We start from the raw sequence: 53,143 nt of genomic DNA, 5'->3' as shown, positions 1-53,143 counted from the left end.
CTGGAACGGCAGACGGTTGACGAGGTGGATGCGACAGGCTTCCGCGTTGGACAGCACGGGAAAGCGACGCGAACCGGAGTGGAACGTGGGCGACGCCATGCGGAACACGGAGTCGTTGAGGACACGCGCGGTGTACGCGCCGCTGTGCGATGCCAGGAAGGTCTCCCGGCGACCGGTGCCCTTGGCCTCCACTTCGACCTCGAAGTAGGCGGCGTCCTTGTAGGCGACCTCGATGTCGCGCACCTGGAGGCGGCCGACCAGCACAGCCTGCCGATCCTCGGTCCGCATGATGGGACGGGTCAGCGTGAGGCGATGCTCGTAGTCCATCCCGACGACGACGCGGCCGTCAGCCACGTTGCCGGGGATCACCAGACGGGTGCCTCCGTTCGCCCAGGTGGTGCCCGAGGGCAGCTCCAGGTACGCGCCGGGGTCGGCCCAATCGTCCGTCTTGAGGACGGTGATGGTCAGGCCCTCGGGCACGATGAACGGAAGGTCGATCCAGGTCTGGTTGCCGAACGCCTGATACGTGGGCTGCACGACGGCGAGGCGGTCCAGGAGGAAGCTGTAGTCGGCGGTGACATCGGAGTCGGCCTGATTCAACGCGAGGTTGAACCGCAGCAGCTCACAGCCACCACCGGGCGACTCAGCGACCGCGTACAGGACATCGGCGATGCAATGCAGGTGAACCACGCGACCGACGCCTGAGAGCGTCCAGCGCGTCCACGAGGACTGCTGTTTCTCGTCGCCGACCCAGCGCACGAAGTAGGCGTAGACCTGGGACTCATGCGGCTCGTCCACTGCGACGAACACAGCGTCCGCCTGATCGCCGGTAGCGAGCGCGCGGATGCGGCCGGGGATGTACCGGGGCACATGCGCGGTAACGTCGGCGGCGTCGCCGGTAACCGTGGCGTCGTCCATGAAGTATTCACGGACCGTGGCGTATTTGCCCTCGTCGTCCACCGAATACAGGGACTCGCCCATCAGCTTTGGCTTCACCCACGGCGAGGAGCTGTAGGAGTTGACCGGGTCGGACTTGACGTACTTGGCCGCCATGTACGGCTCGGCCGTCAGCATGTGCTGGCCGCCTGCCGCCGCCAGGAACAGCGCCGATTGGAACGGGACCGCGTGGTAGAGCGTGGTCACGCCGTTGGTCACCACGGCGGTGTCGATAGGGTCACTATCGAGGACCTGGGTGACCGAGGTGCGCCACAGGTTGTACGGGTCGGTGACCTCGGACATCAGGACGTTCTCGGTGGACAGGAAGCCCAGGCGCTCGCGGTGCAGGAACACGTCGCGGATGCGCTGGCCGTCGAGGGACGGCGGAGGGTTGGACTCGGCATCACCGGAGAGACGCGCGGTCCACTGCGGGGCACCGAGGGAGAACCAGAAGCCGTCCGCATGGATCGGGTCGGGAATGCGCTTGAGGATCAGCGGCATCGTCTTCGAGTCGAAGCGGTGCTTGATGCCCGGCTTGGCGACCTCCAGGTAGACCTTGGAGGACTGCTTCTGCACGTAGTAGTCGTCAAACTCGGACAGGTCGGAGCCGATCACGTTGTAGATTGCACCGACAGGCACAGCGGCCTCGCCCTTGTCGCCCGGCTTCGGGAGATCGGACATGGTCTGCACGGAGCCGTACAGCGTGCCGGGTGACAGCTCGTCGGACAGCTTCACGGTCACCAGCCGGTTCACGATGAAGGTGGTGTCGGCGTAGGTGCAGGTGGCGAATACGGACCACCCGCGTTGACCTTGTGTGTCCAGGTAGTCCAGCGCGTCGCCCGTGGCGTTCACGGTGTACTCGCGGCCGGTCTCGTGGTCGAACACGCGCACGCTGCGGTGGCCGACGACGACGATGTAGCGCTCGCTGTCGTCGCGGACGATGGAGTGGAAGTGCGAATCAGGGTTGAGGTCGGCGCGCAGCACCGAGACGAACTCGGCGGGCGGGCGCTTGCCTGCGCCCATCGCTGCGTGCATCCATGCGTTGACGGCCTCACTGAGCTGGGAGGGCGAGCGGACGGTGTCGTCCTGCTGCGAGGTGCCTCCCAGGAAAGTCGGGTAGTTGCCCGTAACCAGGGGCATCAGCGGTTCCAGATGTCGGATACGTCCGTCGAGTCGTTGAGGAAGTTGTGACCTCGTGCGTAGACGAAGTCGGCGTGTTCTTCGCCGAAGATGGCGAACGCCTCGCGTTCGTGGTCCTCGTTGAAGACGTAGAGCTGATCGCTACCGAGCTGCTTGGTCTGGAAGATGCGTGCAGCGCGGATGGCGATGTAGCGGCGGGCTGACTCGGGAAGTTCCTCGAAGGCCAGGTGCCACACGACGTAGGACGCCGTAGGTGCCGCAGTGAATGTGTCCTCGCCCGTGCGAGGGTTGACCAGCCGCGTGCCACGGACCACCAGAGGTGTGCCGCCGCGTGCCGGGGTGAGCTTGAGGATCGACTGCGGGGGCAGTACGCGACCATCGGCGCTCAAAGTGAAGGTGAAGCTCTCCTGCTCGTTGAACCACCAGCCCTTCGTCTGCACCTCACGGCTGACAGCGCGGAGGGTGTCGAAGGCGATGGAAGCGTCTACGTTGCCGAGTGCTTCCAGGTCGCTGATCGGGGTTTCGCCGATTGCGCCGAGCATTTCGTTGACGGCCTCTAGGGTGGTCGTCGGGGTAAGTTCCATTGCCATGTGGGTAGGTTCCGGGCAAAAAAACGGGGGACACCCGTGAATGGATGTCCCCCGTAGGTGGAGAGAGAAGGCCCGCCGATTTGCGCTTGCGTGCAGAGGCGTGGCGGGCGTGTTGCGGATTAGGCCTTCGACAGCTCGATGGCACCGCGCGGGTCGAGTTCACCGTGACCCAGCGCGTACTTCGCCAGCATCAGGGTGCCCTGCTTCTCGCCCTGGTAAACGTCTTCCAGGGCCAGGTCCAGCAGCTTGAGCGTGCCCACCGCCGAGCGATGGAAGATCACGCCCACGGTGTTGCTGTAGTCACCGCGGTACTTCGCCAGCACCTTCGGCGCAGCGGCTTCGTTGGCCTTCGGCATCGAGTTGATCTTCACCAGCGGGATGCGGGCGATGGAGGCGATGGTCGCCTGGCCGTAGGAGCCGTTCGATTCCGGGTTGATGTCGCGGTCGATCAGGTCCTTGTTCTCGGTCAGCAGATACCACTGAGCCGGGGACAGAGCGCCGGTGAACTCGTTGGTGTTGTCCGGCAGCAGCTTCTCGTCGAAGATCATGCGTGCCTGACGGAAGGCGTCGGCCAGCACGCTCGGGTCGGAGGCCAGAGTCGCGGCCGAGATCACGGCACCGCCCGGCTGGCCTTCGACCTTGCCTTCGGTGATGCGTGCGGCACGGATGGCGCAGCGCAGCTCGTTCAGCATTCGCTTCTGCGCCAGTTCCAGGCCCTGCTGGCGGGTGTACTCGGAACGCACGTCGTAGTGGTTCATCGCTTCGTCGATGTTGGCGATGAAGGCGTGCGAGATCAGCATCGGGTCGAGCGTCAGGATCGTCTCGTTGTGTTCGACGATCATGCCGTTGATCTCGGTGCCCGGAACGTGGTACTCGGAGCCGATGGTGCCCATGTTCGGGAACGACGCCGACTTGCCGCTGTCGATGTTGCGGTTGGTCACGCGGCCTTCGAGCTTGTAGTTCTCGACGTAGCTGGTGATGACTTCGGCGGTGTAGTTCTGCTTGAACAGTGCCCAATCATCGCCCGTTGCCTGGACCTGACCGATGCGGGACGGATTCGCGTTGCTCATGTAATTCCTTGGTTTGAATGGAGAGGGTTATTAGCGGAACAGGGCGCTGACACGCAGGCGGTCAGAGACCTCCTTGCGGTACGCCGGGTCGCGGCGGTAGCGCGGATCGCGCATCGCGTCGGTGACCTGGGCTTGCGACAGGAACGGCTTGACGCCGCTGTCGGCGTTCGGTGCGGTCTTGCCCGCGATCAGGCGGCCATTACCGCCACGGAGAGCAACGATGCCTTGGACGGCCAGTGCAGCGCGGCCGGAGTCGCCGGAGGTAACCGCCTCGTTGAAGGCGCGCTTCTGCTCGGCGTTGAGGTTGGTCCTGGCCCACTGGACCAGACCCTTGTATTGATCGGCACCACCAGCGGCGGAGAACACGGAGTTCTCATAGTTCGCGCGGCGAGCGCCCAGGCCCTCGACGTAGACGTCCACCAGCTCCTTCGGGTAACCGGCCTGCGCCAGCTTCTCGTAGGACTCGGCGGACAGTGCGCCAGCGGAGTTGAACTCCTCAGCGAACGAGTCGAGGTTGAGACCTGCTTTGGACAACGCATCACGAGCGTCGTCTTCGGTGGTGTCCTCGACAGTCAGAGTCGAGGTGTCACCGTTGCCGCCCTTGTCGTCGGCCGGCTGTTGGGTGGCCGCGAAGGCGGCTTCCAGTTCTTCCACGGTGGCGAACTTGCCGCCGAAGAGGCGACCGTCGCCGTCAGCGGTGCCGCCCTGTGCGGGCGGCTGCTGGTTGGCTGCGGGCTGGCCTTCGATCTGCACGATGGTTTCGGACTTGCCCGGCTGGCTCATTACTCGGCCTCGGCGGCGACGGCGTTGCGGATCACCAGGCCGTTGGCCTTACGGGTGATCTCGATGTTGCCCTTCTTCTCGAAGGCCGGTTCAGCCTTGGGCTGCTTGGCGGGCTTCTGGTCCTTGGTGTCGGTCTGTTCGCTCATGTGCTTCTCACTGCGTGGGTGGTTGGGTCATCGCGGACGCGATGTTGGGTGCGGCGCGCACCATTGCTTCCTGCATTGCACCGTCCTGCTGCTCGGCGGCGAGTTCGTCGTCGGAGCGGATCAGGCCCTTCGTGGAAATGTCGGAGGCGGATGCGAGGCGGGCGATGGCTTCGCCAGAGTTGAGGCGGCGGGCGACCTCTTGGTCACCGACGAGAGCCTTGGCGGCTTCGCCGAACTCCATCAGCTTGTTCAGGTCATGACCGCGGCCAAGGGCCGCGATGCCGACCGTCACGCGGGGCTTGAGGAGTTCCGTGGGGAGCTGCGGCAGACGACCGGCGCGCTGGAGCTTGTCCAGACGGCGGCGAATGAGCGGCAGCAGTAGTTGTTCAGCAGACATCGAATAGAAGCCACCGAGGGAGTCATCGAGTTCCTGCGACATCACACGGATCTCGTATGCGGTCACGCGCTCGCCTGGGCGCTGCACTGCGGAACGCACGCCAAAGATCAGCTCCAGCGATTGCTTGAGCTGATCGGCTTCGGTGCGCACAAAGTTCAGGTCGTAGGCTTTCTCAAGCTGGAGCGTCGAGACGTCAGCCGCGTCGCCGCGGAGGACGGCACCGGACTCGGCTTCGACAAGCTGCTTCTCTCGGATGGCCGAGGTCGGCTTGAGGAACATGATGATCTTCGCCATCGCAGCGGCACCCTTTCGGATGGCCCTGCGCAGCGCTTCCAGGGACTCGAATGCCCCGACGTAGTCATACACCAGGCCCTCGCCGTAGTCGTCCGTAAGGGACGGAGGCGCAGCCACGGGAATCCAGGGGCAGGCGTCGATGGGGTAGGTGCCGAAGGTCTCAGGGACCTCCACGCCTTCCACTTCCTGCACCACCTCCCACTGCTGGCCGTCTTCGGATCGGCGAATCCAGGTGTAGAGATTGACGTCGTCGTTCTTCGTCTTCTCGTCGCGCTCGGTTGCGAGCTTCTGCACGACCGCAGCCCGGATCGCCTCGGGCAGCATCGCGGGTGCGATCTTGTCCAGGGTAATCATTTCGAGGGTATTGCCCAGGCCGTCCTTCTCGATGACGAAGGACGTCAGCGGGTAGAGCTTGGGCTTCCCCTCGTCGGGGTCATACAGCAGGAAGTTGCCGGTGACGATGGCGTGCTTGGCGGCCTCGGAGAGAACCGAGCGGATGCCGCTGGTCTCCAGGTCGTTGATGACCAGGCGCTCCACGTCCACCAGCGCGGCCTCCAGTTCGGAGGTCTCCACGCCAGCCTGCTCGGCGATGTTCTCGGTGTCGGCTTGGTCAGGGGACAGCTTGAAGATGCCCGCGTTCGGCGGGAGCCACGAGAGCATGATCTTCGAGCCGAGCGCGTTGACGCACTTCGGGCCAGTGTCGATGTAGGCGGAGCCGGGCGAGCGGTTCTTGGCACCCTCGTCCACCCACAGGCGGGGGAGGGTGACCTTGGCGCACCGCTTGGCGCGGGTCTCGGCTTCCTTTCGGTTGGTCTTGAGGTCGGCGTAGCGCTTCGCGGCCGTTACTTCATCGGCCGAGGACTGCTCATTCGCCATTCGGAATGGTCAGTCCGGAGTAGGTTGAGTCGTTCAGGTCAAGGCGCACCTTGGTCCGACGACGGGCGGCTGCTGCCTGCCCTGTCGGCTGGGTGTCCTGGCGGGTGAGGAGGACGGGGTCTTTCTCCTCCGCATCCGGCATCTTGGGCTTACTGCACATTTAGCGGCGGTTGCGTTCCTTGATTTCGACGAGCCGCAATTCCTTGAGTTTCAGGATCAGGCGGCGCTCGCCTTGGCGGAGAAGGAACTCCTCGCGGCAGTCCTTCGGGTTGTAGATCGCCTCGGGGTACAGCTCGTCGAGGCGGTCGATCAGTTCGTAGGAGTGGAGCGGGATGTCCATAGGTGTCCTAAGTAGAACTAAGGTTGGGAAACTTGCGTTTCCCCCGATGATGACGACTAAAACCCCGGCTTATTCAGCCAGGGCAGCAGCCCAGGAACGGAGGTTGTGGAGGGGGCCGTTGTTGTCCACGACCACGTCCACCAAGGCGGCGGATACGCCGTTCTCGGAGGCATGGGCACCTACCTTCACTGCGCCCCGGCGCTCGACCTTGACCACTGCTCCACCGTGCCAGTCGTGGATGAAGTCGGCCTCGTTGTCGAAGCGGACGTCTGAAACGACCACGCCGGTCGCGCCTTCGCGGCGGGCCTGGCGAATCTTTTGTTCCACGACTTTGATCCACAGGTCGCGGTCGATCATGTTGCGGCCCCATTCGGTGCCCACGGTCTGCATCAGGTGACGCGGGGTTTGGCCGTCCAGCCAGTCGAGGGGCTGTTCCTTCTCGGGGCCGTCTTCCATCGCCGCCAGCGGGAAGCCAGTGATGTCTGCCACGAAGGCCCGGATGGGGGCAGCAAAGGACAGCTTGATGAAACCGTGGTCGTTGACCAAGTAGTCGGCCAGGGTGTCCTTGCCGCTCCGGGCCAGGCCAGTGATTCCGATGATCTTCATGGGGACTCCAGAAAAAGAAAGGCCCGCACGAGGCGGGCCTTTGGGGGCTATGATTTGAAGACTTAATGCGAATGGAGCTGCTGCATGGCCGACGAAGGTCAGATGCCGTCTAAGCCAGATTGGGTCGATGCTGAGTTCGACAGGCGCACAGAGGGCTATAACGAGTTGAACTTCCTTGAGAAGTTCGGGATGTTCATGGCAAACGCGCAGCTCCTCGAAATGGGAGCCAAGCGAGTTCTCGTGGACAAGTTCGGCGAGGACTTCGACGAGGTCGAAGCGTTGCCACTAGGCATTCTGCGGAAGCGGTTAAAAAGTAAGGGCGTGCGGCCTGACATCTTGTACGGGCTTGAACACATGACCGAGTCGCGCAACCGAATCGCGCACGCCATCCTGGCCGAGCATCACCTATGGGTAACCGTCACAGGCAACCGGTCTCACAATCGGCAGGAAAGGGAGATAGACAAGGCGTACTTGGAGCTTGTCCACTTCAACATCTTCTTCGAGTTCGTTGAAGACAATGACCTATTTATGCCTGTCGGCTAGATTTACGGCGTCCAGAGGTTGACCACCCCTTTCTTCGGGTTGTAGTCGCCGTAGCGCAGGATTCGCGCGAGGCGGGCTTGAATGACGGCATCCTTGACGGTCAGCGGCTTGTCTCCTCCGCGCGGGATGCGGGTGGTGTAGGCGGTCTTGACGGCGTCCCACAGGGCGGCCAGGTGGACCTCGGGGGTCTCTTCCAGGTGGGCCTCGTGGATGGGCATCAGCAGCTCGTCGGCGAGCTTGTGGCCGATGCCGGGGAATCCCGTGTAGTGATCGACGGTGTCGCCCGTGAGCGTCTGCTTCATCCAGAAGAGGTTGGCGTCATGCACGCTGATCGTTCGCGTACCGAGGTCAGGCTTGTTCGGGTTGTAGAGGCGACCGGGGATCGTCTGCATGTCCTTGTCGATGGACACCATGATCCGGCTGCCAGGGCAGCGCTTCGGACGCGGGTGCGTCATCAGCAGGCCCAGGATGTCGTCGCCTTCCAGATTCTCGATCTCGACGATCTTGTCTGCGTACTCCCGGTAGACGAACTCGTCCAGGATGTGCCACAGGGCGGGTTTCGGTTTCTCGCTGCGGTTGGCCTTGTAGTCTGACTTCACGTCCTTGCGGAAGTTGTGCTTCTTGCAGGACAGGGCCAAGACGTACTTGGTCGTGCCGAACTTCTCCAGTAGGTCCTCAATGAACTCGTCGAGCTTCACTTTGGCGCGCTCGGGCTGGATCGCCTCGACGGTGTTGCCGTCGCCATTCCAGTCGATGTTCGCGGTGTTGGAGAACGCGAGCTGGTAGCGCAAGACGTCCGCGTCGATGATGAGGGTGGGGGACTTGTCGCTCTCTCGCTTCACTTCTCGATCTCCTTGAGGACTCCGCGGGCGCTGGCCTTGTCGGCGTTGCAGCGCATCAGGCCGTCCTCTGCGTTCCCGCCGAAGCGGTAGAGGTCGTAGGTGGTGGTGATGGGGTCAGCCATGACCGCGTCGAGGGACTTGTGCATCCCTTCGATCACGGTGGGCTGGAGGAACTGCTCAGGGTTTGCGCGCACCGAGGTGTGCGTCGCGCAACCCGTCAGGAATGCGCTCATCGAGATAAGCGCGAACAGCAGGTTCTTCATTGCGTGCGGTCTCCACGGAACGATCCACGCGATTGCGTGCGTCCCGGATTGCTTGGTCGAGGGTGGCGCGTCGGATGGCCTCCCGATTCAAGGTGGCGACCGACTGCTTGAGTTCGTCGAACTGCTCGGCGGTTTCTTCGAGCTTGCTGACGCGCTCCATTGCGGAGCGGTAGGTGTGGACTGCGTAGGCACCAGCGCCCAGCGCAGCGATCAGCAGGAGTACGCCGATGCTGCGGAGGATGGTTGCAGGGGTCACGTCATTGGTGTTCCTGGTAGTAGCACGCGACGCGCAGCAGCTCGGCCGGGGTGGCATCGCTCTTGATCTGGTTGGCGCGCGCGGAAATGACGCGCACGTTGCCCCGGACATAGCCGAGATCAGGGACGATGCGGTCGAGGGTTGGGGAGTTCGGGCCTTGTGCTTTGCGGCCCGCAGCGCGGAACAGCGGGATGCCCAAAGCCGGACAGTAGTCAGGGACCAACAGGTCCTCGGCCACGAGGTCGAAGGGGAGGTCCTTTCGTACTGCCCGGCGTCTGGCTTGTCGAACGAGTGCGAGCGCGACTTCCCGTTTCCCGCGGGTCAGTGCGTTTCGGCCCAATTCGCTCCCACCTTGTATTCGCCATCGAGCGGACAGCGGAACCCGAAGTAGTCGCCAGCCTTGCGGATGGCGGCCTGGGCGGACTTGCCGACGAACTCGGCTTTGTCCTCGTCCACTTCGATCTGCCACTCATCGTGGATGTTCGCCAGGAACTCGTAGTGGACGCCCGGTACCAACCCTGCGGATTGCAGGTCGGCGTCGAGGATCACCAGCGCCTTCTTCATTACGAGCGCACCGGCCGACTGCAGGAGGGTGTTCAGCGCGGCATGGTCGCTGCGGATGTGTAGCTTCCGTCCGTCGAGGCCAATCAGGTAGCCGACCTCGGATGCACGCTTCTTCACCCCTTTGACCAGCTTCTCCAGCGCCGGGAGTCCCTTGAGGAACTTGGTCCGGAGTTGGCCGCCGACCGCACGGCCCTTACTCACGATGCTGCCAAGCTTCGCGTCGCCTGCCCCATAGAGGAAGGCGTAGATGAAGGTCTTGGCATTGTCGCGGGTAGGCAGGCCTGCGGCGGTCTGGTTCACCGAGTGGATGTCGCCTTCGAGGATCACCTTGGCGTACTCGCCGCCATCGTGACGCGCCATGAAGTGCGCGAGGCACCGTAGTTCGAGGCCACTGGCGTCCGCGCCTACCTGACGCTTGCCCTTCGGCACGGTGAACAGCTCACGACATTCCGACCCATAGGGCACGCCGCACTTGGGCACCTGGGCGATGTTCGGCTTCGAGTGCGTCATGCGGCCGGTGACCGCTGCGTTCTGGTTCACGTTGCCGTGGATTCGGCCGTTCTTCTTCACGGCCTTGAGCCACGCCTCGTCGCCCTCTGCGAGCTGGCCGAGACGCTTGTTGACGATGAAGTATTCCAGCAGGAGCGGGATGATCGGGTACTTGAGCGGTGCCAGTACGTCTTCGTCGATCTTGACCTGGCCCTTTTCGGTGTACTCGACCGGCCGCCAGCCATAGAGCGCGGTCAGGCGGTCGGCGATGTGGGCACGGGAGGCCGGATTGAACACCACCTCCTTGTAGACCACCGCCTCTACGCCCTTCACGTACCCCCGGCGCTTGTCGTCACGCTTCGGGATAAAGCGCTTCTTCACCACCTTCCAGGGCGGGATCACTTCGCGGAGCTGGTCGCCCAGCAGTGCGCGGCGCACAACAAGGACCTTCTCCAGCTCGCGGGCTTTCTCCTGGTTGAACAGGTAGCCCCAACGCTGCTGGCGGGAGAGGATCGGCGCAACCGCCTGCTCAAGCTCGATGGCTTCCTTGGGCAGTCCCTTGGACAGCAGCAACGCCAGCAGCTTCGTGGTAACCACGACGTCCTGGTCGCAGTAGTCGTCCATTTCCTGAGACCACTGTGCCCACGGGTCAAGCCCGCGGTCCTTCATCATCTGCGAGTAGTCGCCCTTCCACTCGCCTAGGCGGTATCCCCAGGCTTCGAGGGAGTGGCGACCGATCATCTTGCCCGGCAGCACAGGGTTTGCACCCTGCTTCTTGCGGGCCTTGAAGTCGCGGTCCTTGAGGTCCGGGTAGATCAGCGTGGAGATCAGCAGAGTGTCGTAGTACGCCCTGACCTTGAAGCCGGGGTAGACCTTGGCGATTGCCGGGATGTCGAACCCGGCGATGTTGTGACCGACAACGCGGTCAGCGTTTTGCAGCCTCTCGATTGCTTCACGGATCGTCAGTTCGCCCGTGCCGTGGTCGTTGGCCGAAAGAACGGGGCCGAGCGGTTGCCCGGCCTCGTCTACTTCCTGGAGGGAGATACAGTGAATCGTGGTGAGCTGGTCGAGGAGGCCGTCAGTTTCACAGTCGAACGTGAGCAACGACCTGCCTCCTTACGGGTAGCCGTGGTTGGTGACGGGGATCGCGCGGACGCGGCGACGGGCGCGGACGATGTATTCCGGCTCGGGAGCTTTCGGCGGGATGTGGACGCCCTGTGGCGCGTGGCCGGGGTAGTCGTCCTCGACGTCGTCCTGTTCCGGTTGGTCCGGATGGAGGGTGTAGCCGTAGTCCTCGACGTAGTGCGTGATGCGGCGGATCGTCCGCTCAGTGCCGTTGTTGTTGAGGATGAAAACCAGCTTCGCGGATGCGTCCGCAATGGCTTCCGGATCGGACACAACGATGACCTGTTCGCCGAGGCAGACAGCCACATGGGCGCAGCAGCGGAGGTCGAAGCGCGCGCAGTGTTCGTCGGGAGTGCCGAACTCGAAGCCGATCAGGCTGACGAGCTTGCCGCAGGGCGAGCGGAAGTTCTTGATTCCGTTCGGTGCGTCCTCGCTTACCCAGCCCGGCTCGGCACTCAGCTCGAACGACGCCCGGTAGAAGTCGGCGCAGCTCTTGAAGAAACAGTCGATGTCCTTGATGGCGGTCCCGTCATAGAACGCGCGCAGGCTTCCGCCACCCAGGACAACCAGGTGGCGGACTTGTACCGGCAACACGTCGAACAGGGACCGAGCGTGCTGCTCGGCAGTCATAGAGGTCCCCTTAGCGGATCAGGCTGGTGATGCGGCTGGCGACGCGCTCGGCGCGGCGGGCCTCTTCTTCGTGGGCCTGTGCCTTGGTGACGGCTGCGTTGGCGCGTTCACGCTGGGCCTCGGCATCGCGCAGCTCGCGCTGGGCCACGGTCAGCAGGCGGTCAACCTGGCCTTCCATGTTCGAGACCAGGGCCTCGACGGTGTCCTTGCGGCGGAACGGGGCGGTGACGACGGTGGTGAAAAGGGCGATCAGTTCCTTCATTGCGGTAGCTCCTCAGCTTTGATTTGGATAGCGATGCGGCGACCCGGCTTGCCGTACATGACGCGGCAGGCTTGGTCGGAACGGGGAAGTTGGTAGGGCAATACCAGGCCCTCGGCGAACGAGAGCGGGGCGTCTTCGGGGATGAAGCCGACGACCGTTCGGCCGTCAGTAGTCGGAGTTCCGTACACCGGTTTCGTCTCGGAATGGGAGGTCGTCGTCGAACGACGGTTCCTCGCTGTTGATGAGGCGGCCGGTCGTGTGGTCATACGTGTAGTGCAGGACCTTGCCGTTCGACTGGCCGGTGAACCGGTCCTTGAGGACGCGGAAGGTGGTGCAGTTGCGTTCGGCCTCGTTCTCGGCCTGGGTGTTCCGCTCTAGGCCGAAGGCGAAGTGCGTCCAGAAGCCGATTGCCCGACTGCCCTTGAAGTGGCGCAGCATCACGCGCCCGCCTTCTTCGTGCGGCTTTCCTTCCGGGGTGGCGAGGTGGGATACCAGGTAGATGCACACGAGGTGGCGCTGCGCGAACTGAGCGATCTTCGCCATCGTGTCTTCGAGCATCTTGCGTTCGTCCTCCGCACCCGCGGCGAACGAAGTCAGGTTGTCCAGCACGATGTGCTTGACGCCCTCGGCGACGGCCATATGGCCCATCTTCTGCTCGATCACGTCCCAATCGGTCGAGCCGAAGTGGTCGTAGACGAACACCTGGCCTTGGTCCAGGATCTCGAACGCGGCAACGAGTTCGTCCTGCGTCCAGGTGCCATCGGGGACGTGGAACCGCTTGCCGCCGACCTTACCGGCCATGCGCTTTGCGGTCTCCACCGGCTGCTGCTCCAGGAAGAACAGGCCGACGCGGTCGCCGGTCTCCTGCGCGATAAACGCAGCTTCTTCCATCAGCCAATCGGTTTTGCCGATGCCGGTGCCTGCGCCGAAGGTGTAGACCTCGCCATACCGCTTTCCGTAGGTCAGCTCGGTCAGGCGCGGGTCGTGCCAAGGCATACCCATCGTGACCGCAGTGAGGGCCTTCTCCTTGAGGGAGCCGAACGTCACGACGCCATCGGGGCGCTTGGTCTGTGCCTGATAGATCGCATGGACGATGGCCTCAGCCTCGCCCTTTTGCAGCAGCTCGGACGGATCTTTGGCGGGGAGCTGGGCGATCTTGGCCTTGCCCGGCGTGAGCATCAGTGCCACCTCTTGCGCGGCCTTCTGCCCCGGCTCGTCCATATCGAACATGAGGACGACTTCGTCGAAGCCCTCGACCCACTCCAGCTCGCGTGCGATGCACTTGGCTGCGCCTTGTGCGCCGTTCGGTAGGGAGACCACGGGCCACTTGAGGGAAAGCGCCTGGGCCACGGAGATCGCGTCGATCTCGCCCTCGGTGATGACCAGGCGACGGCCTGGCTGATAGAGGTGCTGGCCGTACAGGCCGCAGCCCTTGCTGTCGCCGATGAAGGAGAACTTCTTGTCGGGATAGCGGAGTTTCTGTGCGACGATCTCGCCGTCGCGGCGGTAGGTCGCAATCTGCACGGTCTTGCCGTGCTTATCGGTGCCGAGCCAATAGCTGTACTTGCGGCACGCTTCTTCGGTCAGGCCACGCTTCTTGAGCGCGGCCGGTTCGCCACGCGCAAAGTCGGTCATGGTGGTCCTGCGGGGTTGCTGGGGTCTCGACCCCTCCTCGTCAGAGGGGACGTATGCGTCACAGGCGAAGCAGAATTGATGCCCGTCCGTGTAGAGCGAATTGGCGTCGGAGCTGCCACAGTTCTCGCAGGGGATGTGCTGCAAGAACTCGCTGTCGTTGTCCCGGTTATTTCCCCGCACGCTCCACCGACCACATGCGCTTGCGGTAGGAGACGCCCAGGCGGCGGTTCAGGCCGCTCTTGACGCGCTGGTAGTTGCCCGACTTGCGGGCAGCGGTGACGTCGCCCTTGACGGAAGCCTCGAAGGCCAGGCGCATGACGGACGGGATGACGGTGGTGGTCTGGTTCATGCTGCGTGGTTCTCCAGGAAGGTGCGGAAGGCCGTGACCTCGGTGTCGAGGTCACCGTCGTACAGGTCGAGTTCGGTGCGGCAGTAGTCGCGGTAGGCGTTCAGCACCTTGTCGATGCGGAACTGCGCGGGAGCCTGGCGCGGGGCCAGCAGGGGCCGCTTTGCGCGGCGCTGTTCCTTGGTCAGCGAGTACCGGGTGTAGCGCTGTCCGCTCGCGTCTTCCTGCGTGGACTTCTGGATCGCGTAACCGGCAGCGCGCAGCTCGTCGATGCGGGAGGCCAGACGGCGGATACGGAAGACGCCTTCGGCCTGCCACGGGGTGATGTGGGTGTGCGTGCGCAGGTATTCGAGGACGGTGCGGCATTGCGGGGACAGCGTTTTCATCGGAACTCCTAGTTAGGGAAGTCGGGTGCCCACACGACGGGGTGGCCGAACTGAGCGATCAGTCGGCCGAGCGTTTCGCGCTGGGCAGGAGTGAAGTTGTCTGCGGGGTTCATGGCGTCATCGACGCCGCCCAACATGCAGACCTGGTATGCGGATTGGTTGAGCTTTCCGGCGAGTGCGCCGGGGAGGGTCAAAGGGCGGCCCAGGTACAGCTCGCCGTCCCGTTCGATGACGAAATGGCAGGCGACCTTGGAGTAGCCCTGATTGCGGTGGACTCGTGCCAGCTCGTCGCCCGTGGTGATCTGCTCGGGGCGACTCATGCTTGCAGCGACGTACAGCGTGTCCACCGAGGTGAGCGGTTTCAGTCGCATCAGGTGGTGTAGATGTGAACCTCGGTTCGCGGTTCCTCGCCGGGTTCGGCGAAGCGCTTGCCGGACATCAGCCAGTTGACTTGTTTGTCGTCACCCCAATAGCCCGTGGCTTTGGTGATAACGTCCATCGGTCCCTTGGCGAAGTTGTCCACGTCGCCGTTCACGAAGGTGGCCTTCGATGTCTTGGCGCGCTTGGCTACCGCGATGATGACGACTAAAACCCCATCGGCCGGGCCAATGCCGGTGTCGCCTGGGGCCAGATGCTCCTCGGCCAGTTGCTTCCAGGTCTTGTAGGTCTTGGCGTAGAAGACGCCCCAGCGCGATACGCGGGGACGTGAGGCGGGCACAGGGTTGAAGGGGAAAACGACGGAGGCCCGCAATCGGGCCTCCTTCGCAATGCCTACTACCGACGCGAGCGGATCAGTAGTCGCCGTCATCGCCTTCCGCGTCGTCGCCAGCTTCGGTGCTGTCGTCGCTGTCGGAGAAGTCCGACTTCGGTGCCTGGGCTTCGTCGTCGGCTTCGTAGCCTTCTTCTTCGCCGAAGCCGTAGTCGCCAGCCTTGCGCGAGCCGAACTCGACCAGGTCAATCACCTGCACCGCGACCATGCGCAGGGTCAGGTAGAACTTCTTGGCCGACTCCACGAAGAAGCCGCCGACCTCGAAGGAGACCTTGAGTTCGCTGCCGCCGCCGATCTTCGGCGGATTCGGCATCTTGTGGCCCTTGGCATCGAAGATGTCCGGCTTCATGGTGAAGTGCTTGCCGGTCTTCTTGGAGACGCCCGAGGCGCGCATCTTGAACTTGAGAATCTTGCGGCCAGTCTCATCGCCTTCCTCGTCCACCTCATCGGTGAACACCGGGGCGACTTCGGCGGTCTTCTTCTTCTTCGGGTTCTCCGACAGCCACTTGGCGAACTCTTCGTCGCGCAGCTTTTCCAGGTCGGCGATCAGCTTGTTGCACGCTTTGTCGTCACCGTCGTAGGCCAGGCTGACGGTGTACTCGCCTTCCTGCTTGAACTTGGTGTCCGGCTCGTTCAGGCGCGGCCATACCGCGATGCCGGCCGGGGAGACGATACGGGTGCGCTTCTGGTTGCTCATGGGGTTCCTTAGTCGTTGAGGGGGTTGATGAACACGCCTTCGCGCAGCAGGTCCGTCTCGACATCGAAAGGAGTGCTGCCGTAGACGGCTTCGTGGATGTCGCCTTCGAGCAAGAGCGCGTCGATGTAGGCGTCGATGACGGGGTCGCGGCTCACGGGATGAGCTTTCGCAGTTCGCCCTCGGCGTACCGCTTGACCGCCGAAAGGGTGTTGACCTGCCTGTACTGGCAGTCCTGTTCCATGCGGGAGACCACACGGAAGATTTCGTTCGGGTCGAAGCCCAACGTGTCGCAGATGACACGCATGGCGCAGCCCAGGCCGATGAGTTGTCGCGCCGGGGAACCCAGGTGCTGCACGGCGTCCAAAACGACGAAAGCGCCTGTTGCGGCGCTCTCGGCGGTCTGGCTGTGCAGCGCGTCGGTCACGCGCTCACGCATCAGGCGGTGAACTCTGCCGTCATGGCGTGCTTGAACTCTTCGACGGTCCCGTGCTTTGCCGGGTCGTAGATGCCGAGGACAACGCCGTAGGCGTCCTGGGCGACGTAGGTGTTCAGGGCAGACTGATAGTTGATGCTCATGTATGTCTCTCTTGTGGGATTACTTGCCAAAAGGGGATGAACTAGGCAAAGAAGTACGCGGAATCCAGGACCAGGCTCAGGTCCAGGTCACCGCTCGGGGGAAGCACGGGTAGTTGCTCGGCCGCTTCGGGCGGGAGCTGGTCGATGAGTTGTTGTCGGAAGTCGGCCAGCACGTCGCCGTTGTATTGATCGACGAAAGCCTGTCGGAGCGCCGCAGCCATGAGCGCGGAGCGACCGGCATGGGTTCCGTAGGAGTCGTGGATCATTGCGAAGGAGGTGATGCCGTTCTCTGCCGCGAGGCAGGTGGTGAGCATCAGGTGGCTCGCATCGCAGGAGTGGACGAAGTTCGGACTGATTCCGAGGGTCTGGCGGCGACGGTCGAGCTTAGTACCGCCGATGTTGACGACTAAATTAACCTTGCGCCCCCCGACGTGCGGATTGATGCGGACGCCTTCCTCCTCTCGGTACTCCTGGAGGACCGGGAAACCGGCAGGGGTCGTCCAGCAGACGGGCAGGTCGGCCGAGGAGGCCACCTTTGACGCATCGCGCAGCCAATCCATCGCGGCGCGGGCGGCGATCACGACCTCGCCGATACACTCCCACAGGAGCGCCGCAAGGTACTCGGCGGTTTCCCAATCGTCGCCCATGCCCAGCTTCTTCATCTTGGCGAGAACTTGGGACCGCATACCCGACTTGGTGACGCCGTAGGGGAGGGTCATCACGGGCTGCTTGACGATGTCGCGGGTGAGCTGGCCGTCGAGCTTGATGGCAATGACGTCGCCTTCGGCCGCACGGGCTTCCAGCTTGGCCTGGGCTACGTCCCTGACGCGGGTATAGATGTCGGCGGGCTTGACCTGGGGCACCAGGTTCGTCGCAGCGCCGCCCACGGAATCCCGCAGCATCGCCGAGAAGTTCTGCAAGCCGTTGCAGGAGCCGTCCAGCGCGACCTGGATGTGCGAGACGTGGTCACGGCCGTTCAGCGTGTAGCCCAGCCACTCGAAGCACGCAGCCAGCGCGCAGAAGGGGCTGTCCGCGTCAATCCAGAAGCGCTGGCCGTCCAGCGGGTCGAGAGCGCTGTCGAGGATTTGCTCCTCGTGGTCACGTACCCACTGCACGCGCTCCTCAAAGGAGACCTTGTCCACGCCAAAGCAGTTGGCGAGGTGGACCGCCAGCCAGAATGCGCCGTCTTCGCCCAGCGGCACGCCTTCCGCGAAGTGCAGCAGAGCCTTTGCGGCGTCGTCGCCCTGTGGCGTGAGGGTGGGCGGCAAGGGGTACACCCGGCCTCGGAAGTCCAGGTTGTGCGGGAAGTAGATCGCCGGGTAGTCCACGAACTTCTCGGCCAGGGCGAGCTTCTGAGCGCAGGCGAGGCGGGTGGAGACCGAGCGAGCGTTGGCCTCGTAGACCTTGGCGCGTCCGCGCTTCCACTCCTTGAACTCGTCGGCGTGATGCTCCTTGTAGTAGTCCGGGTCGGTGTCCAGCATCGCCGGGCGGTCCGGCAGGGTTGCCAGCTCCCGCTCGGGGAGGTCAGCGACGCCGCCCCCTGCGTTCCAGAGTTCGCGCATGACCTCCAGGACGCCGCGGTTCACCTTCCACGGCGTCGCCTGGATCGCGTTGACGGCCTGATAGACGTTGGGCATATCCACCAGCGCCAGCTCGCGCTTATAGGCGCGGTTGCGCGTGCGGACCAGGTCGGCACGGCCGCCGATGTCCGTCAGGTAGCCGCCGTCGCGCGGGGTGGTCCAGGGACGGGGCGGGACGACCATCGGCATCAGGACCGGCTGGTACAGCGCCGCGCTGTCGTGGGCCTTGGTCAGCCAGTCGAGGATCGCTTGATTACCCGCGATCAACAGGTGGCGCTTGCTGCGTTCGGTCACGGTGACCAGCTCGATCAGCCCGGTCGCCTCGACGAACAGCTCGATCAGCTTCATGCCGACCAGCAGGGCGTCCTTGTCGGCCAAGGTCAGGCGGGGTTCGTCATCGGGTTCCCATTTGGCCTCCTGCACGACGTGACGCATGACCGCCGTCGAGTGGCGGGAGGAGGTGGACTTCTTGAGCTGTTCCTGGACGACCCGGTACAGGCCGGGGTGTTTCTGGCGGAGGAGGGTGAAGTTGATCTCGTTGGCGACCTCGTGCCCCAGCGTGATCGCCACGGACACGGCCTTGCGGTGGTCAGCGACCAGCGCGTTGACGCATGTGAAGGAGGTCAGATAGGCGAGGGCCAACGGGTCAAGGTGGCGGACGAACTTGAGGGCGGCGTGGCGCTTGCCCGGCTTGCCGGTGTCGGCTTCGGCCACGAAGGCCGCGATGGCCTTGGCGGTGGCGTCCAGGCTTTCCATCACGAGCTTGCGGCCTGGGCCGGTCTCGGCCTGCTGGCGCTGCTCCTTGATCTTCTCGTACCGGGCGATGCCCAGCGAGGTGCTTTCTTTCTCCAGTTGAAGCTGGGCCGCGTGCAGTTCGTTGTCTTGCCAAGTCGTCATCATTTGCCCTCGGGGGATGCAAAAGTCAAAAGAGAAGGACCGCACCGGGGTCGCCGGTACGGTCCTTGGGTCATCATTTGTTGGTCCTGGGTGGACCTAGGTTGAACTGTAGATGTCCTTGTTGGTGAACAGCAATGAGTAGGTTCTGAATGTGTTGTCTTAGGGGGAGGCCCGCCGATGATGACGACTTTATTCCGCGTCACCTGGTGTCACCTGCCGCGGCACTTGGCGTCACCTGTATGTCACCCGCGGTGTCACCTGTTACTGTGTCGGGGCCTAAGCAACTGACATCTTTAGAGATTTGGGGTGGGGTGTCGGGATTTAGGTTCCAGTGCCGCAAGGCGTGGGGGTTCGAGTCCCCCCTTTCGCACCAGTGCAGGGCGTTTTCGCCGGCACCATGACCATGGGCACGTCCCGGATCGGGGAGACGGCCACATGCTGGGCCCTTGGCGGCCCCCGGACGTTCTCGGCCCGCGCTGGCGGCGCTGGCGTTTATCGGCGAAACTACAGGGCTGCGGCGGGCATGCGCGTCCACGACCCCGCGTCCAAAACCCGTTTCATCCATCACATCGTGCCGGGGCCCATGCCGCCGGTGGCAGGAGTCAACATGCAAGCTTCGATCGAATCCACTGGCAATCTGGAACGCCGCCTGACCTTCTCGCTGCCGGAAGACCGCCTGCAGACGCACATCAGCGGCCGTCTGGGCGAGATCGCCCGCACCACGCGCATCAAGGGCTTCCGCCCGGGCAAGGTGCCGGCCAAGGTGATCGAGCAGCGTTTCGGCCAGCAGGTCCGCAGCGAAGCCGTCGATGGCCTGCTGCGTGAGACCTTCGATGCCGCCCTGCGCGAGCATGAGCTGCGCATCGCCGGCACCCCGCGCATCGACAAGGGCGAGGGCGAGCTGTCCTTCGTGGCCACCGTCGAGCTGGTGCCGGACTTCGGCGACGTGGATGTCAGCAAGCTGACCGTGGTGCGCCACACCGCTGAAATCAACGACGCCGACATCGACCAGATGATCACCAACCTGCGCGAACAGCGCCGCAGCTGGAGCCCGGTCACCCGTGGCGCCCAGGACGGCGATCTGGTCGCGCTGGAAACCTGGTCGCAGGCCGGCGATGAGCGCCTGCCGGCCGAAGGCACCGAAAAGGGCAGCGTGATCGTGGGCCAGGGCATGATGTTCGAGCAGATCGAACAGGGCCTGGTCGGTCTGACCGCCGGTGAAGAAAAGACCCTGGACGTCGAGTTTCCGGCCGATTGGCGCGTCCCGGCACTGGCCGGCAAGCAGGTCAAGGTCACCGTCAAGGCGGTGGACGTGTCCGCGCCGGTGCTGCCGGAGGTGGATGCCGAGTTCATCAAGAGCTTCGGTGTGAAGGGCGGCGACGTGGAGCAGTTCCGCAAGGACATCCGCGCCAACCTGGAGCGCGAGCTCAAGGGTGCCCTGATGAACCGCCTGCGCCGCGAAGTCGGTGAGCAGCTGATCGCCGCCTACGCCTCGGTGGAAATGCCGCCGCGCCTGGTCGAGAACGAAGCCCGCGCCATGCTGGACCAGCAGCTCGAGCAGATCCGCCGCAGTGGCCGCAACCCGGGTGACGTCCCGGCCGACGCCCACGAAGGCTTCAAGGACGCCGCCGCCAAGCGCGTACTGGTCGGCCTGCTGGTCGGTGAAGTGGCCCGCAAGAACGACCTGCGCCTGGATCCCAAGCGCCTGAATGAAACCATGCGCCTGATCGCCTCGACCTACGAAGAGCCGGAGCAGGTCATTGAGATGTACCGCAACGACCCCCAGCTGATGAGTGGGCTGCAGAATCGTGTGATGGAAGAGCAGGTGATCGACTGGATCGCCGAGCGCGCCCAGCACACCGAAGAGAAGCTGTCGTTCCAGGACGCGATCCGCCAGTAAGCGGTCGTGTTTTACGCCCCGCGCCCTGGCGCGGGGTCGTTCCCCCCAAAATAGGTGCCTCACTAATGGACAACCGAACCACAGCCCTGAACATGGTTCCGATGGTGGTCGAACAGACCAGCCGCGGCGAGCGCGCCTATGACATCTATTCGCGCCTGTTGAAGGAGCGCCTGATCTTCCTCGTGGGCCCGATCGACGATCACATGGCCAACGTGGTGGTGGCGCAGCTGCTGTTCCTGGAAGCGGACAACCCGGAAAAGGACATCAGCATCTACATCAACTCGCCCGGTGGCGTGGTCACCGCCGGCATGGCGATCTACGACACCATGCAGTACATCAAGCCGGACGTGAGCACCATCTGCGTCGGCCAGGCGGCCTCCATGGGCGCCCTGCTGCTGGCGTCCGGCGCGGCCGGCAAGCGTTACGCGCTGCCGAATTCGCGCGTGATGATCCACCAGCCGCTGGGCGGCTTCCAGGGCCAGGCCACGGACATCGACATCCATGCCCGTGAAATCCTGACCCTTCGTTCGCGCCTGAACGAAGTGCTGGCCAAGCACACCGGCCAGTCGCTGGAGACCATCGCCCGGGATACCGAGCGTGACAACTTCAAGAGCGCGGCCGATGCGGTGGCCTACGGCCTGGTCGACCAGGTCCTGGAGCGTCGTCCGGAAGAGTCGATCCAGCCGGCATAACGTTGTACCAGGCCGGGAAACCGGCCTGTTTCCACCGGGTCGGGCGGGACTGGCGTCCTCCTGACCCTGTGCTATTCTCGAATCGAACCCCCGTTCAGTCGGGTGGGGTAACTGGGTAAGCGAAGCATGAGCGAAGACCGCCAAGGTCGTTCCACGGACACCGGCAAGATCCTCTACTGCTCTTTCTGCGGAAAGAGCCAGCATGAGGTGCGCAAGCTGATTGCGGGTCCGAGCGTGTTCATCTGCGATGAATGCGTCGAGCTGTGCAACGACATCATCCGTGAGGAGCTGGAGGAGAAGGCGCAGTCGGCCCGCAGTTCGCTGCCCAAGCCGCGCGAGATCCTCGAGGTCCTGGACCAGTACGTGATCGGGCAGAACCGCGCCAAGCGGACCCTGGCCGTGGCCGTATACAACCACTACAAGCGCATCGAGAGCCGCCAGAAGAACGACGAGGTCGAACTGGCGAAGTCGAACATCCTGCTGGTCGGTCCGACCGGTTCGGGCAAGACGCTGCTGGCCGAAACCCTGGCCCGCCTGCTCAACGTGCCGTTCACCATGGCCGACGCCACCACGCTGACCGAAGCCGGTTACGTGGGCGAGGACGTGGAGAACATCATCCAGAAGCTGCTGCAGAAGTGCGACTACGACGTCGAGAAGGCACAGCAGGGCATTGTCTACATCGATGAAATCGACAAGATCTCGCGCAAGAGCGAGAACCCGTCGATCACCCGCGATGTGTCCGGCGAAGGCGTCCAGCAGGCCCTGCTGAAGCTGATCGAAGGCACCGTGGCCAGCGTGCCGCCGCAGGGCGGTCGCAAGCATCCGCAGCAGGAATTCCTGCAGGTGGACACCAAGAACATCCTGTTCATCTGTGGCGGTGCGTTTGCTGGCCTGGACAAGGTGATCCAGCAGCGTTCCAACGATTCGGGCGGCATCGGGTTCGGTGCCAAGGTGAAGAGTTCCGAGCGCAAGCAGGAAGTGGGCAAGATCCTGGCCGAAGTCGAGCCGGAAGATCTGATCAAGTTCGGCCTGATTCCGGAGTTCGTCGGCCGCCTGCCGGTCGTGGCGACCCTGGAAGAGCTGGACGAGGCCGCCCTGGTGCGCATCCTCACCGAGCCGAAGAACGCCATCACCAAGCAGTTCAAGAAGCTGTTCGAGATGGAGCACGTCGAGCTGGAGTTCCGTCCGGACGCGCTGGCCGCCATTGCCCGCAAGGCGCTCAAGCGCAAGACCGGTGCCCGTGGCCTGCGTACGATCGTCGAATCGGTCCTGCTGGACACCATGTATGACCTGCCCTCGGCAGAGAATGTCAGCAAGGTGGTGGTGGACGAATCGGTGATCGAACACAAGTCCGAACCGTACCTGATCTACCAGACGCCACCGGCGCCTGAACAGAAGGCGGCTGGTGCTGAATAATCAGTTCAAGTAATTGAATTGAAAGAAATTTTTCAGAACAGCTTGCATCTAGAAGCCGATGGCCCCATAACGAGGCCATCGGCTTTTTTTGTATCCGGGCGAGGCGCCCGGAGGCCATCCCCACTGTTCCACTGGAGCCCACATGGCCCGTTCCCCAACTGAGACTCTCGACCTGCCGGTACTGCCGCTGCGTGACGTGGTGGTGTTCCCGCACATGGTCATTCCGCTGTTCGTCGGCCGTGACAAGTCCATGCATGCGCTGGAGCAGGCGATGGAAGCGGACAAGCGCATCCTGCTGCTCGCGCAGAAGTCCGCCGAGACGGATGATCCGTCCGCCGCCGATCTGTACCAGGTCGGCACGCTCGCCCAGGTCCTGCAGCTGCTGAAGCTGCCCGACGGCACCATCAAGGTGCTGGTCGAAGGCCTGTCGCGCGTCAACGTCACCGACGTGACCGAGCGTGATGGCTCGCTGCACGGCGTGGGCATGGAAATCGAATCGGACGAATCGCGTGAGCCGCGCGAGATCGAGGCGATCGCCCGCTCGCTGATGTCGCTGTTCGAGCAGTACGTCAAAACCAATCGCAAGCTGCCGCCGGAGCTGCTGCAGACCCTGGCCGGCATCGACGAGCCCGCGCGCCTGGCCGATACCATCGCCGCGCATATCAGCGTGCGCCTGGCCGACAAGCAGCGCCTGCTGGAAACGCTGCAGATCGGCGACCGCCTGGAAATGCTGGTCGGCCTGGTCGATGGCGAGATCGACGTGCAGCAGATGGAAAAGCGCATCCGCGGCCGCGTGAAGTCGCAGATGGAAAAGAGCCAGCGCGAGTACTACCTCAACGAGCAGATGAAGGCCATCCAGAAAGAACTGGGTGACCTGGATGACGCGCCCGGCGAGATGGACGAGCTGGCGCGCAAGATCGCCGAGGCGGGCATGCCCAAGCCGGTGGAGACCAAGGCCAAGGCCGAGCTCAACAAGCTCAAGCAGATGTCGCCGATGTCCGCCGAAGCGGCGGTCGTGCGCAATTACCTGGAGTGGCTGCTGGGCGTGCCGTGGAAGAAGCGCACCAAGGTCCGCAAGGATCTCAAGGCCGCGCAGGACACGCTGGACGCCGATCACTTCGGTCTGGACAAGGTCAAGGACCGCATCCTGGAATACCTGGCGGTGCAGTCGCGCGTGAAGCAGATGAAGGGCCCGATCCTGTGCCTGGTCGGTCCGCCCGGCGTGGGCAAGACCTCGCTGGGCCAGTCCATCGCCAAGGCGACCAACCGCAAGTTCGTGCGCATGAGCCTGGGTGGCGTGCGCGACGAGGCCGAGATCCGTGGCCATCGCCGCACCTACGTCGGCTCGATGCCGGGCCGCATCGTGCAGAACCTCAACAAGGTGGGCAGCAAGAACGCGCTGTTCGTGCTCGATGAGATCGACAAGATGTCGATGGACTTCCGTGGCGATCCGTCCTCGGCGCTGCTGGAAGTGCTCGACCCGGAGCAGAACAACGCCTTCAACGATCACTACCTGGAAGTGGACCTGGACCTGTCCGAAGTGATGTTCGTGGCGACGTCCAACTCGCTCAACATCCCCGGCCCGCTGCTGGACCGCATGGAAGTGATCCGCATCCCCGGCTACACCGAGGATGAGAAGCTCAACATCGCCATGCGCTACCTGGTGCCCAAGCAGATCAAGGCCAACGGCCTGAAGCCGGAAGAGCTGGAGATCGAGGCCGATGCGATCCAGGACATCGTGCGTTACTACACGCGCGAATCCGGCGTGCGCAACCTCGAGCGCGAAGTGGCCAAGATCTGCCGCAAGGTGGTCAAGGAAATCGCGCTTGCCGGTCCCGTAGCGCCCGCCAAGGCGGCCAAGCCGGCCAAGGCCGGCAAGAAGGCCAGCGCGAAGAAGAAGGCGCTGGTGGTGGTCAACGGCAAGAACCTGGACAAGTACCTGGGGGTTCGCCGCGTCGATTTCGGGCGTGCCGAAGAGCAGAACGAAGTGGGCCTGGTCACCGGCCTGGCCTGGACCGAAGTGGGCGGCGATCTGCTGCAGATCGAATCCACCCTGGTGCCGGGCAAGGGCCAGCTGATCCTCACCGGCCAGCTGGGCAACGTGATGAAGGAATCCGCCTCGGCGGCCCTGTCGGTGGTGCGCTCGCGTGCCGAGCGGCTGGGCATCGACAATGAGTTCCTGCAGAAGCACGACGTGCACGTCCACGTGCCCGATGGCGCCACCCCCAAGGATGGCCCGAGTGCGGGTATCGCCATGGTCACCTCGCTGGTGTCCACGCTGACCAAGGTGCCGATCCGGGCCGAAGTGGCGATGACCGGCGAGATCACCCTGCGTGGTCGCGTCACCGCCATCGGCGGCCTCAAGGAGAAGCTGTTGGCGGCGCTGCGCGGCGGCATCACCACGGTCATCATTCCCGAGGAGAACCGCAAGGATCTGGCCGATATCCCCGCCAATGTCACCCGCGATCTGAAGATCGTGCCGGTGAAGTGGATCGAGGAAGTGCTCGACCTGGCCCTGGAGGCCCCGCTGACCGCACCGAAGCCCAAGAAAGATGGGCAACGTGTCACGGTACGCGGCAAGTCCAAGACAGCTTCCACAACGCGCGTCAAGCACTGACGCGTCCTGTGGAAATGCCCGAAACCCGCGTCGTTATTGGCTTTTCAGCTTGCGCGGGTAGGGGGGCACTGGTATAAAAGCACCACTCGCGAGTCAGCGTACATCTGAATTCGGCGAACAGAGAACTTCACTGGCATCCGACGGCGTATCGTCGTCGGGTGTCTCAATGTTGAATCCGCGGAATCCCCGCCAAAGGAGCTGTAGAGAATGAACAAGACCGAATTGATCGACGCCGTTGCTGAAGCCGCCGACCTGACCAAGGCCGAGTCCAGCCGCGCCGTTGATGCCGTCATCGCTTCCGTCACCAAGGCCCTGAAGGGCGGTGACGCGGTGACGCTGGTGGGCTTCGGCACGTTCCAGGTCCGCGACCGCGCTGCCCGTACCGGCCGCAACCCGAAGACCGGCGACACCATCAAGATCGCTGCGTCGAAGAATCCGTCGTTCAAGGCTGGCAAAGCCCTGAAGGATGCCGTAAACTAAGCGGCTTGCTGGGGTGCTTAGCTCAGCGGTAGAGCGTCTCCTTTACACGGAGAGGGTCGGGGGTTCGAAACCCTCAGCACCCACCAGGCACTGCCAGTAAAATTTTTGAAATGTGGAGCGGTAGTTCAGCTGGTTAGAATGCTGGCCTGTCACGCCGGAGGTCGCGGGTTCAAGTCCCGTCCGCTCCGCCAGTTTCAAGAAGGCCCCTGAGCAATCGGGGGCCTTGTTTTCTCCGCCGACGCATGTCGCGGTGAAGGCGGTAGAGCCGACCGTTGGTCGGCTGAATGAATTAAAACAAGGAGCGGTAGTTCAGCTGGTTAGAATGCTGGCCTGTCACGCCGGAGGTCGCGGGTTCAAGTCCCGTCCGCTCCGCCAGTTTTAAAAAAACCTCGAAAAAAGCAGCATTTCGGGGTGGGCAATCTGAATATCTTCGGATAGAATGAGCGCCTGCAAAGTTTCAAGTGCGGAGCGGTAGTTCAGCTGGTTAGAATGCTGGCCTGTCACGCCGGAGGTCGCGGGTTCAAGTCCCGTCCGCTCCGCCAATCCTTGAAGAGCCCTTGGTGAAAACCAAGGGCTTTTTTTTGTTTCCAATCCAGCAGATTGATCGGCAGCGCGGCGCACACCGTTTGCCCGCCGCGATCAGCGGGTGCGGCACCGGGCAGATCGCGCGCAGGGGCCGGCGCGGGCACTTTTGGAGCCTGCCGCGAAGCGGGTTACACTGCCGGGCTCGCCAATCAGGCCTTGATTTTTCCCATGCTGCAGAAACTTCGCGACAAGACCTCGGGCTGGATCGTTACCGTGATCCTGGGGCTGCTGATGATTCCGTTCCTGTTCGTGATCGACTCCAGCTACCTCGGTGGCGTCGGCTCGCAGAACGTGGCCAAAGTGGCCGCCCCGCCGACCTGGTGGAAGTCCGCCCCGTCGTGGTGGCCGGTCTCGTTCCTGTGGCAGCACCATGAGATCAGCTCCAACGATTTCCGCGTGCGCTTCGAGCAGGCGCGCCAGCAGGCACGCCAGGAGCAGGGCGAGGACTTCGATCCGCGCCAGTTCGAAAGCACGGAGAGCAAGCTGGCCGTGCTCGATCAGATGATCGATGAGCAGGTCGTGCGCCTGGCCGGCGAACAGTCCGGCATCGTGATCGGCGATGCCGCCGTGCGCGAGTACATCGCCTCGATCCCGGCCTTCCTCGGTGCCGACGGCAAGTTCAACCAGGACAACTACCGCATCGCGCTGGCCAGCGGCAATCCGCCGCGCACGCCGACGCAGTTCGAAGCGCTGGTGCGCGAGAGCATCCAGCAGTCGATCATTCCGTCGGCCCTGCAGCGTTCCGGGTTCACCACCCAGAGCGAAGCCGAGCGCCTGATGAAGCTGCTCGGTGAAACGCGTGACGTCGAACTGGCCGCGCTGCCGGAAACCCCGGCCGACACCGCCGAAGTGACCGAGGCACAGATCAAGCAGTGGTATGACAGCCACACCAAGGATTTCCGCCAGCCGGAAACCGTGTCGCTGGAATACGTCGAAATCAACGGCGCGAACCTGCCTGCGCCGGCGGCCGCCGACGAAGCCACGCTGCGCAAGCGCTATGACGATGAGAAGGCGCGCTTTGCCACGCCGGAACAGCGTCTGGCCTCGCACATCCTGATCACCGCCGATGGCAGCGATCCGGCCAAGCTCAAGGCGGCTGAAGAGAAGGCAACCCGCCTGGCCGCCGAAGCCAAGGCACCGGGTGCCGACTTCGCCGCACTGGCCAAGGCCAACTCCGAAGATCCCGGTTCCAAGGACACCGGTGGTGACCTGGGCTGGGTGGAACGCGGCGCGATGGTGAAGCCGTTCGAAGATGCCCTGTTCGCCATGAAGGCGGGCGAGGTGACCGGTCCGGTCAAGACCGACTTCGGTTTCCACGTGCTCAAGCTGCGCGAGACCAAGGGCGGCGAAGGCCGTTCCTTCGACGAGGTGCGTGACCAGCTGGCTGCCGAGCAGCTCAAGGCCGACACCGACCGCGTGTTCACCGAGCTGAGCGGCCGCCTGGTCGATCTGGTCTACAAGAACCCGACCTCGCTGGAAGGCCCGGCCAAGGACATGAGCCTGCCGGTGCAGACCATCGGTCCGTTCACCCGCACCACCGCCAGTGGCATCGCCGCCAACCCGGCCGTGCTGCGCGCGGCGTTCTCCGACATCCTGACCCAGGACGGCACGGTGAGCGACCCGATCGAGCTGGGTCCGAACCACAACGTGATGATCCGCGTGACCGAGCACAGCCCGGAACAGGCGCTGCCGCTGGACAAGGCCCGTGAGCAGGTCATCGCCGCGATCCATGCCGACCGCACCCGCCAGGCGTCGGAGAAGGCCGTGGATGCCGTGCTGGCCAAGCTGAAGGCCGGTCAGACCCTGCAGGCGCTGGCGACCAGCGAGAAGCTGCAGATCAGCCCGCTGCCGGGCCTGCCGCGCACCCAGCCGGTGCCGACCCCGGAAATCAACCGTGCCGTGTTCAGCGCGCCGTTGCCCGCTGAAGGCAAGGCCAGCTACGGCAAGGTCGCCGTGCAGGGCCGCTACGTGATCTACGCGGTGACCAAGGTCACCCCGGGCAACGTTGCTGAAGTGGACGCGGCCCAGCAGCAGCAGCTCAAGGAGCAGCTGAGCCAGATCGACGGCATGGCCGCCGCCAAGGCCTACGTCGAAGCGATGCGCAAGCACTTCAAGGTGCAGACCGAAGAAGCCAACCTCTAACCGGGGCGGCTTCTGCTGAACAACAAAAAGCCCGGCGATGCCGGGCTTTTTGCGTTGGGGTTGGGCGCCGCTCAGTCTTCGACGCGCAACACCGCTCCCGGCTTGAGCACACTGCTGCCACTGAGGCCATTGAGCGACAGCAGGGCCTTCAACGGCATCCCGTAACGGCGGGCGATGGTCCAGGGCGATTCGCCATCGCGCACGGTGTGGCGGCGGCTCCGCGGACGATCCGCGCTGGCCACCGTGCGGGTGGCGGCCGGCGCAGGCGCCGTACGGGCCGCCGGGCTATCCACCGGTGCGCTGGGAGCCACCGCAATGGCGGCCACGCTGGCGCTGGCATCCACCGGCGCATGCGCGGTCGGGGCCAGAACCGTCACCTGGCCGGCCGGGCGGCCCTTGCCGCTGGCCAGGGCCGGGTTGAGCCGGGCGATCCGGGCCGGATCCAGGTCGCGCTGCTGGGCCCACTGTTGGACGCTGGTGCCCGCCGGCAGGGTATGCCCCTTCAGCACGGGCACGGTGCGGTCCAGCGAGGCCATCACGGCTGGCTCGGTTTCTGCGTCTTCCAGCACGCAGGCCAGCGCGTGCAGCTTCTCGACATAGGCATAGGTGACCGGCGACAGGCCGGGCAACTCCGCCGGACGCGCGTTCTGCGCGTTCATGCCGGCCTTGCGCAGCGATTGCAGGACCCGGTACTCGCCGGCGTTGTAGGCCATGGTGGCCAGGCGCCAGTCGCCGCCGAACATGCCGTGCAGGGTCTTGAGGTAACGCACCGCGGCCTGGGTGGAATCCACCGCCGAGAGGCGGCCGTCGTAGCCCGGGGTCATCTGCACGCGGTGGTTCTTGGCGGTGGTGGCGATGAACTGCCACAGGCCGGCCGGGCCGCCGCCGTTGCGGGCGTTGGGCCGGTAGCCGCTTTCCACGAAGGGAATCAGCGCAAATTCGGTCGGCAGGTCGGATCTGCGCAGCTCTTCCACCACATAGCCGAACAGCACCAGGGCGTCATCGTCCTGGTTGGCCAGGCGCGAGGGGGCATGCGCGAACTGCTTCTGCCAGCGCGGGCTGGTCGCCTCGGCGTCGCAGGTAGGTTCAGCCAGGCCATCGCGGAAGCTGGCGAAGATGTCCTGCCCGTTGCGCACCGAGGCCGGCGGCAGCGCCGCAGCGGTCAGGGGGAGGGAGGACAGGCCGGCCACGTTCTGCGACATGCCGGCGGTCAACGACTGGGCGCCCGCGCTGCCGGCCACGGCGATCGCCAGGCCCAGCGCGAGCGGCAACAATCGCCGACTCATGTTCGAAATCCGTCTTTCCAGTGCCGCAGGCCTGCGACAACATCCACTTCATCGGTTACGGGACGCCCAAGATGGGCGCTGACAGCCGCCTGGATGGCGGGGGTGTTCGTACGCAGGAACGGATTGCATTCCAGCTCGCTTGCCAGTGAAACCGGCAGCGTGGGCAGGTCATCGCGGCGCATGGCCAAGGCCTCCTCATGGCGCTGCGACAGCGCAGCGTTGGTGGGGTCTACATGCCGCGCGAAGACGGCATTGGACAGGGTGTACTCGTGGGCGCAACAGACCATCAGTTGCGCTGGCAGGGACGCCAGCTTCCGCAGGGATGCCAGAAGCTGGGGAGGCGTACCTTCGAACATGCGCCCACAGCCCAGGCTGAACAACGCATCGCCACTGAAAAGGTGTTCAGCGGTGTGAAATGCGATATGGCTCCGGGTGTGCCCGGGCACGGATACTACGTGGAACCCCAGCCCCAATGCCTGAACGCATTCACCTTCAGCGACCCGATGGGCGGCCACCTGGATGCGCGGTTCTTCTGGCGCGTAAACCTCCACCGCCGGAAAACGCGCCTGCAGTTCTGCCACGCCGCCGATGTGATCATCGTGGTGATGCGTCAGCAGAATGCTGTGGGGAACCCATCCCTGCTGCGCTGCGGCAGCCAGAACGGGGTCGGCCTGGCCGGGGTCGATGACCACGGCGCGGCCGTCGTCGGCGACCAGCGCCCAGATGTAATTGTCCGCAAACGCGGGTAGGGCGGTCAGTCGCATAGAATTGGACCATGCCCCCCGCGCCGAGCCCCCGTCAAGCGACAGTCGCATCCTGGTTTGATACTGAACCGGCACAAGCCTTGTGCCGTCTGGAATCCGAGCGGTTGCGCAGCCTGCTCGCCGAGCGCCCGGTGAACCCCTGGCTGTGGGTGGCACCGACGCCCGGCTGGCTGGAGCGCGTCGAACTGCCCGGTCGCGGCCTGGGGCTGTTCCGCGACGGAGCGAGCTACGCCGGGGACGTGCACTGCGGGCTGCCGTTGCCGCTGCCGGACGAGAGCGTCAACGCGATCATCCTGCAGCACGTCACCGCGCGCGATGCCGAGCAGCTGATCGACGAGTGCGCGCGGGTGCTGATGCCGGGCGGCCGCCTGTGGTTGTCCACGCTCAACCCGTTCAGCCCGTACCGCCGGCAGTGGCGCCACCACGGACTGGTGGTGCGCAGCCCGCAGCGGCTGCGCCATACCCTCACGCAGGCCGGTCTGAGCTGCGAAGACCTGCACTACCTCGGCCCGATGTGGCGCGACCGCTCGCCGGCCCGGCGCGACCTCGCTCCACTGCGCGCGGCCTGTCTGTTCACCGCTGAAAAACGCACTCTGGCCCTGCCGGGACCGACGCCCGTGGCCCTGCCACGCTGGCACGGGACCGTGGCCACCTGATCTGGAATGGAATGAAGACGATAGAAATCCACACCGACGGTTCCTGCCTCGGCAATCCCGGCCCGGGCGGCTGGGCGGCGTTGCTGCGCTACAACGCGCACGAGCGTGAGCTGAGCGGTGGTGAAGCGCATACCACCAACAACCGCATGGAACTGATGGCGGCCATCTCGGGGCTGGAAGCGCTCACCGAGCCATGCAACATCGTGCTGTACACCGATTCGCAGTACGTACGCCAGGGCCTGACCGAGTGGATGCCCGGCTGGATCCGCAAAAACTGGAAAACCGCGGGCGGCTCGCCGGTCAAGAACCGCGAGCTGTGGGAGCGCCTGCACGCGGCCACGCTCAAGCACACCATCGACTGGCGCTGGGTCAAGGGGCATTCCGGCGATCCGGACAATGAGCGCGTGGACCAGCTGGCGCGCGACGCCGCGATCCGGATCCGTGCCGCTGGCCCGGTACACTGAGCCCATGCGTCAGATCATCCTTGATACCGAAACCACCGGCCTGGAGTGGCGGAAGGGCAACCGCATCGTCGAAATCGGCTGTGTGGAACTGCTCGAGCGCCGCCCCAGTGGCAACAACTACCACCAGTACCTCAAGCCGGACTGCGAGTTCGAGCAGGGCGCGCAGGAAGTCACCGGCCTGACCCTGGAATTCCTGGCCGACAAGCCGGACTTCGCCCAGGTCGTCGACGAATTCCTGGCCTACATCGACGGCGCCGAGCTGATCATCCACAACGCGGCGTTCGATCTGGGCTTCCTGGACAACGAGCTGTCGCTGCTTGGCGAGCACTACGGCAAGATCACCGACCGCTGCACGGTGATCGATACGCTGAAGATGGCGCGTGAGCGCTTTCCCGGCCAGCGCAACTCGCTGGACGCGCTGTGCCGGCGCCTGGGCGTGGACAACGCCCACCGCCAGCTGCACGGCGGCCTGCTCGATGCCCAGATCCTGGGCGATGTGTACATCGCGCTGACCTCGGGCCAGGAAGAAATCGGCTTCGGCGCGGCCGACGACCGCAAATCCGGCAGCCCCCACGTGCAGACCTTCGACACCTCGCGCCTGCTGCCACGCCCGCGCGTGGTCGCCACCGCCTCGGAGCTGGAAGCACACGAAGCGCGCCTGGCCAAGCTGCGCAAGAAGGCCGGCCGCGCGATCTGGGATGGTGAGCCTGAAGCGGTGGAAGCGGTCAGCGCCTGAGGGCCCGACCCCGGCGGTAGATCCCGACCGTTGGTCGGGATGCCTGCCTCAGTGGCATCGCACCAGGATCACGGTGATGTTGTCCGAGCCGCCGCCATCCAGTGCGGCGGCGACCAGGGTATCCACGCATTCCTGCGCACTGGCATCGTCGAAGGCGAGGGTACGGGCAATGCCCTTGTCCTCGACCTCCTCGGTGAGCCCATCACTGCACAGCAGCAGCTGCATGCCCGGGCGCAGTTCACCGGTGGTGGTCGCCACATTCAGGTGCGCCGGATCGGTCACGCCCAGCGCCTGGGTCACCACATTGCGGTGCGGATGCGCGCGTGCCTGCTCGGCGGTCAGATTGCCCTGCGCGACCAGTTCCTGGACCACGCTGTGATCCTGGCTGAGCTGGGCCAGCTTGCCGTCGCGCCACAGATACGCGCGGCTGTCGCCCACCCACGCCACCTCGTAGCGATTGCCCTGGACCCGCGCGGCCACCACCGTCGTGCCCATCGGCAGGCTGTCATTGCGGCGGCGCGAGGTGCGGATGATCTCCTCATCGGCGATCCGGATGGCATGCGCCAGCGTCGCCCCGCGGCGGATCTCGCGCACGATGGTCTCGCGTGCCAGCGCACTGGCCACCTCGCCACAGGCGTGCCCGCCCATGCCATCGGCGACCAGCCACAGCGCCAGTTCGCCATCGCCGTAATACGTATCCTCATTGAGGTCACGGCGCAGGCCGGGGTGGGTCAGGTGTCCGAATTCGATCATGAAGGCGCGTGCCGGTAAGGATTGCGGGGGATAACGGCATGATCGCGGCCCGCCGGACATCCGGCAAGGCATCCATACAGAAGAAATTCACTTCTTTGCCCGCAATGACTTGTCGCCAGCGCGTCCTACCCGTATTATTCGCGTCCCGGTTCGCCGGGACCATCTGGAGAGGTGGCAGAGCGGTTGAATGTACCTGACTCGAAATCAGGCAGGCGTTTATAGCGCCTCGGGGGTTCGAATCCCCCCCTCTCCGCCAGATAAAAAGAAAAGGGCTGCCCAACGGGCGGCCCTTTTCTTTTTATCCGGCCTGATGGGCGGACGAGAACCCCCGACGGGGGTTCGACGGATCTGCAGGAGCAGATCCGGACAGACGAACGTCTGGCCCTGGAGCGCGCAAGCGCGGAAGGGCTGGGTGCATGGATGCACCCAGCAATCCCAATGAAGCGGCCACCCTGTCTCCGAAGCCACAGCGCCATCACCGACATTCCCGGGCGCGTGGCGACGAGTTCATCGCCAACGGCGTCTCCAACTCCAGGAGGCGCGGCCCTGGAGCGCGCAAGCGCGGAAGGGCTGGGTGCATGGATGCACCCAGCAATCCCAATGAAGCGGCCATCGCGCAGCCACGCATGGCGTGGCTCTACCCGGGGCCCGCACCCCCACCCCACACCCCGCCAACCTGCGCTCCGCTAAACTGCCCACCTCACGTAACGGATCTCCCCCATGACCGCTGAAATCCTTGTCCCCGTGTCCTTCGGTGAACTGCTCGACAAGATCTCGATTCTGCAGATCAAGTCCGAGCGCATCAGCGACGAGGCCAAGCTGGCCAACATCCGCACCGAACTGAGCGCGCTGGAAAAGACCTGGATGGCGCACCCGGCCGGGGTCAAGGACATCGCGCGCCTGCGTGCCGAGCTCAAGGCGGTCAACGAGCGCCTGTGGGACATCGAAGACAACATTCGCCTGCAGGACAAGGCGCAGGCCTTCGACGACCATTTCGTCGAGCTGGCGCGCAGCGTCTACCAGCAGAACGATGAGCGCGCCCGCATCAAGAAGGACATCAACCTGGCGCTGGGCTCGCTCTACGTGGAAGAGAAGTCGTACAAGGATTACGCGCCGCGCGGCGCGTAATCGGCGACATACCGTTCGAAGGCGGCGATGCCGTCCTCGACGGTGATCAACTGCATCACGTCGTCGAACTCGACCTTCGCGCCCCACTTCAGTTCGCTGGCCGGTTTGCCCAGGAACTTGCGCGCGGCATCGTCGTAACGGTCCACGCAGTAGCGGCGGTCGGAGTAGGGGCCGCTGCGGTGCGGGTTGCTCGCTGCATGCAGGCCCAGCACCTTGGTGCCCATCGCGTTGGCGATATGCATCGGGCCCGAGTCGGGCGTCATCACCAGCGCGGCGCGCGCCAACAGCGCCGGCAGCTGCTTGAGCGTGTCCTTGCCGACCAGGTCCAGCGCCGGCGTGGCCAGCTGGGCCTGGATCGCATCGGCCATGCCGCGCTCCAGTTCGCTGCGCCCACCGCACAGCACCACCCGCCAGCCGCGTGAGGTGGCGTGGTTGGCCACGGCCGCATAGCGGTCGGCATACCAGTTGCGGCGAACATGGCTGGAGCAGGGCGAGATCATCAGCACCGGGCGGCCATCGTCGGTCCACTGGGCGTTGGCCCACTCGACCGCGGCCGGCGGCACGGCCAGGTCCCAGCTGACCTCGGTCTGCTTCAGGCCGAGCGGTTCGCAGAAGCTGCCGATCGCATCCAGCACATGGATGCCGGGGCGGTCGGGGATGCGCTCATTGATAAACAGCCCGTGAAGATCCTTGGAGCGGGCCTTGTCGTAGCCAATGCGGCGCTTGGCCGGCACGAAGGCGGACAGCACGTTGGCACGGAAAGCCACCTGCATCTGCAGCAGCGCATCGAAGCGCCCGGCGGGAAGGCTGTCGCGCAGGGCACGCATGCCGGCCAGGCCGGTCTTCTTGTCGTAGCTGTGGAAGGTCACGCCTGGCAGGCCATCGAGCAGCTTGTGGCCTGCCTTGTCGATGATCCAGTGCAGCGACACCCCGGGATCGGCCTGCTGCAGGGTGCGTACCAGCGGCACCACATGGGTCACGTCCCCCAGCGCGGACAAACGCAAAAGACACAAGGAAGAGGACGATGGTGCCATGGTGTTGTTAGACTCGAAGGAATGGTCGCATTCGACGCCACTGAAGCGCTGACGCCCTGCCGCGATGGACGCGGTATCGGTGCCATTCTGTTCGACCGCGAAGCCTTGCGGCAAGCCGAGATGAGCCTGTTCGCACCGGCCCACTGGGGCGAGCGGGCACGGCCGGTCGGCGATGGCGGCCGTGGTGGCGCCTGGTTCGTCGATGCCCCCTTCGGTCATGCCGTGCTGCGCCAGTACCTGCGTGGCGGCCTGGCGGCCAAGCTCAGCCGGGACCACTACATCTGGCGCGGGGCCAACCGCACCCGCAGTTTCGCCGAGTTCCGGCTGATGCGTGCCCTGCGCGCGCAGAAGCTGCCGGTGCCGCGACCGATCGCCGCGTTCTACATGCGCGAAGGCCTGCGCTACAAGGCGGCGATCCTGATGGAGCGCCTGGAGGGTGTGCGTTCGCTGGCCGACCGCGCGCTGGTCGCCGGGCGCGGCGCGCCCTGGGAAGAGACCGGCCGGCTGATCGCGCGGTTCCATCGCGTCGGGCTGGACCACGCCGATCTCAACGCCCACAACATTCTGTTCGACGCCAACGGCCACGGCTGGCTGATCGATTTCGATCGCGGCGTGCTGCGCATCCCGGCCACCCGCTGGCGCGAGCGCAATCTCAAGCGGCTGCTGCGCTCGCTGATCAAGCTGCGCGGTGAGCGCAGCCAGGATGACGTCGAGAAGGACTACGCACGGCTGCGCCGCGCCTACGATCTGGCCTGGAACCGGGGTTACTGATGGACTGGGCACTGCGTTTCATGGGGGTCGGCAATGCGTCGGCCGTGCAGCTCGGTTCGCCGATGGCGGTGATCGAACGCGATGGACGCCCGTGGCTGACCATCGATTGCGGCGGGGAAGGGCTCACTGCGTTCCAGGCGCACTACGGCCATGTGCCGCAGGCATTGTTCGTCACCCATGTGCACCTGGACCACGTCGCCGGTTTCGAACGCCTGTTCGTCGATGCGTATTTCTCGCCGCAGCGTCGTGGGCGTATTCGCGTGTACGTGCCGGCGACGGTCGTGCCGCTGCTGCACAAGCGCGTGGCCGATTACCCGAACGTGCTGGCCGAGGGCGGTGCGAATTTCTGGGATGCGTTCCAGCTGATCGTGGTCGGCGATGCGTTCTGGCATGACGGCGTGCGCCTGGAAGTGTTTCCGGTCCGCCATCACTGGCCGGAAACCGCCTATGGCCTGCGCCTGAAGGGTGCGGTCACCTGGAGTGGCGATACCCGGCCGATTCCGGAAATGCTGGCGCGCTACGCCGACGACAACGAACTGATCGCCCACGATTGCGGCCTGCATGGCAACCCGTCGCACACCGGTGTGGATGACCTGGAGCGTGAATACACGGCCGAGTTGCAGGCGCGGATGATGCTCTACCACTACGCCAGCGAGGCTGACGGCGAGGCGCTGCGCCAGCGGGGTCACCGCGTGGCCGTGCCTGGCGAACGTGTGGCGCTGGCGTCTCCCACCGCCATGCACGTGCTGGCGCAGGATCCTCCCTGAGCATGGACGACGCGCTGGCCGCTCATCTGCAGGCGCTCGAACGCGCGTTGCACGAACCTGCGGTGCGTGGCGATGTCGCGCAGCTGGCGGCATTGTTGGATGACGACTTCAGTGAGATCGGCAGCTCGGGTGCGTGTTTCGATCGGGCTGCTGCGCTGGCGGAGATTCCGCGCGAGCGCGCACAGGTCGAGATCGTGTCCACCGACTACCAGGTCGTGTTGTTGGCGCCCACCTTGGCACAGGTGCGCTATCGCAGCTGGTATGTGGTCGGCGGCGAGCGCCAGCGCGAGGTGTTGCGCAGTTCGCTGTGGCGGCTGTGCGGTGCGGCATGGCGGATGGTGTTCCATCAGGGCACGCCTGCGGTGCCTTGAGCGGCAGCATCACTGAGGGGGAAGCCTGGCGCCCAAAAAGGTGGCGGCCCCGCCGACTGACCTCGGCGCCCGCGTCGATCGATACCGTTGCTGCCTTCCGGCCCTGGCGGGATTTTCGACCTAGCGTCGCGAGGGGCCGACGGGGCCACCATAGAGACGTTCCGGCTGCAGGGCGATCGAGGATCAGCCGGCCGCAGGCGGAAGGTGCAACGCAGGAACAGGTCCGGCAGTGCAGTCGCGCATTCTAGCGCATGCACGGCCTGCAGTGCCAGACGCGGAGGCTGAATCCCGTGTAGCCCGGTGCCGCCGGAATAGGGCATCCGGCGAGTGGGTTGCTAAAATGCGTGGCACAGGAGGAACGGCCTCCCCCATTTCGGGAACCACTGACCAGGACGGCCTGGCCCCCATCAAGGAGGGCCGCATGGCCTGGATCTATCTGTTGGCAGCCGGTGTGCTGGAAATCGTCTGGGCGTTCTCGATGAAGCAGTCCGAGGGGTTCAGCAGGCTCACCCCGTCGATCATCACCCTCGTCACCATGATCGCCAGCTTCTGGCTGCTGTCGCTGGCGATGCGCACGTTGCCGCTGGGCACTGCGTACACGATCTGGACCGGCATCGGCGCGGTCGGCGCGTTCGTGATCGGCATTACCTTCCTCGGCGAGCAGGTCAGCGCGATGCGGATTGCTGCAGCGGTGTTGATCGTGAGCGGATTGGTGTTGATGAAGTTGAGCAGCAGCTGAGGCTCTAAAGCGAAGGCTGCGGCGTCGACGACGGTAGAGCCACGCCATGCGTGGCTGACGCACTGCTGACCCGATCGAATCACTGGCGCCGCTCAACGCGGCGCCAGTTCGAGCACCATCTCCACCGCATCCAGCCCGGGGCCGTGCCCATCGGGGGTGATGTGGGTGACGGCGAAGCCGAGTCCGGCGTAGAAATCCTGCGTGTGCTGGCTGGTGCTGAGCGTGACGCGCTGGGCGCCTAGCGCTTTTGCGTGGGCAAGGCGTGCGTGGGAGAGCTGCTTGCCCAGGCCTTGGCGATGTTGGGCGTTATCGACCATGCCCCAGCAGAAGGCCGCCGTGTGCTCGTTGTCCAGGGCGAGGCCGCCGCAGGCGACGATGTGGCCGTTGTGCTCGATGACCAGATAGTCGTGGGCGCGGTCTGGGTGAAGTAGATAGTTGGCGAAGTCGTGGCGTTCGTGTGGGGCGAAGTAACGCGGCACGTTGGTGTCGAACAGTGCCAGGCAGGCGGGGGCGTCTGTTGGGGTGTAGGGGCGCAGGGTGGGCATGGGGGGACTTTGGCATGCTCCGCGTTGGGGTGGTCGGCTTCGGATGCAGGCTTGCCGCTTCATTGGGATTGCTGGGTGCATCCATGCACCCAGCCCTTCCGCGCGGATGCGCTCCAGGGACAGCCGTTCGGCTGTCCGGATTCGCTCCTGGCGAATCCGTCGAACCCCCGGTCGGGGGTTCTCATCCCCCTCTCCATGGTTTCGCGCACTGCTACCGGAGCCGGATGAATGACGAACGTGAGAAACGCAAAAGGCCGCCCCGAGGGGCGGCCTTTTGCGTTTGTCTGGCGGAGAGAGGGGGATTCGAACCCCCGAAGCGCGGTTTAGACGCTTACACACTTTCCAGGCGTGCTCCTTCAACCACTCGGACACCTCTCCGGACCTGCCGCACACAACCCGCTGCAGGGGCGCAGATTCTAGCGGGGGAATCGGAATCGCACAAGCGGTTCGTCACGGGGGCAGGGGGGCTGGACAGGCGTGGCACAATGGTCGTCCCGATGAAGACGGTGGCCTGATGTCCTATCTCGTCCTTGCCCGCAAGTGGCGTCCGAAGCGTTTTGCCGAGCTGGTGGGCCAGGAACACGTGGTCCGTGCGCTCAGCAATGCGCTGGACAGCGGCCGGGTGCACCATGCGTTCCTGTTTACCGGCACCCGCGGGGTCGGCAAGACCACCATTGCCCGTATTTTCGCCAAGTCGCTGAACTGCGAGCAGGGCACCAGCGCCGATCCATGCGGCCAGTGCCCGGCCTGCCTGGATATCGACTCCGGCCGTTACATCGATCTGCTCGAGATCGATGCCGCGTCCAATACCGGTGTGGATGATGTCCGCGAGGTGATCGAGAACGCCCAGTACATGCCCTCCCGGGGCAAGTACAAGGTCTACCTGATCGACGAAGTGCACATGCTGTCCAAGGCGGCGTTCAATGCGCTGCTCAAGACGCTGGAAGAGCCGCCGGAGCACGTGAAGTTCCTGCTGGCCACCACCGATCCGCAGAAGCTGCCGGTGACGGTCCTTTCGCGCTGCCTGCAGTTCAACCTGAAGCGGTTGGACGAGGAACAGATCCAAGGCCAGATGACCAAGATCCTGGCCGCCGAGGAGATCGAGTCCGATCCGACTGCGATCGTGCAGCTGGCCAAGGCCGCCGATGGCAGCCTGCGTGATGGCCTGTCGTTGCTGGATCAGGCGATCGCCTATGCCGGCGGTGCGCTGCGCGAGGATGTGGTGCGCGCGATGCTGGGCACGGTGGACCGCACCCAGGTGGCGGCGATGCTGGATGCGCTGGCCGATGGTGATGGTCCGCGCCTGCTGCAGACCGTGGCCCTGCTGGCCGAGTTCTCGCCGGACTGGAGTGGGGTGCTCGACGCCCTGGCCGAAGCCCTGCACCGGATCCAGGTGCAGCAGCTGGTGCCGGGCGCCGCGACGGCGGGCGAGGGGATCGATGCCGAGGCCTTCGCCCAGCGCCTGCGTCCGGAAGTGGTGCAGCTCTGGTACCAGATGGCCCTGGGCGGTCGCCGTGACCTGCACCTGGCCCCAAGCCCGCGTGCTGGATTCGAGATGGCGGTGCTGCGCATGCTGGCGTTCCGCCCGGCATCGGCCGTCCCGCCCGTGCCCCGCGATCCGGGCACCGGTACCGAAGTGAACAGTGGCGGCCAGGCCAGTGGCCAAGGCGCCGGCATGGCCGCTGCGGCAGCGGCTTCGGCTCCGGCTCCGTCCGTGGCGCCCGCCAAGGCCAGCGCGCCCGTCGCTCAGGCAGCCCCGGTGGCGCCTGAGGCGCCGGCCGCCGCCCCGGTCGTCGCGCCCCCCGAGGCCGCAGCCCCGCCGCTGAAACAGGTTGCTCCCGCCCCGACAGCCGCCGAGCCGGTCAAACCGGTCAAGCCGGCCAGGCCGAACGCGCCTGCCCCCGCTGCTGACGACGATCTGCCGCCGTGGCATCAGGAGAACGATGCGGCCGATCGCGACGAAGCGCTGGCTGCTGAAATGGCGACCCCGGATGCGGCCATGGTCGCTCCATGGGAAGCGCCGCCCGAGCGGACCGTGGCACCGGCTGCTCCCGCGCCTGTGCGGGAAGCCCCCGCCCCGGTGGCTCGCCCGGAGGGTATCGCCATCGCACCCTCAGTGGCCGACGCCGCGCCGTCAGGGGCGAGCGCTGAGCTGACCGCCGATGCCTGGCTGGAACTGGTCGCCGGCAGCCAGCTCAATGGCCCGTCCAAGCAGCTGGCGGCCCACTCGGCGTTCATCAGCTACCAGCACGGTGTCTTGAAACTGGCGATTTCGCCCGGATTTGAGTACTTGAGTTCGGACCGCTCGCAGGCGGCGCTGATTGCGGCATTGACCGGCCCCCTGGGGCAGGCTCCGCGTCTGGTGATCGATACCGGCGCGGCTGGTGCCGAGACCCTGCATCAGCGCGCTGACCGCCAGCGTGGCGAACGCCAAACGGCGGCGGAAGCCGCTTTCATGGCCGACCCGTCGGTGCAGTTGCTGATCCAGCAACACGGTGCCCGGGTCGTGGCCGATTCCATCCGTCCTTTTGAAGAGTAAAGAACCATGCGCGGCAATATCGCCCAACTGATGCAGCAGGCCCAGAAGATGCAGGAAAACCTGCAGAAGGCCCAGGAAGACCTCGCCAAGCTGGAAGTCACCGGCAGCGCCGGCGGCGGCATGGTCAGCGTGACCCTGACCGGCACCAAGGAATGCCGCAAGGTGCGCATCGATCCGTCGGTGCTGTCCGATGCGGAAATGACCGAAGACCTGGTGGCCGCAGCGTTCAACGATGCCTCCAACAAGATCGATGCCGAGTCGAAGAACCGCATGGGTTCGGCGACCGCTGGCATGCAGCTGCCCCCGGGCATGAAGCTGCCGTTCTGAGCCACGTCTGCGCCGGGTCGAGGCCTGGCGACGGTGGTGACCGCGCCGCGAAGCCTCCGGGCTTCGCGCGCTTGTTTCTGAGATGAGCGATCCGCCATGAGCCTGCCCCTGCTCGAACAATTGATCGAGGCCTTCCGCGTGTTGCCGGGCGTGGGCCAGAAGACCGCCCAGCGCATGGCCTACCACGTGCTCGAACGTGAGCGCGAGGGCGGCCAGAAGCTGGCCGAGGTGCTGGCCAAGGCGATCGAGCGGATCGGGCATTGCGCGCAGTGCCGGGATTTCAGCGAGACCGAGGTCTGTGCGGTCTGCGCCAACGGCAGCCGCGAGCGCCAGCAGCTGTGTGCGGTGGAATCACCGGCCGATCGCCTGGCGATCGAAACGGCTACCGGCTACCGCGGGGTCTATTTCGTGCTGCAGGGGCGGCTGTCACCGCTGGACGGCATCGGTCCGCGCGAGCTGGGCCTGGATCAGCTGGAGGCCCGCCTGAAGCAAGGCGAAGTGACCGAGTTGATCATCGCCACCAGTGCCACCGTGGAAGGCGAAGCGACCGCGCATTACCTGGCCCAGATGGCGCGCAGCCACAAGGTCCGCCCGAGCCGGTTGGCGCAGGGCCTGCCGCTGGGCGGCGAGCTGGAATACGTGGATCGCGGCACGCTGTCGCACGCCTTCGGTACGCGTACCGAAGTGCAGGAATGATCCCGCGCAACCCGCGCCGGTGATCGAAACCGGGCGTGCATCCGCGCTACTCTCCAAGGCCCTGTTACACGAGGTGCACTCATGAGCCACGACACCCTGTTCGGCAAGATCATCCGCCGCGAAATTCCCGCCACCATCGTCTACGAAGACGAGGAGGTGCTCGGCTTCAAGGACATCGCGCCGCAGGCGCCGGTGCACGTGTTGTTCATTCCCAAGCACGAAGCGATCCCGACCCTGGATGACGTGCGGCCGGACCAGGCGCACCTGATCGGCAAGCTGGCCATGGCCGCCGCCGAGTACGCCCGCCGCGAAGGGTTCGCGCAGGACGGCTACCGTATCGTCATGAACTGCCGCGAGCACGCCGGGCAGACCGTGTTCCATATCCACCTGCACCTGCTGGCCGGCGCGCAGCTGGGTCACTTCGGCACGCCGAACGGCTGAGCGGGCCGGGGCAACAAAAAACGCCGCCCGAAGGCGGCGTTTTTTTCAGCGCGTCCGCATCAGCGACGGGGACGCGCCACCTCCGGGCTTACCACCAGCCCCAGCCGCGGTAGCCCCAGCCCGGACCCCAGCCCGGGCCCCACGGGCCGTACGGGTAGGCGGGCACCACGTCGACCTGGCGCTGTTCCGGCCACAGGTAGATCACATCGGCGTCCAGCTTCGGCAGGCGATAGTCGTACTCGCCGATACGGGTGTTCTCGTAGCCGCCGATCTTGCCGATGAAGGTCACGTCCCGGCCCGGCTCGAACACCGCCGGATCGTAGAAGCCGGCGCGGCACGCGATGAAGCGGCCGTCACTGGCGTCGGCCGAGGTGGTGCTCGGGCGGCCACTGCCGTTGAGCGGACGCGAAATCATCTGGAAGCAGGTCTGGCCCTGGCCCGGGTTGGTTTCGATGATGCGACCACCCCAACGCACCGGGGTGCCCACCTGCTGGGTGGGAACCGCGTCACGTGGGCTGACCATACTGAACTGCCCCTGCAGCGGCTTGGGCGCGGTGGCGCAGGCAGCCAATGCCAGAGAGGCAGCAAGGGGAAGCAGGATTTGAATCTTCATGGGGATGCTCCGGAGGTCGGGCGATGCCTGCGCAGGTCGCGCAATAATGAAGTGAGGTCGACGTCAGCGCCAGCGTAGCGCGCCTGGACGAAACGCGCGCTGAGCGACAACAACGCCGGATCGGGCCGTTGCCGATCCACCCGGCGGGCCCACTCGCTGGCCGGTTCGGCGCTGGCGCGTTCCAGCCCATGGCGTGCATAGCGGCGTCCCAGCCGGTGCCAGGCCCGCAGCAGCGGGTCGCGTTCGCGTTCGCCCCGGGCCAGCAGCCACGCCATCCACCCTAGCGCGGCCAGCGCGAAGACAGTGAAAATTCCCACCAGTCGGGTCGGATCCAGGCGCTCGAAACCAAACGGTTCAAGAAGCCGTTGCTGGCGGTCGGCATCGAAGGACAGGATCAGCTCGTTCCAGCCCCGGCGCAGCCAGTCCCCCATCTGCCCGAACTGCAGCCAACGGCTGTTGAGCATCGCACCGGCGTCGCCCGCCGCCAGCCGGTCGTCGATCGTGTCGTAGATGCTTTCGGGGGCGACGGCCGCGGTCGGGTCGACCCGCACCCAGCCGCGCCCGGGCAGCCAGACCTCGGCCCAGGCATGGGCATCCATCCGGCGCAGCACCCAGTAGTCACCATAGGGATTGTGGACGCCACCGGCGAAGCCGGTCACGACCCGCGCCGGGATGCCGGCGTTGCGCATCAACACAACGAACGATGAGCTGAAGTGCTGGCAGAAGCCGGCCTGCTGCTCGAACAGGAACTCGTCCACGCCATCGCGGCCCGGCTCGGGCGTGTCCAGGGTGTAGACGAAGCGCGCACGTACCCACTCGAGTGCGCGCTGCACGATCGCCGCATCGTTGCTGCCAGCCTCCTGCCGCCACTGCCGCGCCAGCACCGCCGTGCGCGGGTTCAAGCCGTCGGGCAGCTGCAGCGCAAGGCGACGCTCGTAAGACGTCAATGGGTCGGTGTAGGCCACGGCCGGGGCGGAACGCAGCCGCCAGCGGGTCAGGGCATTCAGTGCTGCGTGGCTGCGCAGGCTGTGGTTGGCATCCAGATCGCTTCCGGCAGGGGCCTGCAATGGCAGATCCAGCGCGACCAGCTGGCGGCGGTCGGTCGGCTCATAGTCGATCTGGTACTCCCACTGTGTACTGGCGTGGGTCACCGCGGCGGGCGCGCGCTCGATCAGATGCCTGTCCTGTTCCCAGCGTTTGCCGTCGAACAGGCTGAGCACCGGGCCGCGCCAGTAGCGCTGCTGCGGTTCCGGAACCGCGCCAAAAAACTGCACGCGCAGCGCCGGGGTGTCATCGGCCATCAGATCCAGCCACTGCCCGGGCTCCATCGTGTCGGACAGGCCGGGCTTGCCGACCGCGCGATCGGGGATGCCCCACAGGGGTTCACTCAACCGCGGGAACAGCCAGAAACCGGCCAGCGCCAATGGCAGGCCGAGCATGACCAGCCGGCCGATCCCGCGCAGCTGGCGTTTGAGCGGCGCCGGCGGTGCCTGGCCCTCCAGGTGCGCCAGCCGCTGCAACGCGAGCAATGCGACCAGGCCGGCCAGTACCGCCAATGTCATCGTCAGCGGTCCTTGGTCGAGCAGGAACGCCGCGAACGGGCCGAACAACCCGAAGCCGACCAGGCTGCGGGCATCGCGCAGGCTGCGCAGCTCGCTGGATTTCAACGCGAGCATCGCCGCCAGCAGCGCGCAGCCGGTATCGCGGCCCGGGCGCGGGCCCATCTGCCAGTAGATGGCGCCCAGCATGGCGAGCACCAGCAGCAGGCGCAGTGCCCCCGGCAGCAGCCGCTGGCGCGAAGCCAGGGCGGTCAGCAGTGCAACGCCGGCGATGACGGCCGCCAGCACGGTGGGCAGCTGCAGCAGCAGCGGCAACAGGCCCAGGGCCGCACTGGCCAGGGTCCAGTAGCGCGCACCGGGACTGAGCGGGGCGACGGCGCGGTCAGTCATGGGGCAACAGCGCCAACGCGCGCTGGCACAGATGGTGATGGGCACTGCCATTGCCGGGGCCGAGCACCGGCTGGCCGGGCAGCGTGAGGGTGTAGCGGCGCCCTTCGCGTTCGGCCAGGTCGACCCAGCGCGCCAGGCGCGCGATCCGCGCCTCGGTACCCAGCGGGGCCAGGCGCCACCAGTCCAGCACGACCTCCACGCCGATCGGCTTTTCGTACTCGCGCACCAGCAGGGTGTCGCGCCGCGCAGAGTGCTTCCACGCGATGCTGCGCGTCGGGTCGCCGGGGCGATACGGACGCAGCTGATGCAGCTCGTCGCCGCTGGCATGCACACGGGTATGCAGCGGATCGCCGCCGCTCTCGGGCAATGCAGGGGCGTGCGCTTCCGGTGCGGCATAGACCAGCAAGGGTGTCTCCGGCCACACCCACGACCAGGCGCGTACCAGGCCCAGTGGCTGTGTGGTGGCGATGCGGATCCGGGAGAGATCGAACCAGCCGCGCTGATGCGTGGGCAGGTCGAGATCCACTTCGATCTGGTCGCTGTCCACCAGGTGCCCGAACGCTGCCACGCCGTCGTGCTCCACGTGCAGGCCGCGACGCGCGCGGGTATCGGTGCGCGACAGGCTGATGCGCAGCCGCAGCGGCGCGCCTGCGGTGACCGGTTCGGCGGATACCGCATCCACCTGCAACGCGGACAACTGCAGGTGCGCGCTGATCGCACTGGCGATGCTGACCGTGGCCAGCAGCAGCGCCAACAACAGGGCAGGATTGTTGTTGTAGTTCAATGCACCGAGCAGCATCGCCGAGAGCAGCGCGGCGACGAACAGACCGAAGCGCGTCGGCAGCACATAGATGCGGCGCCGGTCGAACCGGCTGGGCAGGTGCTCCGGTCGGCGCGGTCGCGCCAGATGCTGCAGGTGCTGCCAGCGGGCTCCCCAGCCGCGGCGCATCTCAGTCGACCTGCACGGTCTGGAGGATGGCGCGGGCCAATGCCGGCCCATTGCCGGCTTCTGCCTCCGGCACCAGCCGATGCCCGGCCACCGCAACGAACAGGGTCTGCACGTCTTCAGGCACGACATGTGCGCGGCCCAGCAGCAGGGCATGCGCCTTGGCGGCGCGCAGCAATGCCAGGCCCGCGCGCGGTGACAGGCCGACGCGCACCCCGGCGTGCTGGCGGCTGCGGGCCAGCAGCGCCTGCACGTAGGTGATCAAGGCTTCACTGGCGTGCACCTGGCCGACCGCCTCGCGCAGCGTCCGCACCTCCACCTCGCTCAGCCGCGCGGTGGCCTGTGCGATCAGGTGGCGGCGATCGGTGCCGCGCAGCAGCTCGCGCTCGGATTCGGGATTGGGGTAGCCCAGCGCCAACCGCAGCAGGAAGCGGTCCAGCTGCGAGTCCGGCAACGGGAACGTACCGGACAGGTCGACCGGGTTCTGGGTGGCGATGACGAAGAACGGGTCCGGCAGCGGGTGGGTCACGCCATCCAGGGTCACCTGCTGCTCGGCCATCGCCTCCAGCAGCGCACTCTGGGTGCGCGGCGGGGCGCGGTTGATCTCATCGGCAAGCAGCACATGGGTGAAGACCGGGCCGGGGTGGAACTGGAACTGACGGCTGCCGGCGTCGTAAACGGAGACGCCAAGTACATCGGCAGGCAGCAGGTCGGAAGTGAACTGCACCCGCTGGAAGCCCAGCCCGAGGCTGGATGCCATGGCGTGGGCAAGGGTGGTCTTGCCCAGGCCGGGCAGATCCTCGATCAGCAGATGGCCGCCGGAGAGCAGCGCCACGAAGGCCAGTCGTACCTCCTGGGCCTTGCCCAGCACCAGCCCGTTGACCTGATCCTGGGCGGCGCGGAGAGACTGTCGCAGTACATCGGTTAGCATGGCTGGCACGGGGGGCGAATGATCCATGTCCGTCTCGTATCGATGATTCCACTGATTCTATAGAGCAATGCAGGGCGAACAACGCGCACGCACCATATTCCTGTTGTTGTGGACGCTGGTCACCGCCGTCAAGCTGGTGGTGGCCGCACGTCTGCCCTTGTTCGTGGACGAAGCTTTTTACTGGCAGGAAGGCCAGCACCTGGCGGCGGCCTATTCGGACCTGCCCGGGCTGACCGCATGGCTGGCGCGCCTGGGCGTGGAAGTGGGCGGCAACCATGTGCTCGCGCTGCGCCTGCCGTTCCTGGCGATCGGTGCGTGGCTGCCATGGCTGGTCTCGCGGATCGCCACGCGCTGGTTCGGCGCGGTGGCCGGTTGGCAGGCCGGCAGCCTGACCCTGCTGATGCCGCTGTCAGCCACGCTGGGCATGCTGGCCGTGCCGGATGTGCCGATGGCGCTGGCCGCCGTGCTGTGCCTGGACGCCGGTGCACGCCTGCTGCGCAACGTGGATGCGGCGGCGGCGGTGAAGCTGGCCGCAGGCCTGGCGATCGGCGCACTCAGCCATTACCGCTTCATCGGGGTGATCGTGGTCGGCTTCATCGCGCTGCTGGTGCTGCCGCAGGGCCGGCGCATGCTGCGCGATCCGCGCGTATGGGTGGCCCTGACGGTCGGTGTGGTGGCGTGGCTGCCGCTGCTGTCGTGGAATGCCGACAACCATGATGCCGGCCTGAAATTCCAGGTGGTCGAGCGCCACCCGTGGGCGTTCGAGTGGAGCGGGCTGTGGTTCCTGGTGATCCAGCCGATGCTGGTCACCCCGATCCTGTGCATCGCGATGTGGAAGGTGGCCCTGGCCGGTACCCGCTCCGGTGGAGGCGCACGCGCCCAGTGGCGGTATTTCGGTCTGATCGGCGCGGTATCGACCCTGTCCATCTTCGCCCTGGGCTTCTTCACCGATGTGGAGCGCATCAGTTTCCACTGGCCGTTGCCGGGCTATCTCGCATTGCTCATCGCGGTGCCGGTCGTGCTCAATGGCTGGCCGCGCTGGCTGCGCCGCACCGGCTGGTGGCTGGCCGGTGCCGGGTTGGCACTGGCCTTCGGCTATTACCTGATGGCGTCCGTGCCGAGCGTGCGCGAGCAGCTGGCCGGCTACAAGTATTACCCGCGCAACTTCGCCGGCTGGGAACCCCTGGCAGGCGCCGTGCGCCAAGAATTGAAGGGCATGCCACCGGGCACGCGCGTGCTGGCCGGCAACTTCAAGGTCGGCGCGGAACTGGGCTTCCAGTTGCGTGATCCCTCGATCGAGGTGCTGCGCCATCCGTTGAACGACAAACACGGCCGCAGTGCGCAGCTGGGGCTGTGGGGGTTGCTGCACGATGGTCAGCGCGACACGCCGATGCTGCTGGTGCTGTCCCCCAGCGACCAGCGCTATCGCGATCTGCTGGAGCGCTATCACGCGGTCTGCGGCCAGGTGGGCCCGCTGCCGCCGCCGCGCGTGGTCAGCAACGATCATGGCTATCAGCGCTTCCTGCTGTTCAAGCTGCCTGCCGGGCGGGTGGACGGGCCCTGCGTCACCCCGGCGATGGCCTGGGTGGATGCGCCGCAGCCGGATGCCAAGGTGGGCGACACGCTGGATGTGCGCGGCTGGGCCTTCAAGGACGGTGCCGGCATCGAACGCGTCCAGCTGTTTGTCGATGGGAAGCCGGTCGGCGATGCGGTCTACGGGCGCGCCTACGACATCACCAGCGCCTGGAAGATCTCCACCGATCCGCAGCATCCCAACGTGGCCTTCGATGCCACGCTGAACACCGCTCACCTCGCGCCCGGTCGCCATTGGCTGGGCATGACGCTGTACGGCAAGGACGGCAGCGTGGAGCAGTGGCAGGAACAGGCCTTCACCGTCCCCGCGCGCTGAGTGCGCGTGTTTTTTCATGGATGACACCCTCATGCGCAATGCCTCGCCGGAAACGGCTTCCGTGCCGGTGTCCCGTCCGGTCTCCGTGCCGGTGCCGCCCGCGCTGACGCGCCTGCTGTGGCTGGCGGTGGCTGCGGTCGTCGCGGTGGGCATGGCGGCGATGCTATGGCTCGCGCCGCGCGTGCTGTACGCCGATCCGTGGCGCTTTACCCAGAAGCTGCTGGAGATGCCGTGGCCATCGAACGTGCTGGTCTCGGACAACGGCCACCGCGAGATCCTGCCGAACCTGGTGCGCCATGCCGAGCTGTCCTGGCTGCATGGCAACCAGTGGCTGCAGATCGGCACGGGCGTGCTGCTGGCCCTGGCCACGTTGTGGCTGCTGGCCCGGATCATCAAGGCCGATGCGCTGGCGCCACCGGTACGCGCGGCCGCGACCCTGATCGGGGCGCTGTCGATCTTCTGGCTCGGCAGCCAGCGCGCGCTCACCCATGGCAACGAGTCGGTGCATGCGTATCTGATCACTGCGGCGCTGATGGCCGGGGTGGCCATGCTGCTGCGTGGGGATCGCCGCGGTGCGGTGCTGGCGGCGCTGTGCGGTGTCGCCGCGACGTTCTCGTTCGGCAGCGGCGTAGCGGTGTTCGTCGGGCTGGCGGCGGTGCTGGTGGTGCGCCGTGCGCCGCTGTCGCACTGGGTACCCTTGATGCTGGGGCTGTTGGTGGCGGTCGGCCTGCACCTGGGCATGGGCCGCACCGGCATGCCCTCGCAGATGGCGCTTGCGCCATTGGCGCAGCTGGACGTGCTGCTGCGCTGGCTGGCCTCGCCCTTCATCTACCTGGCCTGGCCTGCGCTGGATCCGGCGGCGGCACAGCAACTGCCGTTCGCGCCCGTGCGCGACGCGGTCCATTCGGTGGCGAGCGGGTACCAGTCGCTGTTCGGCCCGGTGATGACCTCGCGCTGGCCGCATCTGCTGGTGGGCGCAGTTGGGCTGGGCGGAGTGCTCGGAATGACCCGTTGCAGCTGGCAACGCGGGCGCAGCGCCGGCGCCGGGGAGTCGGTGGCGTTGGCGATGGCGTGGTTCGGGCTGGCCGTGGGCGGGCTGGTCGCGCTCAGCCGCTGGACCTATTTCGCCGATTACCCCACGCAGCTGGCCGCACCGCGGTATGTGCCGTGGTCGTGGCTGTTCTGGTGCGGCCTGCTGCTGTGGGCGACGGTCCGCGTGGGTCTGCGCCGCCCCCGGCCGGTGGTCTGGGGGGCGCTCCTGCTGGCCCTGGTGGCCGTGCCAAGCACCGCGTGGATGGCCTACCTCGGCGCCAGCATGCAGCGCGTGGCCAACATGACGGCCACCGCGGCCGCGGCGGGGGTGGTCGATCCGGACCAGACCCATGGCGAGAGCGTACCCGGCGAAGTACAGGCGGCACTGCCAAGCCTGCGCGCACACGGGAGCGCGATGTTCGCCTGGCCGGAAACGCGCTATCTGCAGGGCGAACCCACGGCGGCCACCGCCTCGGCGGTGCCGCTCAGCGCGGTCTCGGTGGTCGCCGTGCGCAACCTGCTGGGCGGACCCGCGTGGCGCGTGGAGTTCGCTGCCCGGAGCCCGGCGCCGCGGCTGGTCCTGCAGTGCGCGGGACGCCCGGTGGGCCTGGCGATGCCGCTGGCCGGGCACTGGGTCGGCTGGGCCACCGGGCCGCTGGATGCCGGCTGCCTGGAAGCGCTGCAGCTGCGCTGAGCTCAGGGCAGGGTGTAGCCGGCCTGGCGCAGCAGCTGGCTCACCGCGATCAGCGGCAGGCCGATCAGTGCGGTCGGGTCGCGGTTCTCGATCGCCTCGAACAAGGTGACGCCCAGCCCCTCGCATTTGAAACTGCCGGCGCAGTCCAGCGGCTGCTCGGCGGCCACGTAGCGGACGATTTCGGCATGATCCAGCGTGCGGAAATGGACCCGGGTCCGGTCGCAGGCGGCCAGGACCTCGCCGTCGCGCACCAGGCTCACCGCCGTGTGGAAGTCGACCACCTGGCCGGACATCGCCGCCAGCTGCGCCTGCGCACCCTCGACCGTGCCGGGCTTGCCCAGCGCGGCGCCGTTCAGTTCCGCCACCTGGTCCGAGCCGATCACCCACTGGCCCGGGTGCAGGCGGGCCACGGCCTCTGCCTTGGCCTGCGCCAACCGCACGGCCACGGCCCGTGGGGCCTCGCCGGGGGCGGGGGTCTCATCCACCTCGGGGCGGGCGGTCTGCAGGGGCAGGCCAAGCCGTTCCAGCAGTTCACGGCGGTAGCGGGAGGTGGAGGCAAGCAGCAGTGGGGTCATGCGACAATACCGGGCACGGAAGGGCGGCAGTCTGGCCCCTCGGGGCGGGGATCGGCAACCTGACTGCGCAGGCATTTGACAGCAGCCCGGGCGATCCTTAACATTCAGCGGCTTATGTCCGCAAACGTGCCCGAAATGCTGGATGCTTGGCGGATGGTCGCAGCGCGCAGGCGCTTCGATGGCCAGGTGGATCTAGCGAAATTGACCCGCCTGCAAGGCCTTGTTGCCGATACCGAAGGTCAGTGCACTTATGCACTGGAATTCGCGCACGACGACATCCTGCGGGTATCCTATGTTGAACTGTCCATCGACACCGCGCTGCCGCTGATCTGTCAGCGCAGCCTGCAGCGTTTCCTGTTGCCGGTTTCGATGGTGCAGCGGCTCGGTCTGATCCGCAGCGAAGAGGAAGAATCCTCGCTGCCGGAAGGCTGGGAGCCGTGGCTGGTGCCCGAAGACGGCATGCTGCGACCGCTGGAACTGGTCGAGGACGAACTCGTCCTGGCCGTGCCCGTCGTGCCGTTGTCTCCCGATGGCGAGGCAGTGGACAAGGACTGGGCACCGACCGAAGAAGAAATCAGCAAGGCCAATCCGTTCGCGGCGTTGGCGGCACTGAAAAAACAATAGCAGCCGGATTGTCGTCGGCGGCTGCGGCGAAAGCGAAAACTGTGCTGGGCGCTGGCGTCCTGCGCGACGATACGACGAAGCAAAACGAACCGAGTTTGGAGCAATCCCATGGCTGTGCAGAAATCCCGTGTCACCCCGTCCCGCCGCGGTATGCGCCGTGCGCATGACGCCCTGAGCGCCAAGCAGCTGTCCACCGATCCGACCACCGGTGAAGTGCACCTGCGTCACCACATCACCGCTGACGGTTTCTACCGCGGCAAGAAGGTGATCACGACCAAGTCGAACTCGGCCGTCGAAGAAGATTGATTTGTGAAGGCCGCTGCCCGGTCGGGCGGCGGCCTTTACCCCATTCTTCCCGATCACCACGTTTGGTGATCGTGCTACAGGACATGCAATGAGCAAGCGGATCTACTCGAGGATCGCGGGCACCGGTAGTTATTTGCCCGAAAAAGTGTTGACCAACCAGGATCTGGAGAAAATGGTCGACACCAGCGATGAGTGGATTCAATCGCGCACTGGTATCCGCGAACGGCACATTGCGGCCGAAGGCGAGACCACCAGCGACCTCGGCTACCACGCCGCGGTACGTGCGCTTGAAGCGGCCGGTATCGACGCTTCGCAGCTCGACATGATCGTGGTGGGCACCACCACGCCTGACCTGATTTTCCCCTCCACCGCGTGCCTGATCCAGGCCAAGCTCGGTGCGAGCGGTTGCCCCGCCTTCGACGTCAACGCCGCCTGTTCGGGCTTCGTGTTCGCGTTGAGCGTGGCCGACAAATTCATTCGTTCCGGTGATGCACGCCATGTGCTGGTCATCGGTGCGGAAACCCTGACCCGTATCGTCGACTGGACCGAGCGCACCACCTGCGTGCTGTTCGGCGATGGCGCGGGCGCCGTCGTGCTCAAGGCCGACGAAGACACCGGCATCCTCAGCACCCACCTGCATTCGGATGGCAGCAAGAAAGAACTGCTGTGGAACCCGG

59 protein-coding genes, 6 tRNA genes and 1 other RNA gene (2 of these 66 only partly in view) are annotated in these 53,143 nt (G+C 65.6%); 29 read left to right on the top strand and 37 right to left on the bottom strand.

Features of this window, described 5'->3' with window-relative positions; translation table 11 throughout:
• The 8 genes from NJD74_RS04720 to NJD74_RS04685 form a co-directional block, all read right to left on the bottom strand.
• A protein-coding gene (locus NJD74_RS04720) for a hypothetical protein (protein WP_319623760.1) crosses the window boundary here: on the bottom strand, positions 1–2,076 show its 5' portion. It extends 57 nt beyond the left edge of the window; only the first 2,076 of its 2,133 coding nucleotides appear in the window; it begins with the start codon at positions 2,074–2,076; its stop codon lies beyond the left edge, outside the window.
• A complete protein-coding gene (locus tag NJD74_RS04715; protein WP_319623759.1) occupies positions 2,076–2,666 on the bottom strand; it encodes a hypothetical protein in 591 nt (196 codons plus the stop codon). Before NJD74_RS04715 ends, NJD74_RS04720 begins: the two co-directional genes overlap by 1 nt.
• A gap of 119 nt (positions 2,667–2,785) precedes the next feature.
• Positions 2,786–3,736 (bottom strand): hypothetical protein, encoded by a 951-nt coding sequence (locus tag NJD74_RS04710; protein ID WP_319623758.1) that lies wholly within the window; start codon positions 3,734–3,736, stop codon positions 2,786–2,788.
• Between the two features lie 30 nt (positions 3,737–3,766).
• Positions 3,767–4,519, bottom strand: a complete 753-nt coding sequence (locus tag NJD74_RS04705; protein WP_319623757.1) for a hypothetical protein — start codon at positions 4,517–4,519, stop codon at positions 3,767–3,769.
• Positions 4,519–4,665: a hypothetical protein gene (locus NJD74_RS04700; protein ID WP_319623756.1), complete on the bottom strand. Its 147-nt coding sequence runs from the start codon at positions 4,663–4,665 to the stop codon at positions 4,519–4,521. The genes NJD74_RS04705 and NJD74_RS04700 overlap by 1 nt, the downstream gene beginning before the upstream one ends.
• Positions 4,666–4,672: 7 nt before the next feature.
• Positions 4,673–6,232 (bottom strand): portal protein, encoded by a 1,560-nt coding sequence (locus NJD74_RS04695; protein ID WP_319623755.1) that lies wholly within the window; start codon positions 6,230–6,232, stop codon positions 4,673–4,675.
• Positions 6,233–6,392: 160 nt separating this feature from the next.
• Positions 6,393–6,572 (bottom strand): hypothetical protein, encoded by a 180-nt coding sequence (locus NJD74_RS04690; RefSeq protein WP_319623754.1) that lies wholly within the window; start codon positions 6,570–6,572, stop codon positions 6,393–6,395.
• 69 nt (positions 6,573–6,641) lie between these two features.
• On the bottom strand, positions 6,642–7,178 hold the full coding sequence (locus NJD74_RS04685; RefSeq protein WP_319623753.1) for an adenylate kinase: 537 nt from the start codon (positions 7,176–7,178) through the stop codon (positions 6,642–6,644).
• 84 nt (positions 7,179–7,262) lie between these two features.
• Here NJD74_RS04685 and NJD74_RS04680 point away from each other — a divergent pair, with 84 nt between their 5' ends.
• Positions 7,263–7,721: a hypothetical protein gene (locus NJD74_RS04680; RefSeq protein WP_319623752.1), complete on the top strand. Its 459-nt coding sequence runs from the start codon at positions 7,263–7,265 to the stop codon at positions 7,719–7,721.
• A gap of 2 nt (positions 7,722–7,723) precedes the next feature.
• On the opposite strand, the gene NJD74_RS04675 is transcribed toward NJD74_RS04680, so the two are convergent.
• The 17 genes from NJD74_RS04675 to NJD74_RS04595 form a co-directional block, all read right to left on the bottom strand.
• Positions 7,724–8,563, bottom strand: coding sequence for a phage exonuclease (locus tag NJD74_RS04675; protein WP_319623751.1), 840 nt, complete (start codon positions 8,561–8,563; stop codon positions 7,724–7,726).
• A complete protein-coding gene (locus NJD74_RS04670; protein ID WP_319623750.1) occupies positions 8,560–8,709 on the bottom strand; it encodes a hypothetical protein in 150 nt (49 codons plus the stop codon). Before NJD74_RS04670 ends, NJD74_RS04675 begins: the two co-directional genes overlap by 4 nt.
• Before the next feature lie 31 nt (positions 8,710–8,740).
• Positions 8,741–9,082, bottom strand: a complete 342-nt coding sequence (locus NJD74_RS04665) for a hypothetical protein (protein WP_319623749.1) — start codon at positions 9,080–9,082, stop codon at positions 8,741–8,743.
• A 1-nt stretch (position 9,083) separates the two neighbouring features.
• Positions 9,084–9,320: a hypothetical protein gene (locus tag NJD74_RS04660; protein WP_319623748.1), complete on the bottom strand. Its 237-nt coding sequence runs from the start codon at positions 9,318–9,320 to the stop codon at positions 9,084–9,086.
• 83 nt (positions 9,321–9,403) lie between these two features.
• Positions 9,404–11,239, bottom strand: a complete 1,836-nt coding sequence (locus NJD74_RS04655) for a DNA polymerase (RefSeq protein ID WP_319623747.1) — start codon at positions 11,237–11,239, stop codon at positions 9,404–9,406.
• A 12-nt stretch (positions 11,240–11,251) separates the two neighbouring features.
• Entirely contained in the window at positions 11,252–11,890 is a 639-nt protein-coding gene (locus NJD74_RS04650) for a hypothetical protein (RefSeq protein WP_319623746.1), read from the bottom strand.
• A 10-nt stretch (positions 11,891–11,900) separates the two neighbouring features.
• On the bottom strand, positions 11,901–12,152 hold the full coding sequence (locus tag NJD74_RS04645) for a hypothetical protein (RefSeq protein WP_319623745.1): 252 nt from the start codon (positions 12,150–12,152) through the stop codon (positions 11,901–11,903).
• Between the two features lie 165 nt (positions 12,153–12,317).
• A complete protein-coding gene (locus NJD74_RS04640) occupies positions 12,318–13,787 on the bottom strand; it encodes a toprim domain-containing protein (RefSeq protein ID WP_319623744.1) in 1,470 nt (489 codons plus the stop codon).
• A 166-nt stretch (positions 13,788–13,953) separates the two neighbouring features.
• Complete coding sequence (locus NJD74_RS04635; protein WP_319623743.1) at positions 13,954–14,136, bottom strand: hypothetical protein; 183 nt, start codon at positions 14,134–14,136, stop codon at positions 13,954–13,956.
• Positions 14,133–14,519 (bottom strand): helix-turn-helix domain-containing protein, encoded by a 387-nt coding sequence (locus NJD74_RS04630; RefSeq protein ID WP_319623742.1) that lies wholly within the window; start codon positions 14,517–14,519, stop codon positions 14,133–14,135. The genes NJD74_RS04635 and NJD74_RS04630 overlap by 4 nt, the downstream gene beginning before the upstream one ends.
• An 8-nt stretch (positions 14,520–14,527) precedes the next feature.
• Positions 14,528–14,890: an N-acetylmuramoyl-L-alanine amidase gene (locus NJD74_RS04625; protein ID WP_319623741.1), complete on the bottom strand. Its 363-nt coding sequence runs from the start codon at positions 14,888–14,890 to the stop codon at positions 14,528–14,530.
• Positions 14,890–15,270, bottom strand: coding sequence for a RusA family crossover junction endodeoxyribonuclease (locus NJD74_RS04620; protein WP_319623740.1), 381 nt, complete (start codon positions 15,268–15,270; stop codon positions 14,890–14,892). The genes NJD74_RS04625 and NJD74_RS04620 overlap by 1 nt, the downstream gene beginning before the upstream one ends.
• 40 nt (positions 15,271–15,310) lie before the next feature.
• Positions 15,311–15,985 carry a hypothetical protein gene (locus NJD74_RS04615; protein WP_319623739.1) on the bottom strand — a complete coding sequence of 225 codons (675 nt, stop codon included), beginning with the start codon at positions 15,983–15,985 and terminating at the stop codon, positions 15,311–15,313.
• Positions 15,986–15,993: 8 nt separating this feature from the next.
• Positions 15,994–16,140, bottom strand: a complete 147-nt coding sequence (locus NJD74_RS04610; protein ID WP_319623738.1) for a hypothetical protein — start codon at positions 16,138–16,140, stop codon at positions 15,994–15,996.
• On the bottom strand, positions 16,137–16,409 hold the full coding sequence (locus tag NJD74_RS04605) for a hypothetical protein (protein WP_319623737.1): 273 nt from the start codon (positions 16,407–16,409) through the stop codon (positions 16,137–16,139). The genes NJD74_RS04610 and NJD74_RS04605 overlap by 4 nt, the downstream gene beginning before the upstream one ends.
• Positions 16,410–16,420: 11 nt before the next feature.
• The gene (locus NJD74_RS04600; protein ID WP_319623736.1) at positions 16,421–16,561 is read right to left on the bottom strand and encodes a hypothetical protein; all 141 of its coding nucleotides are present in this window, start codon (positions 16,559–16,561) and stop codon (positions 16,421–16,423) included.
• 41 nt (positions 16,562–16,602) lie between these two features.
• Positions 16,603–19,038, bottom strand: coding sequence for a DNA-directed RNA polymerase (locus NJD74_RS04595; protein WP_319623735.1), 2,436 nt, complete (start codon positions 19,036–19,038; stop codon positions 16,603–16,605).
• Between the two features lie 607 nt (positions 19,039–19,645).
• Between NJD74_RS04595 and tig the strand changes: the two genes are divergently transcribed.
• From tig to NJD74_RS04545, 10 genes are all read left to right on the top strand, one after another.
• Complete coding sequence (tig, locus tag NJD74_RS04590) at positions 19,646–20,938, top strand: trigger factor (protein WP_019185805.1); 1,293 nt, start codon at positions 19,646–19,648, stop codon at positions 20,936–20,938.
• A 65-nt stretch (positions 20,939–21,003) separates the two neighbouring features.
• Complete coding sequence (clpP, locus tag NJD74_RS04585; protein WP_019185804.1) at positions 21,004–21,630, top strand: ATP-dependent Clp endopeptidase proteolytic subunit ClpP; 627 nt, start codon at positions 21,004–21,006, stop codon at positions 21,628–21,630.
• Positions 21,631–21,756: 126 nt separating this feature from the next.
• Positions 21,757–23,046 carry an ATP-dependent Clp protease ATP-binding subunit ClpX gene (gene clpX, locus NJD74_RS04580; RefSeq protein ID WP_019185803.1) on the top strand — a complete coding sequence of 430 codons (1,290 nt, stop codon included), beginning with the start codon at positions 21,757–21,759 and terminating at the stop codon, positions 23,044–23,046.
• Positions 23,047–23,188: 142 nt separating this feature from the next.
• A complete protein-coding gene (gene lon, locus NJD74_RS04575; RefSeq protein WP_019185802.1) occupies positions 23,189–25,663 on the top strand; it encodes an endopeptidase La in 2,475 nt (824 codons plus the stop codon).
• A 207-nt stretch (positions 25,664–25,870) separates the two neighbouring features.
• Entirely contained in the window at positions 25,871–26,143 is a 273-nt protein-coding gene (locus tag NJD74_RS04570) for an HU family DNA-binding protein (RefSeq protein WP_019185801.1), read from the top strand.
• 11 nt (positions 26,144–26,154) lie between these two features.
• Positions 26,155–26,229 (top strand) — tRNA-Val (locus NJD74_RS04565).
• 28 nt (positions 26,230–26,257) lie between these two features.
• Positions 26,258–26,334, top strand: a tRNA-Asp gene (locus NJD74_RS04560).
• A gap of 107 nt (positions 26,335–26,441) precedes the next feature.
• Positions 26,442–26,518, top strand: a tRNA-Asp gene (locus NJD74_RS04555).
• A gap of 90 nt (positions 26,519–26,608) precedes the next feature.
• Positions 26,609–26,685: transfer RNA gene (locus NJD74_RS04550), tRNA-Asp, on the top strand.
• Between the two features lie 211 nt (positions 26,686–26,896).
• Entirely contained in the window at positions 26,897–28,870 is a 1,974-nt protein-coding gene (locus NJD74_RS04545; RefSeq protein ID WP_070473765.1) for a peptidyl-prolyl cis-trans isomerase, read from the top strand.
• Positions 28,871–28,941: 71 nt separating this feature from the next.
• Here NJD74_RS04545 and NJD74_RS04540 read toward each other — a convergent pair whose 3' ends face one another.
• A complete protein-coding gene (locus NJD74_RS04540) occupies positions 28,942–30,156 on the bottom strand; it encodes a lytic transglycosylase domain-containing protein (protein WP_070426718.1) in 1,215 nt (404 codons plus the stop codon).
• Positions 30,153–30,920, bottom strand: coding sequence for a hydroxyacylglutathione hydrolase (gene gloB, locus NJD74_RS04535; RefSeq protein WP_019185797.1), 768 nt, complete (start codon positions 30,918–30,920; stop codon positions 30,153–30,155). Before gloB ends, NJD74_RS04540 begins: the two co-directional genes overlap by 4 nt.
• A gap of 11 nt (positions 30,921–30,931) precedes the next feature.
• Here gloB and NJD74_RS04530 point away from each other — a divergent pair, with 11 nt between their 5' ends.
• The 3 genes from NJD74_RS04530 to dnaQ are packed head-to-tail and all read left to right on the top strand — an operon-like array spanning position 30,932 to position 32,776.
• Complete coding sequence (locus tag NJD74_RS04530) at positions 30,932–31,576, top strand: methyltransferase domain-containing protein (protein WP_019185796.1); 645 nt, start codon at positions 30,932–30,934, stop codon at positions 31,574–31,576.
• Positions 31,577–31,587: 11 nt separating this feature from the next.
• Positions 31,588–32,040 carry a ribonuclease HI gene (gene rnhA, locus NJD74_RS04525; protein WP_019185795.1) on the top strand — a complete coding sequence of 151 codons (453 nt, stop codon included), beginning with the start codon at positions 31,588–31,590 and terminating at the stop codon, positions 32,038–32,040.
• 4 nt (positions 32,041–32,044) lie between these two features.
• Positions 32,045–32,776: a DNA polymerase III subunit epsilon gene (dnaQ, locus tag NJD74_RS04520; RefSeq protein ID WP_319623734.1), complete on the top strand. Its 732-nt coding sequence runs from the start codon at positions 32,045–32,047 to the stop codon at positions 32,774–32,776.
• Between the two features lie 48 nt (positions 32,777–32,824).
• On the opposite strand, the gene NJD74_RS04515 is transcribed toward dnaQ, so the two are convergent.
• Positions 32,825–33,529, bottom strand: a complete 705-nt coding sequence (locus NJD74_RS04515) for a protein phosphatase 2C domain-containing protein (protein WP_019185793.1) — start codon at positions 33,527–33,529, stop codon at positions 32,825–32,827.
• 165 nt (positions 33,530–33,694) lie between these two features.
• Here NJD74_RS04515 and NJD74_RS04510 point away from each other — a divergent pair.
• Both NJD74_RS04510 and NJD74_RS04505 read left to right on the top strand, forming a co-directional pair.
• Positions 33,695–33,785 (top strand) — tRNA-Ser (locus tag NJD74_RS04510).
• Between the two features lie 464 nt (positions 33,786–34,249).
• Positions 34,250–34,657: a DUF6165 family protein gene (locus NJD74_RS04505; protein WP_019185792.1), complete on the top strand. Its 408-nt coding sequence runs from the start codon at positions 34,250–34,252 to the stop codon at positions 34,655–34,657.
• On the opposite strand, the gene NJD74_RS04500 is transcribed toward NJD74_RS04505, so the two are convergent.
• Positions 34,636–35,691, bottom strand: a complete 1,056-nt coding sequence (locus NJD74_RS04500) for a glycosyltransferase family 9 protein (protein WP_319623733.1) — start codon at positions 35,689–35,691, stop codon at positions 34,636–34,638. The genes NJD74_RS04505 and NJD74_RS04500 overlap by 22 nt on opposite strands.
• A gap of 21 nt (positions 35,692–35,712) precedes the next feature.
• On the opposite strand from NJD74_RS04500, the gene NJD74_RS04495 reads away from it, so the two are divergent.
• Genes NJD74_RS04495 through NJD74_RS04485 form a run of 3 tightly spaced genes read left to right on the top strand, consistent with a single transcriptional unit; the run spans position 35,713 to position 37,600 of the window.
• Entirely contained in the window at positions 35,713–36,462 is a 750-nt protein-coding gene (locus NJD74_RS04495; RefSeq protein WP_019185790.1) for a 3-deoxy-D-manno-octulosonic acid kinase, read from the top strand.
• Complete coding sequence (locus NJD74_RS04490) at positions 36,462–37,229, top strand: MBL fold metallo-hydrolase (protein WP_019185789.1); 768 nt, start codon at positions 36,462–36,464, stop codon at positions 37,227–37,229. Before NJD74_RS04495 ends, NJD74_RS04490 begins: the two co-directional genes overlap by 1 nt.
• A 2-nt stretch (positions 37,230–37,231) precedes the next feature.
• Entirely contained in the window at positions 37,232–37,600 is a 369-nt protein-coding gene (locus NJD74_RS04485; RefSeq protein WP_019185788.1) for a nuclear transport factor 2 family protein, read from the top strand.
• 46 nt (positions 37,601–37,646) lie between these two features.
• Here the strand turns inward: NJD74_RS04485 and ffs are convergent.
• Positions 37,647–37,743, bottom strand: an RNA gene (gene ffs, locus NJD74_RS04480) — signal recognition particle sRNA small type.
• Positions 37,744–38,021: 278 nt separating this feature from the next.
• Between ffs and sugE the strand changes: the two genes are divergently transcribed.
• A complete protein-coding gene (gene sugE / locus NJD74_RS04475) occupies positions 38,022–38,339 on the top strand; it encodes a quaternary ammonium compound efflux SMR transporter SugE (RefSeq protein WP_019185787.1) in 318 nt (105 codons plus the stop codon).
• A gap of 92 nt (positions 38,340–38,431) precedes the next feature.
• Here the strand turns inward: sugE and NJD74_RS04470 are convergent, their stop codons facing one another.
• On the bottom strand, positions 38,432–38,884 hold the full coding sequence (locus NJD74_RS04470) for a GNAT family N-acetyltransferase (RefSeq protein WP_019185786.1): 453 nt from the start codon (positions 38,882–38,884) through the stop codon (positions 38,432–38,434).
• Positions 38,885–39,169: 285 nt separating this feature from the next.
• Positions 39,170–39,262 (bottom strand) — tRNA-Ser (locus NJD74_RS04465).
• Between the two features lie 136 nt (positions 39,263–39,398).
• On the opposite strand from NJD74_RS04465, the gene dnaX reads away from it, so the two are divergent.
• The 4 genes from dnaX to NJD74_RS04445 all read left to right on the top strand — a co-directional run bounded on the left by dnaX (position 39,399) and on the right by NJD74_RS04445 (position 42,887).
• Entirely contained in the window at positions 39,399–41,423 is a 2,025-nt protein-coding gene (gene dnaX, locus NJD74_RS04460) for a DNA polymerase III subunit gamma/tau (protein WP_319623732.1), read from the top strand.
• 6 nt (positions 41,424–41,429) lie between these two features.
• A complete protein-coding gene (locus NJD74_RS04455; protein ID WP_019185335.1) occupies positions 41,430–41,750 on the top strand; it encodes a YbaB/EbfC family nucleoid-associated protein in 321 nt (106 codons plus the stop codon).
• A 96-nt stretch (positions 41,751–41,846) separates the two neighbouring features.
• Positions 41,847–42,446 carry a recombination mediator RecR gene (gene recR, locus NJD74_RS04450; protein ID WP_019185336.1) on the top strand — a complete coding sequence of 200 codons (600 nt, stop codon included), beginning with the start codon at positions 41,847–41,849 and terminating at the stop codon, positions 42,444–42,446.
• A gap of 81 nt (positions 42,447–42,527) precedes the next feature.
• The gene (locus NJD74_RS04445; RefSeq protein ID WP_019185337.1) at positions 42,528–42,887 is read left to right on the top strand and encodes a histidine triad nucleotide-binding protein; all 360 of its coding nucleotides are present in this window, start codon (positions 42,528–42,530) and stop codon (positions 42,885–42,887) included.
• Positions 42,888–42,975: 88 nt separating this feature from the next.
• Here the strand turns inward: NJD74_RS04445 and NJD74_RS04440 are convergent, their stop codons facing one another.
• The 4 genes from NJD74_RS04440 to NJD74_RS04425 are packed head-to-tail and all read right to left on the bottom strand — an operon-like array spanning position 42,976 to position 47,353.
• Positions 42,976–43,500 carry a Slp family lipoprotein gene (locus NJD74_RS04440; RefSeq protein ID WP_019185338.1) on the bottom strand — a complete coding sequence of 175 codons (525 nt, stop codon included), beginning with the start codon at positions 43,498–43,500 and terminating at the stop codon, positions 42,976–42,978.
• On the bottom strand, positions 43,497–45,449 hold the full coding sequence (locus NJD74_RS04435; RefSeq protein WP_319623731.1) for a DUF3488 and transglutaminase-like domain-containing protein: 1,953 nt from the start codon (positions 45,447–45,449) through the stop codon (positions 43,497–43,499). The genes NJD74_RS04440 and NJD74_RS04435 overlap by 4 nt, the downstream gene beginning before the upstream one ends.
• Positions 45,442–46,398 (bottom strand): DUF58 domain-containing protein, encoded by a 957-nt coding sequence (locus NJD74_RS04430; RefSeq protein ID WP_070426745.1) that lies wholly within the window; start codon positions 46,396–46,398, stop codon positions 45,442–45,444. Before NJD74_RS04430 ends, NJD74_RS04435 begins: the two co-directional genes overlap by 8 nt.
• A gap of 1 nt (position 46,399) precedes the next feature.
• On the bottom strand, positions 46,400–47,353 hold the full coding sequence (locus tag NJD74_RS04425) for a MoxR family ATPase (RefSeq protein ID WP_046273892.1): 954 nt from the start codon (positions 47,351–47,353) through the stop codon (positions 46,400–46,402).
• Positions 47,354–47,393: 40 nt separating this feature from the next.
• On the opposite strand from NJD74_RS04425, the gene NJD74_RS04420 reads away from it, so the two are divergent.
• Together NJD74_RS04420 and NJD74_RS04415 are read left to right on the top strand one after the other, a co-directional pair.
• Positions 47,394–49,235 (top strand): glycosyltransferase family 39 protein, encoded by a 1,842-nt coding sequence (locus tag NJD74_RS04420; protein WP_070471839.1) that lies wholly within the window; start codon positions 47,394–47,396, stop codon positions 49,233–49,235.
• A gap of 16 nt (positions 49,236–49,251) precedes the next feature.
• Entirely contained in the window at positions 49,252–50,961 is a 1,710-nt protein-coding gene (locus tag NJD74_RS04415) for a hypothetical protein (protein WP_319623730.1), read from the top strand.
• Positions 50,962–50,963: 2 nt separating this feature from the next.
• Here the strand turns inward: NJD74_RS04415 and NJD74_RS04410 are convergent, their stop codons facing one another.
• The gene (locus tag NJD74_RS04410) at positions 50,964–51,536 is read right to left on the bottom strand and encodes a Maf family nucleotide pyrophosphatase (RefSeq protein ID WP_019185344.1); all 573 of its coding nucleotides are present in this window, start codon (positions 51,534–51,536) and stop codon (positions 50,964–50,966) included.
• A 114-nt stretch (positions 51,537–51,650) separates the two neighbouring features.
• Here NJD74_RS04410 and NJD74_RS04405 point away from each other — a divergent pair, with 114 nt between their 5' ends.
• The 3 genes from NJD74_RS04405 to NJD74_RS04395 form a co-directional block, all read left to right on the top strand.
• The gene (locus NJD74_RS04405) at positions 51,651–52,160 is read left to right on the top strand and encodes a YceD family protein (RefSeq protein WP_019185345.1); all 510 of its coding nucleotides are present in this window, start codon (positions 51,651–51,653) and stop codon (positions 52,158–52,160) included.
• A gap of 108 nt (positions 52,161–52,268) precedes the next feature.
• A complete protein-coding gene (rpmF, locus tag NJD74_RS04400; RefSeq protein ID WP_017357626.1) occupies positions 52,269–52,466 on the top strand; it encodes a 50S ribosomal protein L32 in 198 nt (65 codons plus the stop codon).
• Between the two features lie 88 nt (positions 52,467–52,554).
• Positions 52,555–53,143, top strand: the 5' portion of a protein-coding gene (locus NJD74_RS04395; RefSeq protein ID WP_319623729.1) for a beta-ketoacyl-ACP synthase III. Its footprint extends 389 nt past the window's final position; only the first 589 of its 978 coding nucleotides appear in the window; its start codon is at positions 52,555–52,557; its stop codon lies beyond the right edge, outside the window.

The sequence above is a fragment of the Stenotrophomonas sp. RG-453 genome, from assembly GCF_033843685.1.
GTDB classification, from domain to species: Bacteria; Pseudomonadota; Gammaproteobacteria; order Xanthomonadales; family Xanthomonadaceae; genus Stenotrophomonas; species Stenotrophomonas bentonitica_A.
This window is presented reverse-complemented; position numbering and strand designations above follow the sequence as displayed.

What these genes read in the sequence shown, in the direction of transcription:
- NJD74_RS04435 (WP_319623731.1), bottom strand. Translation starts at nt 45,449, where the DNA reads ATGACTGACCGCGCCGTCGCCCCGCTCAGTCCCGGTGCGCGCTACTGG.
- NJD74_RS04710 (WP_319623758.1), bottom strand. Translation starts at nt 3,736, where the DNA reads ATGAGCAACGCGAATCCGTCCCGCATCGGTCAGGTCCAGGCAACGGGC.
- NJD74_RS04650 (WP_319623746.1), bottom strand. Translation starts at nt 11,890, where the DNA reads ATGACTGCCGAGCAGCACGCTCGGTCCCTGTTCGACGTGTTGCCGGTA.
- clpP (WP_019185804.1), top strand. Translation starts at nt 21,004, where the DNA reads ATGGACAACCGAACCACAGCCCTGAACATGGTTCCGATGGTGGTCGAA.
- NJD74_RS04530 (WP_019185796.1), top strand. Translation starts at nt 30,932, where the DNA reads ATGCCCCCCGCGCCGAGCCCCCGTCAAGCGACAGTCGCATCCTGGTTT.
- NJD74_RS04680 (WP_319623752.1), top strand. Translation starts at nt 7,263, where the DNA reads ATGGCCGACGAAGGTCAGATGCCGTCTAAGCCAGATTGGGTCGATGCT.
- NJD74_RS04700 (WP_319623756.1), bottom strand. Translation starts at nt 4,665, where the DNA reads ATGAGCGAACAGACCGACACCAAGGACCAGAAGCCCGCCAAGCAGCCC.
- NJD74_RS04505 (WP_019185792.1), top strand. Translation starts at nt 34,250, where the DNA reads ATGACCGCTGAAATCCTTGTCCCCGTGTCCTTCGGTGAACTGCTCGAC.
- sugE (WP_019185787.1), top strand. Translation starts at nt 38,022, where the DNA reads ATGGCCTGGATCTATCTGTTGGCAGCCGGTGTGCTGGAAATCGTCTGG.
- NJD74_RS04690 (WP_319623754.1), bottom strand. Translation starts at nt 6,572, where the DNA reads ATGGACATCCCGCTCCACTCCTACGAACTGATCGACCGCCTCGACGAG.
- NJD74_RS04570 (WP_019185801.1), top strand. Translation starts at nt 25,871, where the DNA reads ATGAACAAGACCGAATTGATCGACGCCGTTGCTGAAGCCGCCGACCTG.
- dnaX (WP_319623732.1), top strand. Translation starts at nt 39,399, where the DNA reads ATGTCCTATCTCGTCCTTGCCCGCAAGTGGCGTCCGAAGCGTTTTGCC.
- NJD74_RS04635 (WP_319623743.1), bottom strand. Translation starts at nt 14,136, where the DNA reads ATGAACCAGACCACCACCGTCATCCCGTCCGTCATGCGCCTGGCCTTC.
- clpX (WP_019185803.1), top strand. Translation starts at nt 21,757, where the DNA reads ATGAGCGAAGACCGCCAAGGTCGTTCCACGGACACCGGCAAGATCCTC.
- NJD74_RS04670 (WP_319623750.1), bottom strand. Translation starts at nt 8,709, where the DNA reads ATGCACAAGTCCCTCGACGCGGTCATGGCTGACCCCATCACCACCACC.
- NJD74_RS04405 (WP_019185345.1), top strand. Translation starts at nt 51,651, where the DNA reads ATGTCCGCAAACGTGCCCGAAATGCTGGATGCTTGGCGGATGGTCGCA.
- NJD74_RS04420 (WP_070471839.1), top strand. Translation starts at nt 47,394, where the DNA reads ATGCAGGGCGAACAACGCGCACGCACCATATTCCTGTTGTTGTGGACG.
- NJD74_RS04705 (WP_319623757.1), bottom strand. Translation starts at nt 4,519, where the DNA reads ATGAGCCAGCCGGGCAAGTCCGAAACCATCGTGCAGATCGAAGGCCAG.
- NJD74_RS04490 (WP_019185789.1), top strand. Translation starts at nt 36,462, where the DNA reads ATGGACTGGGCACTGCGTTTCATGGGGGTCGGCAATGCGTCGGCCGTG.
- tig (WP_019185805.1), top strand. Translation starts at nt 19,646, where the DNA reads ATGCAAGCTTCGATCGAATCCACTGGCAATCTGGAACGCCGCCTGACC.
- NJD74_RS04695 (WP_319623755.1), bottom strand. Translation starts at nt 6,232, where the DNA reads ATGGCGAATGAGCAGTCCTCGGCCGATGAAGTAACGGCCGCGAAGCGC.
- dnaQ (WP_319623734.1), top strand. Translation starts at nt 32,045, where the DNA reads ATGCGTCAGATCATCCTTGATACCGAAACCACCGGCCTGGAGTGGCGG.
- rnhA (WP_019185795.1), top strand. Translation starts at nt 31,588, where the DNA reads ATGAAGACGATAGAAATCCACACCGACGGTTCCTGCCTCGGCAATCCC.
- NJD74_RS04715 (WP_319623759.1), bottom strand. Translation starts at nt 2,666, where the DNA reads ATGGCAATGGAACTTACCCCGACGACCACCCTAGAGGCCGTCAACGAA.
- NJD74_RS04430 (WP_070426745.1), bottom strand. Translation starts at nt 46,398, where the DNA reads ATGCGCCGCGGCTGGGGAGCCCGCTGGCAGCACCTGCAGCATCTGGCG.
- NJD74_RS04440 (WP_019185338.1), bottom strand. Translation starts at nt 43,500, where the DNA reads ATGAAGATTCAAATCCTGCTTCCCCTTGCTGCCTCTCTGGCATTGGCT.
- NJD74_RS04685 (WP_319623753.1), bottom strand. Translation starts at nt 7,178, where the DNA reads ATGAAGATCATCGGAATCACTGGCCTGGCCCGGAGCGGCAAGGACACC.
- recR (WP_019185336.1), top strand. Translation starts at nt 41,847, where the DNA reads ATGAGCCTGCCCCTGCTCGAACAATTGATCGAGGCCTTCCGCGTGTTG.
- lon (WP_019185802.1), top strand. Translation starts at nt 23,189, where the DNA reads ATGGCCCGTTCCCCAACTGAGACTCTCGACCTGCCGGTACTGCCGCTG.
- NJD74_RS04500 (WP_319623733.1), bottom strand. Translation starts at nt 35,691, where the DNA reads ATGGCACCATCGTCCTCTTCCTTGTGTCTTTTGCGTTTGTCCGCGCTG.
- NJD74_RS04470 (WP_019185786.1), bottom strand. Translation starts at nt 38,884, where the DNA reads ATGCCCACCCTGCGCCCCTACACCCCAACAGACGCCCCCGCCTGCCTG.
- NJD74_RS04485 (WP_019185788.1), top strand. Translation starts at nt 37,232, where the DNA reads ATGGACGACGCGCTGGCCGCTCATCTGCAGGCGCTCGAACGCGCGTTG.
- NJD74_RS04595 (WP_319623735.1), bottom strand. Translation starts at nt 19,038, where the DNA reads ATGACGACTTGGCAAGACAACGAACTGCACGCGGCCCAGCTTCAACTG.
- NJD74_RS04495 (WP_019185790.1), top strand. Translation starts at nt 35,713, where the DNA reads ATGGTCGCATTCGACGCCACTGAAGCGCTGACGCCCTGCCGCGATGGA.
- NJD74_RS04645 (WP_319623745.1), bottom strand. Translation starts at nt 12,152, where the DNA reads ATGAAGGAACTGATCGCCCTTTTCACCACCGTCGTCACCGCCCCGTTC.
- NJD74_RS04515 (WP_019185793.1), bottom strand. Translation starts at nt 33,529, where the DNA reads ATGATCGAATTCGGACACCTGACCCACCCCGGCCTGCGCCGTGACCTC.
- NJD74_RS04445 (WP_019185337.1), top strand. Translation starts at nt 42,528, where the DNA reads ATGAGCCACGACACCCTGTTCGGCAAGATCATCCGCCGCGAAATTCCC.
- NJD74_RS04640 (WP_319623744.1), bottom strand. Translation starts at nt 13,787, where the DNA reads ATGACCGACTTTGCGCGTGGCGAACCGGCCGCGCTCAAGAAGCGTGGC.
- NJD74_RS04425 (WP_046273892.1), bottom strand. Translation starts at nt 47,353, where the DNA reads ATGGATCATTCGCCCCCCGTGCCAGCCATGCTAACCGATGTACTGCGA.
- NJD74_RS04545 (WP_070473765.1), top strand. Translation starts at nt 26,897, where the DNA reads ATGCTGCAGAAACTTCGCGACAAGACCTCGGGCTGGATCGTTACCGTG.
- NJD74_RS04455 (WP_019185335.1), top strand. Translation starts at nt 41,430, where the DNA reads ATGCGCGGCAATATCGCCCAACTGATGCAGCAGGCCCAGAAGATGCAG.
- gloB (WP_019185797.1), bottom strand. Translation starts at nt 30,920, where the DNA reads ATGCGACTGACCGCCCTACCCGCGTTTGCGGACAATTACATCTGGGCG.
- NJD74_RS04540 (WP_070426718.1), bottom strand. Translation starts at nt 30,156, where the DNA reads ATGAGTCGGCGATTGTTGCCGCTCGCGCTGGGCCTGGCGATCGCCGTG.
- NJD74_RS04615 (WP_319623739.1), bottom strand. Translation starts at nt 15,985, where the DNA reads ATGAGCAACCAGAAGCGCACCCGTATCGTCTCCCCGGCCGGCATCGCG.
- NJD74_RS04625 (WP_319623741.1), bottom strand. Translation starts at nt 14,890, where the DNA reads ATGCGACTGAAACCGCTCACCTCGGTGGACACGCTGTACGTCGCTGCA.
- NJD74_RS04600 (WP_319623736.1), bottom strand. Translation starts at nt 16,561, where the DNA reads ATGAGCATCAACTATCAGTCTGCCCTGAACACCTACGTCGCCCAGGAC.
- NJD74_RS04415 (WP_319623730.1), top strand. Translation starts at nt 49,252, where the DNA reads ATGGATGACACCCTCATGCGCAATGCCTCGCCGGAAACGGCTTCCGTG.
- NJD74_RS04630 (WP_319623742.1), bottom strand. Translation starts at nt 14,519, where the DNA reads ATGAAAACGCTGTCCCCGCAATGCCGCACCGTCCTCGAATACCTGCGC.
- rpmF (WP_017357626.1), top strand. Translation starts at nt 52,269, where the DNA reads ATGGCTGTGCAGAAATCCCGTGTCACCCCGTCCCGCCGCGGTATGCGC.
- NJD74_RS04410 (WP_019185344.1), bottom strand. Translation starts at nt 51,536, where the DNA reads ATGACCCCACTGCTGCTTGCCTCCACCTCCCGCTACCGCCGTGAACTG.